The organism is Pseudomonas lundensis (genome assembly GCF_015377145.2).
Lineage (GTDB): Bacteria > Pseudomonadota > Gammaproteobacteria > Pseudomonadales > Pseudomonadaceae > Aquipseudomonas > Aquipseudomonas lundensis.
This window is the reverse complement of the sequence record NZ_CP062158.2, coordinates 4,060,330-4,118,000: the sequence shown is the minus strand read 5'-3', so window position 1 is coordinate 4,118,000 and position 57,671 is coordinate 4,060,330. Positions and strand designations below refer to the sequence as shown.

At 56.9% G+C, this 57,671-nt stretch carries 49 protein-coding genes and 2 tRNA genes (2 of these 51 only partly in view); 31 read left to right on the top strand and 20 right to left on the bottom strand.

The window, feature by feature from the left end:
- Window positions 1-185, top strand: the final stretch of a protein-coding gene (gene fur / locus IF654_RS19395; RefSeq protein ID WP_047277561.1) for a ferric iron uptake transcriptional regulator. Its footprint begins 229 nt before the window's first position; 185 of the gene's 414 nt are visible here — the last part of the coding sequence; the start codon falls outside the window, past its left edge; the stop codon is at window positions 183-185.
- A gap of 86 nt (window positions 186-271) precedes the next feature.
- On the opposite strand, the gene recN is transcribed toward fur, so the two are convergent.
- Entirely contained in the window at window positions 272-1,954 is a 1,683-nt protein-coding gene (gene recN, locus IF654_RS19390) for a DNA repair protein RecN (RefSeq protein ID WP_047278443.1), read from the bottom strand.
- Window positions 1,955-2,208: 254 nt separating this feature from the next.
- Between recN and grpE the strand changes: the two genes are divergently transcribed.
- The 8 genes from grpE (at window position 2,209) to IF654_RS19350 (ending at window position 12,700) form a co-directional block, all read left to right on the top strand.
- Window positions 2,209-2,775: a nucleotide exchange factor GrpE gene (grpE, locus tag IF654_RS19385; RefSeq protein ID WP_048377098.1), complete on the top strand. Its 567-nt coding sequence runs from the start codon at window positions 2,209-2,211 to the stop codon at window positions 2,773-2,775.
- Window positions 2,776-2,876: 101 nt separating this feature from the next.
- Window positions 2,877-4,793, top strand: a complete 1,917-nt coding sequence (gene dnaK, locus IF654_RS19380; protein WP_047277556.1) for a molecular chaperone DnaK — start codon at window positions 2,877-2,879, stop codon at window positions 4,791-4,793.
- A 321-nt stretch (window positions 4,794-5,114) separates the two neighbouring features.
- Window positions 5,115-6,239, top strand: a complete 1,125-nt coding sequence (gene dnaJ, locus IF654_RS19375; RefSeq protein ID WP_047277553.1) for a molecular chaperone DnaJ — start codon at window positions 5,115-5,117, stop codon at window positions 6,237-6,239.
- A gap of 10 nt (window positions 6,240-6,249) precedes the next feature.
- A complete protein-coding gene (dapB, locus tag IF654_RS19370; protein WP_097191302.1) occupies window positions 6,250-7,056 on the top strand; it encodes a 4-hydroxy-tetrahydrodipicolinate reductase in 807 nt (268 codons plus the stop codon).
- Window positions 7,057-7,315: 259 nt separating this feature from the next.
- Window positions 7,316-8,452, top strand: a complete 1,137-nt coding sequence (carA, locus tag IF654_RS19365) for a glutamine-hydrolyzing carbamoyl-phosphate synthase small subunit (RefSeq protein ID WP_194862144.1) — start codon at window positions 7,316-7,318, stop codon at window positions 8,450-8,452.
- Between the two features lie 114 nt (window positions 8,453-8,566).
- Window positions 8,567-11,788: a carbamoyl-phosphate synthase large subunit gene (gene carB / locus IF654_RS19360; RefSeq protein WP_047278437.1), complete on the top strand. Its 3,222-nt coding sequence runs from the start codon at window positions 8,567-8,569 to the stop codon at window positions 11,786-11,788.
- A 2-nt stretch (window positions 11,789-11,790) separates the two neighbouring features.
- Window positions 11,791-12,267 (top strand): transcription elongation factor GreA, encoded by a 477-nt coding sequence (gene greA, locus IF654_RS19355; RefSeq protein ID WP_047277680.1) that lies wholly within the window; start codon window positions 11,791-11,793, stop codon window positions 12,265-12,267.
- 28 nt (window positions 12,268-12,295) lie between these two features.
- Window positions 12,296-12,700 (top strand): hypothetical protein, encoded by a 405-nt coding sequence (locus IF654_RS19350; RefSeq protein ID WP_047277678.1) that lies wholly within the window; start codon window positions 12,296-12,298, stop codon window positions 12,698-12,700.
- Window positions 12,701-12,712: 12 nt separating this feature from the next.
- Here the strand turns inward: IF654_RS19350 and yhbY are convergent, their stop codons facing one another.
- Entirely contained in the window at window positions 12,713-13,021 is a 309-nt protein-coding gene (gene yhbY, locus IF654_RS19345; protein WP_047277546.1) for a ribosome assembly RNA-binding protein YhbY, read from the bottom strand.
- Between the two features lie 107 nt (window positions 13,022-13,128).
- On the opposite strand from yhbY, the gene rlmE reads away from it, so the two are divergent.
- The 16 genes from rlmE to IF654_RS19265 all read left to right on the top strand — a co-directional run bounded on the left by rlmE (window position 13,129) and on the right by IF654_RS19265 (window position 29,142).
- Window positions 13,129-13,779: a 23S rRNA (uridine(2552)-2'-O)-methyltransferase RlmE gene (gene rlmE / locus IF654_RS19340; RefSeq protein WP_047277544.1), complete on the top strand. Its 651-nt coding sequence runs from the start codon at window positions 13,129-13,131 to the stop codon at window positions 13,777-13,779.
- Window positions 13,780-13,971: 192 nt separating this feature from the next.
- Window positions 13,972-15,879 carry an ATP-dependent zinc metalloprotease FtsH gene (ftsH, locus tag IF654_RS19335; protein ID WP_047277542.1) on the top strand — a complete coding sequence of 636 codons (1,908 nt, stop codon included), beginning with the start codon at window positions 13,972-13,974 and terminating at the stop codon, window positions 15,877-15,879.
- An 8-nt stretch (window positions 15,880-15,887) separates the two neighbouring features.
- Complete coding sequence (gene folP / locus IF654_RS19330; protein ID WP_047283053.1) at window positions 15,888-16,745, top strand: dihydropteroate synthase; 858 nt, start codon at window positions 15,888-15,890, stop codon at window positions 16,743-16,745.
- Window positions 16,746-16,755: 10 nt separating this feature from the next.
- Window positions 16,756-18,093, top strand: a complete 1,338-nt coding sequence (gene glmM / locus IF654_RS19325) for a phosphoglucosamine mutase (RefSeq protein ID WP_047277537.1) — start codon at window positions 16,756-16,758, stop codon at window positions 18,091-18,093.
- 66 nt (window positions 18,094-18,159) lie between these two features.
- Window positions 18,160-18,915 carry a triose-phosphate isomerase gene (gene tpiA, locus IF654_RS19320; RefSeq protein WP_047283052.1) on the top strand — a complete coding sequence of 252 codons (756 nt, stop codon included), beginning with the start codon at window positions 18,160-18,162 and terminating at the stop codon, window positions 18,913-18,915.
- A 4-nt stretch (window positions 18,916-18,919) separates the two neighbouring features.
- On the top strand, window positions 18,920-19,303 hold the full coding sequence (gene secG, locus IF654_RS19315; RefSeq protein WP_047277533.1) for a preprotein translocase subunit SecG: 384 nt from the start codon (window positions 18,920-18,922) through the stop codon (window positions 19,301-19,303).
- 28 nt (window positions 19,304-19,331) lie between these two features.
- Window positions 19,332-19,417, top strand: a tRNA-Leu gene (locus IF654_RS19310).
- A 96-nt stretch (window positions 19,418-19,513) separates the two neighbouring features.
- Window positions 19,514-19,590, top strand: a tRNA-Met gene (locus IF654_RS19305).
- Between the two features lie 142 nt (window positions 19,591-19,732).
- On the top strand, window positions 19,733-20,191 hold the full coding sequence (gene rimP / locus IF654_RS19300) for a ribosome maturation factor RimP (protein ID WP_047277531.1): 459 nt from the start codon (window positions 19,733-19,735) through the stop codon (window positions 20,189-20,191).
- Window positions 20,192-20,238: 47 nt separating this feature from the next.
- Window positions 20,239-21,720: a transcription termination factor NusA gene (nusA, locus tag IF654_RS19295; RefSeq protein ID WP_047277528.1), complete on the top strand. Its 1,482-nt coding sequence runs from the start codon at window positions 20,239-20,241 to the stop codon at window positions 21,718-21,720.
- 27 nt (window positions 21,721-21,747) lie between these two features.
- On the top strand, window positions 21,748-24,252 hold the full coding sequence (infB, locus tag IF654_RS19290) for a translation initiation factor IF-2 (RefSeq protein ID WP_047277526.1): 2,505 nt from the start codon (window positions 21,748-21,750) through the stop codon (window positions 24,250-24,252).
- 158 nt (window positions 24,253-24,410) lie between these two features.
- On the top strand, window positions 24,411-24,812 hold the full coding sequence (rbfA, locus tag IF654_RS19285; protein ID WP_047277524.1) for a 30S ribosome-binding factor RbfA: 402 nt from the start codon (window positions 24,411-24,413) through the stop codon (window positions 24,810-24,812).
- A 3-nt stretch (window positions 24,813-24,815) separates the two neighbouring features.
- The gene (gene truB, locus IF654_RS19280) at window positions 24,816-25,733 is read left to right on the top strand and encodes a tRNA pseudouridine(55) synthase TruB (protein WP_047277522.1); all 918 of its coding nucleotides are present in this window, start codon (window positions 24,816-24,818) and stop codon (window positions 25,731-25,733) included.
- Window positions 25,734-25,888: 155 nt separating this feature from the next.
- Window positions 25,889-26,158, top strand: a complete 270-nt coding sequence (gene rpsO, locus IF654_RS19275) for a 30S ribosomal protein S15 (RefSeq protein ID WP_047277520.1) — start codon at window positions 25,889-25,891, stop codon at window positions 26,156-26,158.
- 225 nt (window positions 26,159-26,383) lie between these two features.
- Window positions 26,384-28,489 (top strand): polyribonucleotide nucleotidyltransferase, encoded by a 2,106-nt coding sequence (gene pnp / locus IF654_RS19270; protein WP_047277518.1) that lies wholly within the window; start codon window positions 26,384-26,386, stop codon window positions 28,487-28,489.
- A 299-nt stretch (window positions 28,490-28,788) separates the two neighbouring features.
- Entirely contained in the window at window positions 28,789-29,142 is a 354-nt protein-coding gene (locus tag IF654_RS19265; protein WP_047277516.1) for a BON domain-containing protein, read from the top strand.
- A 244-nt stretch (window positions 29,143-29,386) separates the two neighbouring features.
- Here IF654_RS19265 and IF654_RS19260 read toward each other — a convergent pair whose 3' ends face one another.
- The 14 genes from IF654_RS19260 to dksA form a co-directional block, all read right to left on the bottom strand.
- Window positions 29,387-32,314 (bottom strand): DUF748 domain-containing protein, encoded by a 2,928-nt coding sequence (locus tag IF654_RS19260; RefSeq protein WP_094988241.1) that lies wholly within the window; start codon window positions 32,312-32,314, stop codon window positions 29,387-29,389.
- Window positions 32,315-32,425: 111 nt separating this feature from the next.
- Window positions 32,426-33,439, bottom strand: a complete 1,014-nt coding sequence (locus IF654_RS19255) for a class I SAM-dependent rRNA methyltransferase (RefSeq protein ID WP_094988242.1) — start codon at window positions 33,437-33,439, stop codon at window positions 32,426-32,428.
- Between the two features lie 102 nt (window positions 33,440-33,541).
- Entirely contained in the window at window positions 33,542-34,723 is a 1,182-nt protein-coding gene (locus tag IF654_RS19250; protein ID WP_047277511.1) for an acetyl-CoA C-acetyltransferase, read from the bottom strand.
- A gap of 155 nt (window positions 34,724-34,878) precedes the next feature.
- Entirely contained in the window at window positions 34,879-35,748 is an 870-nt protein-coding gene (locus tag IF654_RS19245) for an oxygenase MpaB family protein (RefSeq protein WP_047283049.1), read from the bottom strand.
- A 47-nt stretch (window positions 35,749-35,795) separates the two neighbouring features.
- On the bottom strand, window positions 35,796-37,460 hold the full coding sequence (gene pgi, locus IF654_RS19240; protein ID WP_047277507.1) for a glucose-6-phosphate isomerase: 1,665 nt from the start codon (window positions 37,458-37,460) through the stop codon (window positions 35,796-35,798).
- A gap of 257 nt (window positions 37,461-37,717) precedes the next feature.
- Window positions 37,718-38,578: a pantoate--beta-alanine ligase gene (panC, locus tag IF654_RS19235; RefSeq protein WP_194862145.1), complete on the bottom strand. Its 861-nt coding sequence runs from the start codon at window positions 38,576-38,578 to the stop codon at window positions 37,718-37,720.
- Window positions 38,575-39,375 carry a 3-methyl-2-oxobutanoate hydroxymethyltransferase gene (panB, locus tag IF654_RS19230; protein ID WP_047277503.1) on the bottom strand — a complete coding sequence of 267 codons (801 nt, stop codon included), beginning with the start codon at window positions 39,373-39,375 and terminating at the stop codon, window positions 38,575-38,577. Before panB ends, panC begins: the two co-directional genes overlap by 4 nt.
- A gap of 204 nt (window positions 39,376-39,579) precedes the next feature.
- A complete protein-coding gene (folK, locus tag IF654_RS19225) occupies window positions 39,580-40,080 on the bottom strand; it encodes a 2-amino-4-hydroxy-6-hydroxymethyldihydropteridine diphosphokinase (RefSeq protein ID WP_047277501.1) in 501 nt (166 codons plus the stop codon).
- Window positions 40,081-40,083: 3 nt separating this feature from the next.
- Complete coding sequence (locus tag IF654_RS19220) at window positions 40,084-41,478, bottom strand: polynucleotide adenylyltransferase PcnB (protein ID WP_094989005.1); 1,395 nt, start codon at window positions 41,476-41,478, stop codon at window positions 40,084-40,086.
- Window positions 41,479-42,209: 731 nt separating this feature from the next.
- A complete protein-coding gene (locus tag IF654_RS19215; protein WP_047277496.1) occupies window positions 42,210-43,643 on the bottom strand; it encodes a sigma-54-dependent transcriptional regulator in 1,434 nt (477 codons plus the stop codon).
- Between the two features lie 22 nt (window positions 43,644-43,665).
- The gene (locus IF654_RS19210) at window positions 43,666-46,620 is read right to left on the bottom strand and encodes a sensor histidine kinase (protein ID WP_162199717.1); all 2,955 of its coding nucleotides are present in this window, start codon (window positions 46,618-46,620) and stop codon (window positions 43,666-43,668) included.
- Complete coding sequence (locus IF654_RS19205; RefSeq protein WP_047277492.1) at window positions 46,604-46,780, bottom strand: hypothetical protein; 177 nt, start codon at window positions 46,778-46,780, stop codon at window positions 46,604-46,606. The genes IF654_RS19210 and IF654_RS19205 overlap by 17 nt, the downstream gene beginning before the upstream one ends.
- Window positions 46,781-46,858: 78 nt before the next feature.
- Window positions 46,859-47,755: a tRNA glutamyl-Q(34) synthetase GluQRS gene (gluQRS, locus tag IF654_RS19200; protein WP_094988246.1), complete on the bottom strand. Its 897-nt coding sequence runs from the start codon at window positions 47,753-47,755 to the stop codon at window positions 46,859-46,861.
- Between the two features lie 172 nt (window positions 47,756-47,927).
- Window positions 47,928-48,371 (bottom strand): RNA polymerase-binding protein DksA, encoded by a 444-nt coding sequence (gene dksA / locus IF654_RS19195; RefSeq protein ID WP_047281243.1) that lies wholly within the window; start codon window positions 48,369-48,371, stop codon window positions 47,928-47,930.
- A 322-nt stretch (window positions 48,372-48,693) separates the two neighbouring features.
- On the opposite strand from dksA, the gene IF654_RS19190 reads away from it, so the two are divergent.
- Together IF654_RS19190 and sfsA are read left to right on the top strand one after the other, a co-directional pair.
- Window positions 48,694-49,866, top strand: coding sequence for a pyridoxal phosphate-dependent aminotransferase (locus tag IF654_RS19190; protein WP_048377122.1), 1,173 nt, complete (start codon window positions 48,694-48,696; stop codon window positions 49,864-49,866).
- On the top strand, window positions 49,866-50,573 hold the full coding sequence (sfsA, locus tag IF654_RS19185; protein WP_194862146.1) for a DNA/RNA nuclease SfsA: 708 nt from the start codon (window positions 49,866-49,868) through the stop codon (window positions 50,571-50,573). Before IF654_RS19190 ends, sfsA begins: the two co-directional genes overlap by 1 nt.
- On the opposite strand, the gene IF654_RS19180 is transcribed toward sfsA, so the two are convergent.
- Window positions 50,556-50,894, bottom strand: a complete 339-nt coding sequence (locus tag IF654_RS19180; protein ID WP_194862147.1) for a Rieske (2Fe-2S) protein — start codon at window positions 50,892-50,894, stop codon at window positions 50,556-50,558. The genes sfsA and IF654_RS19180 overlap by 18 nt on opposite strands.
- A gap of 175 nt (window positions 50,895-51,069) precedes the next feature.
- On the opposite strand from IF654_RS19180, the gene IF654_RS19175 reads away from it, so the two are divergent.
- Genes IF654_RS19175 through IF654_RS19165 form a run of 3 tightly spaced genes read left to right on the top strand, consistent with a single transcriptional unit; the run spans window position 51,070 to window position 53,746 of the window.
- Window positions 51,070-51,945: a heme/hemin ABC transporter substrate-binding protein gene (locus IF654_RS19175; protein ID WP_047277481.1), complete on the top strand. Its 876-nt coding sequence runs from the start codon at window positions 51,070-51,072 to the stop codon at window positions 51,943-51,945.
- A 50-nt stretch (window positions 51,946-51,995) separates the two neighbouring features.
- A complete protein-coding gene (locus tag IF654_RS19170; protein ID WP_169835946.1) occupies window positions 51,996-52,979 on the top strand; it encodes a FecCD family ABC transporter permease in 984 nt (327 codons plus the stop codon).
- The gene (locus tag IF654_RS19165; RefSeq protein WP_094988247.1) at window positions 52,979-53,746 is read left to right on the top strand and encodes a heme ABC transporter ATP-binding protein; all 768 of its coding nucleotides are present in this window, start codon (window positions 52,979-52,981) and stop codon (window positions 53,744-53,746) included. The genes IF654_RS19170 and IF654_RS19165 overlap by 1 nt, the downstream gene beginning before the upstream one ends.
- A 227-nt stretch (window positions 53,747-53,973) precedes the next feature.
- Here IF654_RS19165 and IF654_RS19160 read toward each other — a convergent pair whose 3' ends face one another.
- From IF654_RS19160 to IF654_RS19150, 3 genes are all read right to left on the bottom strand, one after another.
- On the bottom strand, window positions 53,974-54,246 hold the full coding sequence (locus tag IF654_RS19160; protein ID WP_047277476.1) for a TfoX/Sxy family protein: 273 nt from the start codon (window positions 54,244-54,246) through the stop codon (window positions 53,974-53,976).
- 250 nt (window positions 54,247-54,496) lie between these two features.
- Window positions 54,497-54,838 (bottom strand): pentapeptide repeat-containing protein, encoded by a 342-nt coding sequence (locus IF654_RS19155; RefSeq protein ID WP_047277474.1) that lies wholly within the window; start codon window positions 54,836-54,838, stop codon window positions 54,497-54,499.
- 89 nt (window positions 54,839-54,927) lie between these two features.
- The gene (locus IF654_RS19150; protein ID WP_048377685.1) at window positions 54,928-56,484 is read right to left on the bottom strand and encodes a bifunctional aminoglycoside phosphotransferase/ATP-binding protein; all 1,557 of its coding nucleotides are present in this window, start codon (window positions 56,482-56,484) and stop codon (window positions 54,928-54,930) included.
- Between the two features lie 116 nt (window positions 56,485-56,600).
- On the opposite strand from IF654_RS19150, the gene mrcB reads away from it, so the two are divergent.
- Window positions 56,601-57,671 carry the start of a penicillin-binding protein 1B gene (mrcB, locus tag IF654_RS19145; protein ID WP_047277470.1) on the top strand. It continues 1,257 nt past the right edge of the window, so only the first 1,071 of its 2,328 coding nucleotides appear in the window; the start codon lies at window positions 56,601-56,603; the stop codon falls past the right edge of the window.

Sequence of the window (57,671 nt, the reverse complement as noted above, 5' to 3'; positions counted from 1 at the left end):
CCGTGTTTGAGCTGGCCGACGCAGACGGTGGTCATCACGACCATATGGTCAACGTTGAAAGCGGCGAAGTGATTGAGTTTTTCGACGAAGACATCGAAAAATTGCAGCATGCAATTGCCGAGAAGCACGGCGTTGAGCTGGTGGATCACAACTTGGTGCTCTACGTACGTAAGAAAACCAAGTAAGCAGGTCACGCGAATTTCGGTTTGCGAAACGATCGAAGGCGACCTTAGGGTCGCCTTCGTGCTGTCTGCTGAATGACCGTTCGTCGTTAAGCGGTCTGATTCTTGGCTGAAACGACCATTTTCTTGGCATGCGCCAAAGACTCTTTAGTCAGGTCGATGCCGCCCAGCATGCGCGCTACCTCTTCCACACGTTCTTTTTGGCTCAGTTTGGATACTGCTGTGCGGGTAGCCTCGCTGTCCCGAACTTTGTGCACGAACAGATGCTGGTGGCACTGCGCAGCGACTTGAGGCAAGTGTGTAACGGTCAATACCTGGCCGCGATCGCCGAGGCGGCGTAGCAGTTGACCCACGATCTCTGCTGTTGGACCGCCGATACCGACGTCTACCTCGTCGAATACCAGTGTCGGAACGCGCGAGGTTTGTGCGGTGATCACCTGAATCGCCAAACTGATACGTGACAGCTCACCGCCGGACGCTACTTTAGCCAGTGCTTTGAGCGGCTGTCCGGGGTTGGCGCTGACCAGCAGTTCGACGTGTTCCAGGCCGAAAGGCTGTGGGTCGGAGCTGTTTTGCGGTTTTAACTCAATGACGAAACGGCCTCCCGGCATGCCAAGGCGCTGAATTTCTTCTTCTACAGCGCTGCCCAGACGCGTAGCGGCCTGAGTGCGAATGTTGCTGAGCTCGCGCGCGCACTCTTGATAATGACGTGCAAACGCTGTCAGCTCGTTGGCCAGCCTTTCGATGGATTCATCATTGGCGTTCAGCGTTTCAAGCTCATCCATCAATTTTTGTTGCAGGGCATAGACCTCGGTAGGCTGAACGCGATGTTTGCGTGCCATGGTGTAGATCGAGTCGAGACGCTCCTCCAGGTACTGCAGGCGCCGCGGGTCAGCATCGAAATGATCGAGAAAACGATTGAGCTCACCGACCGCTTCTTCAACCTGTATCTGGGCACTGGCAAGCAAATCCGAGGCTTCATTCAGTGCGCTGGTGTTGTTATTGACGCTGGCCAAACGATTAAGGCTGCCAGTCAGGGTGTTGAGCACGTTGCCTGCGTCGCTTTCACTGCATTGCTCAACCACTTGGCGGCAAATTGAAAGTAACGCTTCAGCATTGGTGAGGCTTTTGTGTTCCTGCTCCAGTTCTTCCAGTTCGTTTTCAGCAAGCGCCAGGTTGTCCAGTTCTTCGAGTTGATAGCTCAATAACTGATGGCGAGCTTGCTGTTCATCCCCGGAATTGGAGAGGTGCTCGAATTCTTGTTTGGTTTGGCGCCAGCGTTGTGCTGCCAGCTGGACTTGCCGCGCCAGGTCGGTGGCGCCGGCATATTCATCCAGCAGTCGGCGGTGCGTTTCGGGCTTTAGCAGCGACTGGTGTTCGTGCTGGCTATGAATGTCGATCAACAACTCGCCAAGGGCTTTGAGATCGCCTTGGGGGCAAGGTGTGCCGTTGATATAGCCGCGAGAACGACCTTCGCTGGTAATGACGCGGCGCAGAATGCAGGGCCCGTCGTTCTCAAGATCCCGTTCGGCCAGCCATGCCTGGGCTTCTGGAATTGCCTGCAGGTCGAAGGTGGCGAGAATGTCTGCTTTGTCGGCACCAGGACGTACAACGCCACTGTCCGCACGGTCGCCCAGCGTTAACCCCAGCGCATCGAGCATGATCGATTTACCGGCGCCGGTTTCGCCAGTGATTACACTCATACCGCGATCGAGTTCCAGATCGAGATGTTCAACGATGGCGTAGTTGTGTACGGACAGGTGCACCAGCATGGGGGCCGCTCCAAAACGTAATGTCTGGTTATTTATACAGTGTTTTTGAGCGGGCTGACAATGGGCAGTCTTAGTTCGATTTACACCCGAATTCCTGTTTTTTAGGTCGTTTTGTTTTTTGTGATCGAAAGCACCGGGTCGAGATAACTCATGTCTTCCTTTTTTTTGGCTCTTGAACCTGAGAATTGCGACCCCATATACCTTGGCACAAGCGCGAACTTGAATTCGCGGACAAAGTTTGAAAGGAGAAATCTATGGCAGACGAACAGACTATGGATACGCAGAACCAAGACGCTAATCAGGCCGCCGATGCATCAAGCGAAGATCTGGTAGCCCGCGTGCAGGTGCTTGAAGAGCAACTGGCAGCCGCCAATGATCAGGCTCTGCGCGTAGCTGCCGATCTGCAGAACGTCCGCCGCCGTGCCGAGCAGGACGTTGAGAAAGCACACAAATTCGCTCTGGAAAAATTTGCAGGCGATCTGCTGCCAGTGATTGACAGTCTGGAGCGTGGTCTTGAGCTGTCGAGTCCTGATGACGAGAGCATTCGTCCGATGCGTGAAGGCATCGAACTGACGCTCAAAATGTTCCAGGACACCCTTAAGCGTTATCAGCTTGAAGCCATTGATCCGCACGGCGAACCGTTCAATGCCGAGCATCATCAGGCAATGGCGATGCAGGAAAGTGCTGACGTGGAGCCCAATAGCGTGCTCAAGGTGTTCCAGAAGGGTTATCAGCTCAATGGTCGCCTGCTGCGCCCGGCGATGGTCGTGGTAAGCAAGGCGCCAGCACCGGTTTCGCCTTCAATTGATGAGCAGGCTTGAAATCGGTCGCAAGGCCCCCATTTAGAAGTCAAGCGTTTAAGTAATGCCGCAGTTGGTCATTACTGCTGCGGCAAAAAAATTCAAATTTAGGGAGAGTTAACATGGGCAGAATTATCGGTATTGACCTGGGCACCACCAACTCGTGTGTGTCGGTTCTGGAAAATGGCAAGGCAAAAGTTATTGAAAACGCAGAAGGCGCGCGCACTACGCCGTCGATCATTGCGTACGCCAACGATGGCGAAATTCTGGTTGGCCAATCGGCCAAGCGTCAGGCAGTGACCAATCCGCATAACACCCTGTACGCGGTGAAGCGTTTGATCGGTCGTCGTTTTGACGAAGAAGTTGTACAAAAAGACATCCAGATGGTGCCTTACAAAATCGTCAAGGCAGACAATGGTGACGCTTGGGTTGAAGTGAACGGCCAGAAAATGGCACCGCCACAAATCTCGGCTGAAATTCTGAAAAAAATGAAGAAAACCGCCGAAGACTACCTCGGCGAGCCAGTGACCGAAGCTGTTATTACAGTTCCGGCTTACTTCAACGACAGCCAGCGTCAGGCAACTAAAGACGCAGGTCGTATTGCCGGTCTGGACGTTAAGCGCATCATCAACGAACCTACCGCGGCTGCTCTGGCTTACGGTATGGACAAAGCGAAGGGCGACCACACTGTCATCGTTTATGACTTGGGTGGTGGTACGTTCGACGTGTCGGTCATCGAAATTGCTGAAGTGGATGGCGAGCATCAGTTTGAAGTGTTGGCTACCAACGGTGATACGTTCCTGGGTGGTGAGGACTTCGACATCCGCCTGATCGACTACCTGGTTGACGAGTTCAAGAAAGAAAGCGGCATGAACCTTAAAGGTGATCCGCTGGCGATGCAGCGTCTGAAAGAAGCTGCTGAAAAAGCCAAAATCGAACTGTCTTCGAGCCAGTCGACTGACGTGAATCTGCCTTACATCACTGCAGATGCCACCGGTCCTAAACACTTGAACGTGAAGATCTCTCGCGCCAAGTTGGAATCGCTGGTTGAAGATCTGGTTCAGCGCACGATCGAACCTTGCCGTCTGGCGCTGAAAGATGCCGGCATTGATGTGGGTGCAATCAACGACGTCATCCTGGTGGGTGGTCAGACCCGTATGCCGTTGGTGCAGAAGCTGGTAACCGAGTTCTTCGGCAAAGAAGCACGTAAAGACGTGAACCCGGACGAAGCGGTTGCCATGGGTGCTGCTATCCAGGGCGCGGTACTGGCTGGTGATGTTAAAGACGTGCTGTTGCTGGACGTAAGCCCGCTGACTTTGGGTATCGAAACCATGGGCGGTGTAATGACGCCTCTGATCGAGAAAAACACCACGATTCCTACCAAGAAATCGCAAGTGTTCTCGACAGCTGACGATAACCAGGGCGCAGTAACGATTCACGTGCTGCAAGGTGAGCGTAAGCAAGCGGCTCAGAACAAGTCGTTGGGCAAGTTCGACCTGGCTGACATTCCACCTGCTCCACGTGGCGTGCCTCAGATCGAAGTGACTTTTGACATCGATGCCAACGGTATCTTGAACGTAAGTGCGAAAGACAAGGCGACTGGCAAGTCTCAGTCCATCGTGATCAAGGCTAACTCGGGTCTGTCCGAGGAAGAGATTGCTCAGATGGTGCGTGATGCTGAAGTCAACGCTGAAGAAGATCGCAAGTTCGAAGAGCTGGCAGCTGCACGTAACCAGGGTGATGCACTGGTGCACTCGACCCGTAAAATGGTCGCCGATGCGGGCGATAAAGTAACCGAGGAAGAGAAAGCTGCGATCGAAGCTGCTGTAGTGGCTCTGGAAGCTGCTGTTAAAGGCGACGACAAAGCGGCTATCGAAGCCAAGGTTGAAGAGCTGTCCAAGGTGTCGGCTCCGGTTGCTCAAAAGATGTACGCTGAGCAAGCGAACCCTGCGGACGCAGCGTCCAAGCCAGCTGACTCGGCTGAAAAAGCGGATGACGTTGTCGACGCTGAGTTCGAAGAAGTTAAAGACAACAAGTAATCAGCTTGTTTGTCGGCCGGTTGACCGTGCGTAAGCGGTGACTGGTAGGATGTCGCCGCGCGGGAGCTAGCTCCCGCGTTGGCGTGTCTGGAGTTGAAGAATTTTTACAGCATGCGACAAGGTCGGGTGCTGGCGGTCTGGTTCGAAACTTTCTTGTATTTCGGCCTGAAGTGACCGCTCCTGTCAGCCAATGCTTTGGCTGTTAATCAGAAACCAAAATCGTTGAAAAAGACGTGAGTCGAGACTGATCTCTATCGGGCTTGGCGGGTTTGGTGAGGCTCGGGAGGGTTTTGCCGAACGTCCTTGAGAGTGCAAAGAATTATGGCAAAGCGCGACTATTACGAAATTTTGGGTGTTGAACGCACCTCTACCGAGGTGGAGCTGAAAAAAGCTTATCGCCGTCTCGCAATGAAGCATCACCCGGATCGCAATCCGGATGACAAAGCATCTGAAGAGCTCTTCAAGGAGGCCAATGAGGCCTATGAAGTGCTTTCGGACTCAAGCAAGCGTGCTGCTTACGACCAGTACGGCCATGCTGGCGTAGATCCGCAGATGGGTGGCGGCGGCGGTGGTTTTGGTGGGCAGAACTTCTCCGATATTTTCGGTGATGTGTTCAGTGATTTCTTTGGCGGTGGTCGTGGCGGCTCCCGGGGTGGTGCTCAGCGCGGTAGCGATTTGCGCTATACGCTGGAGCTGGATCTGGAAGAGGCTGTTCGCGGTACAACCGTCAATATTCGTGTTCCGACGCAGGTTAATTGCAAGCCGTGCGACGGCTCGGGCGCCAAGAAGGGTTCTTCGCCGGTCACGTGCCCAACGTGCGGCGGCATTGGTCAAGTGCGCATGCAGCAGGGCTTCTTCGCCGTGCAGCAGACCTGTCCGCGTTGCCATGGTCAAGGCAAGATCATTTCCGACCCTTGCGACAGCTGCCATGGTGCGGGTCGTGTCGAAGAGTACAAAACCCTCTCTGTAAAAGTGCCTGCTGGCGTTGATACGGGTGACCGCATTCGTCTTTCCGGTGAAGGTGAGGCGGGGGTTCAAGGGGGGCCTACCGGCGACCTGTATGTTGTGATCGATGTGCGTGAGCACGCGATTTTCCAACGCGATGGCAAGCATTTGTTCTGCGAGGTGCCAATCAGCGTGGCGGACGCGGCACTTGGTGCTGAGCTTGAAGTGCCGACGCTGGATGGTCGGGTGAAGCTAAAAATTCCGGAAGGTACTCAGACCGGCAAGCAGTTCCGTTTGCGCGGTAAGGGTGTTGCGCCCGTGCGTGGCGGTGGTGCGGGTGATTTGATGTGCCGCGTTGTGGTTGAGACGCCTGTCAAATTGAGCCGTCGTCAGCGCGAGCTGATGGAGGAGTTCCGCACAACGCTCGAAGGCGATAGCAGTCATTCGCCGAATGCCACGGGCTGGTTTGAAGGCGTCAAGCGCTTCTTCGGCGATTTGTAAGGGGCGAGACATGCGACGTATAGCTGTGATGGGCGCTGCCGGGCGCATGGGTAAAACGCTGGTCGATGCCGTTCAGCAGCGCTCGCCGCTGGGTGGGCTTACGGCGGCTATCGTTCGACCGGGGAGCACGCTGGTGGGCGCCGATGCTGGCGAACTGGCATCTCTTGGGCGCATTGGTGTGCCGTTGTCGTCCAGCCTGGAGGCGGTCATTGACGAGTTCGATGTGTTGATCGACTTCACGTTGCCGGAGGTAATGCTAAAAAACCTCGAAATGTGTCGTCGCTCGGGCAAAGCCATGGTGATTGGTACGACCGGGTTGACACAGGCTCAAAAGAACTTGCTGGCCGAGGCGGGTAAAGACATTCCGATCGTGTTTGCGGCGAACTTCAGTGTGGGGGTCAATCTGTCTCTCAAGCTGCTGGATATGGCGGCGCGAGTGATGGGGGATGATGCGGATATTGAAATCATTGAAGCGCATCATCGTCATAAAATCGATGCGCCGTCGGGCACTGCGTTGCGCATGGGTGAAGTGATTGCGGATGCACTGGGGCGTGATTTGGAGAAGGTCGCGGTTTACGGTCGCGAAGGTCATACCGGTGCTCGTGAGCGTGAAACCATTGGCTTCGCAACCGTGCGTGGTGGCGATGTAGTGGGTGATCACACCGTGTTGTTCGCTACTGAAGGCGAGCGACTCGAAATTACCCACAAGGCTTCCAGTCGCATGACCTTTGCCAAAGGCGCCGTGCGCGCTGCGTTGTGGTTGGAAGGGCGTGAGCCCGGTCTCTACGATATGCAGGATGTGCTCGACCTGCGCTGATTCCCCCCTGTAAAATCCGGCTGTTGCTGTACCAACAGCCGGATTTTTAACCGCTAAGCGATTTCCTGTCGCATTCCCCTGCCTTTAAGGCTTTTTAGCGGTAGACCAAAAAAGCATTTTTCTGTAACCTACAGCTTTAGTGTGTCCACTAAAAGCGCGCAGATAATTCGATGAAGAAGCGGGGTGACGTGTCCATACGTCACTCCGCTTTTTTACAACCTGCGATCGCCCTTTCAGGCTTTATTTACGGGAGGTCTTCTTGACTAAGCAAGCCATACTCGCCCTTGCTGATGGCAGCATTTTTCGCGGCGAAGCCATTGGAGCCGACGGTCAAACCGTTGGTGAGGTCGTTTTTAACACCGCAATGACCGGCTATCAGGAAATCCTTACCGATCCTTCCTACGCTCAGCAAATCGTTACCCTGACTTACCCGCATGTAGGCAATACCGGTACTACTCCGGAAGATGCCGAGTCTGATCGTGTCTGGTCCGCAGGTTTGGTTATTCGTGATCTGCCTTTGGTTGCGAGCAACTGGCGTAACACGATGTCGCTGTCCGATTACCTGAAAGCCAATAATGTTGTGGCGATTGCAGGCATTGATACCCGTCGCCTGACCCGTATCCTGCGCGAGAAAGGCTCGCAAAACGGCTGCATCATGGCGGGCGATAACATCTCGGATGAAGCGGCCATCGAAGCTGCGCGTGGTTTTCCGGGCCTGAAAGGCATGGACCTGGCGAAAGTCGTCAGCACCGAAAAAACGTACGAGTGGCGCTCCAGTGTCTGGAACCTGGCGACCGACAGTCACCCCACTATCGACGCCTCCGAGCTGCCTTATCACGTTGTGGCATACGACTACGGCGTGAAGTGGAACATTTTGCGCATGTTGGTAGAACGCGGTTGCCGCGTAACCGTCGTGCCGGCTCAGACCCCTGCCAGCGATGTACTGGCGTTGAATCCTGATGGCGTGTTCCTGTCCAACGGCCCGGGCGATCCAGAGCCTTGCGATTACGCAATCAAGGCCATCCAGCAAGTGCTGACAACCGAAATTCCAGTATTCGGCATTTGTCTTGGTCATCAACTGTTGGCGCTGGCCTCCGGTGCCAAGACGGTGAAGATGGGTCATGGCCACCATGGTGCTAACCACCCGGTGCAGGATCTGGACACGGGCGTTGTGATGATCACCAGTCAGAACCACGGTTTTGCGGTGGATGAAGCGACGTTGCCTGCCAACGTGCGTGCGATCCACAAGTCGCTGTTTGACGGCACGCTGCAGGGCATCGAGCTGACCGACAAGAGCGCATTCAGCTTCCAGGGCCACCCTGAAGCGAGCCCGGGCCCGAACGACGTAGCACCGCTGTTCGACCGTTTCATCAACGAGATGGCCAAGCGCCGCTAATCCTTTTCCTAGATGAAGTCGTCCAAGGCGGCCCCGAATACCGGCGGCCCCTGGAGGCTTCAGGAAAAAGACTACCGGCTTGCCCACTGACCTGCGGATTTGAGTGACAAACCCATGCCAAAACGTACAGACATAAAAAGCATTCTGATTCTCGGCGCTGGCCCGATTGTTATCGGCCAGGCGTGTGAGTTCGACTACTCCGGCGCTCAGGCCTGCAAGGCACTGCGTGAAGAGGGTTACCGCGTCATTCTGGTGAACTCCAACCCGGCCACCATCATGACCGACCCGGACATGGCCGATGCCACGTACATCGAGCCTATCAAGTGGCAAACGGTCGCCAAGATCATCGAAAAAGAACGTCCTGATGCCCTGTTGCCTACCATGGGTGGGCAGACGGCGCTGAACTGTGCATTGGACCTGGAGCGCGAAGGCGTTCTGGAGAAATTCAATGTAGAGATGATTGGTGCCAATGCGGACACCATCGACAAGGCTGAGGATCGTTCGCGTTTCGACAAGGCGATGAAGTCGATCGGCCTTGATTGCCCGCGCTCCGGCATTGCTCACAGCATGGAGGAGGCTAATGCCGTTCTCGAGAAGCTTGGCTTCCCGTGCATCATTCGCCCGTCCTTCACCATGGGCGGCACGGGTGGTGGTATTGCTTATAACCGCGAAGAGTTTGAAGAGATCTGCTCCCGCGGCCTGGATTTGTCTCCAACCAAAGAGCTGCTGATCGACGAGTCGCTGATCGGCTGGAAAGAGTACGAGATGGAAGTTGTCCGCGATAAAAAGGACAACTGCATCATCGTTTGCTCGATCGAGAACTTCGACCCGATGGGTGTGCACACCGGTGACTCGATCACTGTTGCGCCTGCACAGACCCTGACGGACAAGGAATACCAGATCATGCGTAACGCCTCCCTGGCGGTACTGCGTGAGATCGGCGTCGAAACGGGCGGTTCCAACGTTCAGTTCGGTATTTGCCCGGATACTGGCCGTATGGTCGTCATCGAAATGAATCCGCGCGTGTCCCGTTCGTCCGCGCTGGCCTCCAAAGCCACGGGCTTCCCGATTGCGCGTATCGCTGCCAAGCTGGCGATTGGCTATACCCTTGATGAGCTGCAAAACGAAATCACGGGTGGCAAGACGCCAGCCTCTTTCGAGCCTTCTATCGACTACGTCGTGACCAAGATGCCTCGCTTCGCCTTCGAGAAGTTCTCCAAGGCTGATGCGCGACTGACCACGCAAATGAAGTCTGTTGGCGAGGTTATGGCCATTGGCCGGACTTTCCAGGAGTCTCTGCAAAAGGCGTTGCGTGGCCTTGAAGTCGGTGTGTGCGGTCTGGATGAAAAGCTGGACCTGAGCAACCCGGAAAGCATGGCCGTGCTCAAGCGCGAGCTGACAGTGCCGGGCGCCGAGCGCATTTGGTACGTAGCTGACGCATTCCGTGCAGGCATGACGGTCGAAGACATCTTCGGCATGAACATGATTGATCCTTGGTTCCTGGTGCAGATCGAAGACCTGATCAAGGACGAAGAGAAAATCAAGACGCTGGGTCTTGCCAGCATCGACCGCGACATGATGTATCGCCTCAAGCGCAAGGGTTTTTCGGATCAGCGTCTGGCCAAGCTGCTGGGTGTTACCGAGAAAAACCTGCGTCGCCATCGTCACAAGCTGGAAGTGTTCCCGGTTTATAAGCGGGTTGATACCTGCGCGGCTGAGTTCGCCACCGACACCGCCTACATGTACTCGACCTATGAGGAAGAGTGCGAAGCGAATCCTTCGGGTCGCGACAAAATCATCATTCTGGGTGGTGGTCCGAACCGTATTGGTCAAGGTATCGAGTTTGACTACTGCTGCGTACACGCGGCTCTCGCGTTGCGTGCTGATGGTTACGAAACCATCATGGTCAACTGCAACCCGGAAACAGTTTCGACGGACTACGACACTTCGGATCGTCTGTATTTCGAATCTGTCACTCTGGAAGACGTTCTGGAAATCGTACGGGTCGAGAAGCCAAAAGGCGTGATTGTTCAGTACGGCGGTCAGACGCCACTGAAGCTGGCGCGTGCACTTGAAGAAGCTGGCGTGCCGATCATTGGCACCAGCCCGGATGCAATCGACCGTGCAGAAGATCGTGAGCGCTTCCAGCAAATGGTCGAGCGTTTGAACTTGCGTCAGCCGCCAAACGCAACCGTGCGCAGTGAAGATGAAGCCATCCGCGCGGCTAGCAAAATCGGTTACCCGCTGGTGGTTCGTCCTTCCTACGTGCTGGGCGGCCGTGCGATGGAAATCGTGTACGAAGAGGAAGAACTCAAGCGCTACCTGCGTGACGCGGTGAAGGTGTCTAACGACAGCCCGGTTCTGCTGGATCACTTCCTGAACTGTGCCATCGAGATGGATGTTGACGCGGTTTGTGACGGTACTGATGTCGTGATCGGCGCGATCATGCAGCACATTGAGCAGGCAGGCGTTCACTCGGGCGACTCCGCTTGCTCGTTGCCTCCTTACTCGCTGCCACTGCACATCCAGGACGAGATGCGCGAACAGGTCAAGAAGATGGCGCTGGAGTTGGGTGTTGTCGGCCTGATGAACGTTCAACTGGCACTGCAAGGGGAAGACATCTACGTAATTGAAGTGAACCCGCGCGCTTCGCGCACCGTTCCTTTTGTCTCCAAGTGCATTGGTGTCTCACTGGCAATGATTGCTGCGCGCGTCATGGCAGGTAAAACCCTGAAGGAAATCGGTTTCACCAAAGAAATCATTCCGAACTTCTACAGTGTGAAAGAAGCGGTGTTCCCGTTCGCCAAATTCCCGGGTGTTGACCCTATCCTTGGCCCTGAGATGAAGTCCACCGGTGAAGTGATGGGGGTAGGTGATACCTTCGGTGAGGCATTTGCGAAGGCTCAAATGGGCGCGAGCGAAGTATTGCCAACTGGCGGCACCGCCTTTATCAGTGTGCGTGATGACGACAAGCCTTTGGTGGCAGGTGTTGCGCGTGACCTGATCGCTTTGGGCTTCGAGGTGGTTTCCACAGCGGGCACGGCCAAATTTATTGAGGCGGCCGGATTGAAAGTGCGCCGTGTCAACAAGGTGACCGAAGGTCGCCCTCACGTTGTCGATATGATCAAAAATGACGAAGTCACGCTGATTATCAACACAACTGAAGGTCGTCAGTCGATTGCTGACTCCTATTCCATTCGTCGTAACGCCTTGCAGCACAAGATTTATTGCACCACGACCATTGCTGCTGGCGAAGCGATCTGTGAAGCGCTTAAATTCGGCCCTGAAAAAACCGTACGTCGCTTGCAGGATCTACACGCAGGATTGAAGGCATGAGCATAACCAAATACCCAATGACCGTTCAGGGCGCGAAAGCCCTCGAAGAAGAGCATGCGCACCTGACGAAGGTTGTTCGGCCCAAGTTGAGCCAGGACATTGGCACGGCACGGGAGCTGGGTGACCTGAAGGAAAACGCTGAATATCATGCAGCTCGTGAACAGCAAGGCATGGTGGAAGCGCGCATTCGTGATATCGAAGGCCGCATGCAGAACGCAGTCATTATCGATGTGACGACCATCCCCCATACCGGAAAGGTGATTTTCGGTACGACGGTAGAGATCGCTAACGTTGAAACTGATGAAAGCGTGACCTACCAGATCGTTGGTGAGGATGAGGCTGATTTCAAGCTCGGAAAAATCTCTGTCGGGTCCCCACTTGCTCGTGCCTTGATCGCCAAGGAAGAGGGCGATGTGGTGGCTGTGAAGACACCAAGCGGTGTGATCGAGTACGAGATTGTTGAAGTTCGCCACATCTGAACACAGGCGCCCGCTTCGAGCGGGCGCACTGGTTTGGCAGCTAGCCCAGGTGTTGTGGGTTGGCGGTCTGTGGTTGATGCATTTAGGATTGATGCCGGTGCTGGCCCAAATCGGACTGGCGCCGTTGTTGGTAGAAGAGATCGGCAATACGCTTGAAGTGCTGCTGGTCATATTTTCAGCCGTCTGCGTGTTTGTGCAGGCGCTGGTATTGGCCAGGACTGAGGGCGTTGAGAGTATTTGGCGCGACCTGCGTGGGCAGCTGTTGCTGATGGCGCTGGTCGGTTGTGCGTTGTATCTCGCAGGGCATTCATGGCTGACTGAAGCATTGCGCTGGCAGTCGTTTTTTTACTGGTTGGCTGGCTTTTCGGGTTTGATTCTGGTGCTTCAGCCTATTCCGGGTGAGAGTATCAGGGCGCGCTTTGCACGCCCTTGACCCTTGTCGACATCACTTGAAGCGGTGGATGTTCGACAGTTGCTTGTTTACATTGACGTTCTTGCGGTACAGAAGCGCCATTTTGCCAATCACCTGAACCAGTTCTGCTTTGCCGCTTTTGCAGAGTTCTGCAATGGCAGCCAGGCGAGATTCGCGGTCCAGGATGTTGACTTTGATTTTAATCAGCTCGTGATCGCCCAATGCGCGTTCGAGTTCGGTTAAAACACCTTCAGTCAAACCATTGTCAGCCACAGTCAATACTGGTTTCAGATGGTGGCCAATGGATTTGTACTGTTTCTTCTGCTCTTGAGTGAGCGGCATAATCTGACCCCTGTGTCTGATCTTGTAAAAAGCGGCGGCCAGTTTACCCGAGCGAGTCCCAGACCGCCCAGTTAATCACGACCCGTTTATATTTTTTGAGGTGGCCCGTGGCCCGTTCCAAAACTAGCCTGAATTGGCTGAAAGAACATTTCAACGATCCTTACGTCAAAATGGCGCAGAAAGACGGATACCGTTCGCGTGCCAGCTACAAGCTGTTGGAGATCCAGGAGCGTGATCGGTTGATTCGCCCCGGTATGACGGTGATCGACCTGGGCGCTGCTCCAGGTGGATGGTCGCAAGTGACCAGTCGTCTGATCGGTGGTCAGGGGCGCTTGATTGCTTCCGACATCCTGGAAATGGACAGCATCCCTGACGTGACCTTTATTCAGGGGGATTTCACTCAGGACGATGTGTTGGCCCAAATACTGGAGGCCGTCGGAAATACGCAGGTAGACCTTGTGATTTCAGATATGGCCCCCAATATGAGTGGATTGGCCGCTGTTGATATGCCGCGCGCGATGTTCCTGTGTGAATTGGCACTGGATCTGGCAGGGCGCGTATTGCGACCAGGTGGTGATTTTCTGATTAAGGTCTTTCAGGGGGAAGGCTTCGACCAGTACCACAAAGACATCCGTAAGCTGTTCGAAAAAGTGCAGATGCGTAAGCCATTGTCATCGCGTGACAGGTCCCGGGAGCAGTATTTGCTGGGTCGTGGCTTCCGCGGTATTGAAGGTTCTGCCAGCGATGAGCGTCTCTGACCAGGGCGATAGTTTTATTTGTATCGCTTTACAGATCTGGCATAACGAATATTGTGTAGTCAAAGTTTCACAAAGGGTTACAGACGGAGCCTGCAAGCCTTGTAGGCAATGTAGTAAGTTATGCCGGTGAATATCATGCGAAGCACGCTTTCAGTAGCGGAGCTTGCTTCAGAGGGTAGCTAATTGAACGATATGGCAAAGAATCTGATCCTGTGGTTGATCATCGCCGCTGTCCTTGTGACCGTGATGAACAACTTCTCCAGTCCAAACGAGCCACAAACCCTCAACTATTCCGACTTCATCCAGCAAGTTAAGGATGGCAAGGTCGAGCGCGTAGCGGTTGACGGCTACGTGATTACCGGCAAGCGCAGTGATGGCGATACCTTCAAGACCATTCGTCCGGCAATTCAGGACAATGGTTTGATTGGTGATCTGGTGGATAACCACGTCACTGTCGAAGGTAAGCTGCCAGAGCAGCAAAGTATCTGGACGCAACTGCTGGTTGCGAGCTTCCCGATTCTGGTGATTATTGCGGTCTTCATGTTCTTCATGCGGCAGATGCAGGGCGGCGCTGGCGGTAAAGGCGGCCCGATGAGCTTTGGCAAGAGCAAGGCGCGGTTGCTGTCTGAAGACCAGGTCAAAACGACCTTGGCAGATGTTGCGGGCTGCGACGAAGCCAAAGAAGAAGTAGGCGAACTGGTCGAATTCCTGCGAGATCCGGGGAAATTCCAGCGCTTGGGCGGTCGTATTCCGCGTGGTGTGCTGATGGTAGGCCCGCCTGGTACGGGTAAAACCCTGATTGCCAAGGCGATTGCCGGTGAAGCCAAGGTTCCATTCTTTACGATTTCAGGCTCTGACTTTGTCGAGATGTTTGTAGGTGTGGGTGCGAGCCGTGTTCGCGACATGTTTGAGCAGGCTAAGAAGCACGCCCCGTGCATTATCTTTATCGACGAGATTGACGCGGTAGGTCGCCATCGTGGTGCTGGCATGGGCGGTGGTCACGACGAGCGTGAGCAGACCCTCAACCAGTTGCTGGTTGAGATGGACGGCTTCGAAATGAACGATGGCATCATCGTAATTGCCGCGACCAACCGTCCTGACGTGCTTGACCCGGCTCTGTTGCGTCCGGGGCGTTTCGACCGTCAAGTGGTGGTTGGTCTGCCAGATATCCGTGGTCGTGAGCAGATTCTCAAAGTTCACATGCGCAAAGTGCCCATTGGGGATGATGTTCAGCCAGGCGTCATTGCGCGGGGTACGCCCGGCTTTTCAGGGGCTGACCTGGCTAACCTGGTGAACGAGGCTTCGCTGTTCGCAGCTCGCACCGGTAAGCGTGTTGTGGAGATGAAAGAGTTTGAATTGGCCAAAGACAAAATCATGATGGGTGCCGAGCGCAAATCCATGGTGATGTCGGACAAGGAAAAACGGAACACGGCTTACCACGAAGCGGGTCACGCGATTGTTGGTCGTGTAGTGCCTGAGCATGATCCTGTTTACAAGGTTTCGATCATCCCTCGTGGTCGGGCATTGGGTGTCACGATGTTCCTGCCTGAAGAGGATCGTTACAGCCTGTCCAAGCGTGCGCTGATCAGTCAGATTTGCTCCTTGTATGGCGGTCGCATTGCTGAAGAAATGACGCTGGGGTTTGATGGTGTCACCACAGGTGCCTCCAACGACATCATGCGTGCCAGCCAGATTGCCCGGAATATGGTTACCAAATGGGGTCTCTCTGAAAAACTGGGTCCTTTGATGTATGCCGAAGACGATGAGTCCTATCTGGGTCGTGGCGGCGGCGGTCAGGGTGCCAATGTTTCGGGTGAAACAGCCAAGTTGATCGACTCGGAAGTGCGCAGCATCATTGATCAGTGCTACGGCACGGCCAAGCAGATCCTGACCGACAACCGTGACAAGCTGGAAGCCATGGCTGATGCCCTGATGAAGTACGAGACGATCGATGCAGATCAGATTGACGACATTATGGCGGGTCGACCTCCGCGTGAGCCGCGTGATTGGGGTGATGGTTCGGGCACACCGACAGCGCCGACGCTGGATAAAACCGAGCGTCCGGAAACACCGATCGGTGGTCCGGCAGCAGATCACTAAGGCTTGAAATGACTTCTGTACAGTCCACGACCCGGTTGCCTTGCGGCAACCGGGTTCTTGATTTGGCCCACACGCACGTGATGGGCATTCTCAACGTAACCCCTGACTCTTTCTCTGATGGTGGCCGGTTCGCTCCCCTGGATGCGGCTTTGCGTCATGCGCAGGCGATGGTTCAGGCGGGAGCAACGCTCATCGATGTGGGCGGCGAGTCAACCCGTCCGGGTGCGCGTGCGGTCACAGCGCAGGAAGAGTTGGAGCGTGTTGCACCTGTTGTTGAGCTCATCAGTCGTGAGCTCGATGTCATTATTTCTGTCGACACCTCCACGCCTGTCGTAATGACCGAGTCGGCGAGTCTTGGTGCTGGCTTGATCAATGATGTGCGTTCATTGCGCCGAGAGGGTGCGCTGGAGGCGGCCGCTGCAACAGGATTGCCTGTGTGTCTTATGCATATGCTGGGTGAGCCCGGCGACATGCAGAATGACCCGCATTACGGTGATTTGGTGGGCGAGGTATCCGCATTTCTTGCGGATCGAATGAAAGTTTGCGCTTCAGCCGGCATTGAGGTTGAGCGGATCATTCTTGATCCGGGGTTTGGCTTTGCCAAAACCCTTCAGCACAATTTGAGCCTGTTCAAGCATATGGAGGCATTGCATGCGCTGGGGCGGCCTTTGCTAGTAGGCGTATCGCGTAAAAGCATGATCGGGCTGGCCTTGAATAGGCCAGTTACAGATCGCTTGTCCGGCAGTCTGGCGTTGGCGGCATTGGCAGTGACCAAAGGTGCGCGTATCTTGCGTGTCCATGATGTAGCCGAAACGGTTGATGTGGTACGGATGATCGCAGCGGTAGAGTCCGCCGACCAAGAATGATGGAGCAAGTATGACGAAGAAATATTTTGGCACTGACGGCATTCGCGGTCGGGTCGGCGTTTACCCCATTACCCCTGATTTCATGCTCAAGCTGGGCTGGGCGGCGGGTATGGCGTTTCGCAGTATGGGTGCTTGCCGGATTCTGGTCGGTAAAGACACGCGGATTTCCGGTTACATGTTTGAGTCTGCACTAGAGGCCGGGTTGTCGGCGGCAGGGGCGGATGTCATGTTGCTGGGGCCGATGCCTACACCGGCAATCGCGTACCTGACACGCACCTTTCATGCAGAAGCCGGGATCGTAATCAGCGCTTCACACAATCCTCATGATGATAACGGCATCAAGTTCTTCTCGGGTGAGGGTACCAAGCTCCCTGATGAAGTCGAGTTGATGATCGAAGAGTTGCTTGATGCGCCGATGACTGTGGTTGATTCCGGTAAGTTGGGCAAGGTCTCGCGCATCAACGACGCGTCAGGGCGATACATCGAATTTTGTAAGAGTAGTGTCCCGACAAGCACCAACTTCAATGGTCTGAAGATCGTTGTCGATTGTGCTCATGGTGCGACGTATAAAGTTGCCCCCAGTGTGTTCAAAGAGCTGGGTGCCGAGGTGACGGTGTTATCGGCTCAGCCGAATGGCCTCAACATCAATGACAATTGCGGCTCGACCCATATGGGGCAATTGCAAGCGGCCGTACTCGCTGAGCATGCTGACCTGGGCATTGCCTTTGATGGTGATGGCGACCGGGTGCTGATGGTGGATCACACGGGTGCAATCGTGGATGGTGATGAGTTGCTATTCATCATTGCGCGAGATCTGCATGAGCGTGGCAAGTTGCAAGGTGGTGTGGTCGGCACGCTGATGAGCAATCTCGGACTTGAGTTGGCCTTGGCTGATCTGGGTATTCCTTTTGTGCGCGCCAACGTGGGTGACCGGTACGTTATTGCGGGTCTTCAAGAGCGCGACTGGCAAGTGGGTGGCGAAAACTCAGGTCATATTGTCTGCTTTCAACACACAACGACCGGCGATGCGATCATTGCTGCGCTTCAGGTGTTGCTGTCTTTGCGTCGTCGTGAGGAAAGCCTTGCCCAGTCGCGTCAGGCCGTTCGCAAATGCCCTCAGGTTTTGCTTAATGTTCGGTTCTCGGGTGGTGTAAATCCTGTCGAGCATCCGGCCGTCAAGGAGGCCTGTGCGCAAGTTACGGAGGCGATGAAAGGCCGCGGCCGTGTGCTTTTGCGTAAGTCGGGTACAGAGCCATTGGTGCGGGTCATGGTCGAAGGCGACGACGAAATCATGGTCCGTGGCTATGCAGAAGAGCTGGCAAAACTTGTAAGTGAAGTTTGTGCTTGAATTCGGCTTGCCAGCGCGGATGTGGTTGGGTAACATCTGCGCCCACTTTGACCGACGAGGTAAAGCATGCGCCGCAAGATGGTAGCTGGTAACTGGAAAATGCACGGTACCCGCGCCAGCGTCGCTGAGCTGATCGATGGTCTGCGTAAGCTGGACTTGCCGAGCGTTGTTGAAACCGCAGTTTTCCCATCTGACTTGTTTATTGAACGTGTAATCAATGGCTTGAAAGATACGCCAATCTCGGTTGGTGCTCAGGATGCAGCGGTAGATGCAAAGCAAGGTGCGCTCACTGGTGAGATATCTTCAAGCCAGTTGGTGGATGCGGGTTGTAAGCTGGTGCTGATAGGGCACTCTGAACGCCGCCTGATTTTGGGTGAGTCGGACGAGACGCTGAATCGCAAGTTTGCAGCTGCTCAGTCTTCAGGTTTGACGCCAGTGCTGTGTATAGGGGAGACCCTGGAACAGCGTGAAGCAGGGCAAACGCTTGAGGTTGTAGGGCGTCAGCTGAACGCTGTGATTGATGAGTTCGGTATTGATGTTTTTGCAAAGGCAGTGATTGCGTACGAGCCGGTCTGGGCCATTGGCACCGGGCGGACCGCAACACCGCAGCAAGCGCAAGATGTGCATGCGGCCATTCGCGCACAGCTGGCGCAGAAGAATTCTGAAGTGGCACAAGGTGTGCGGCTTCTATACGGCGGCAGCGTGAAGGCGGCCAATGCGGTCGAACTGTTCAGCATGCCGGATATCGATGGGGGGCTCATTGGTGGGGCTTCCCTGAATGCAGATGAGTTCGGTGCGATCTGTCGCGCCGCGGGAAACTGAGAAAATGCTGGAAACAGTCGTAGTCGTTTTTCATCTGTTGGGTGCATTGGGCGTAATTGCTCTGGTATTGCTGCAACAGGGTAAGGGTGCGGATGCTGGAGCATCTTTCGGAGCAGGTGCTTCAAATACTGTGTTCGGAAGCCAAGGTTCCTCTACCTTTCTTAGTAAGTTTACTGCTATACTTGCCGCAGGTTTTTTCATAACCAGCTTAGGGTTAGGTTACTTTGCTAAAGAGAAAGCTCAAGAGCTGACTCAAGTAGGTTTGCCAGATCCAGCAGTATTGGAAGCGCCAAAGCAACAACCGGCTTCAGATGATGTGCCGGTGCTTCAAGAGCAAAAGTCGGCTTCTCCAGCGACGGACGTACCTCCAGCTCAAGAGCAAAAGTAAAACGGGTTTCATGATGTAACGTAGTATTGCCGAGGTGGTGGAATTGGTAGACACGCAACCTTGAGGTGGTTGTGCCCATAGGGTGTAGGGGTTCGAGTCCCCTTCTCGGTACCAATTATCAGGAATGCCCGCAATAGCGGGCTTTCTTGTATGTGGAAGGTTGGATTGACCCTGAAAGGGATCAACCGTATACTTCCGCTCCAGCTTTGTCGCGGGATGGAGCAGTCTGGTAGCTCGTCGGGCTCATAACCCGAAGGTCGTCGGTTCAAATCCGGCTCCCGCAACCAGTTTTAGCGGAGCCCCTAATTCAGGGGCTTTTTGTTAACTGGACACTTTATAACGTCGGTATTCAACGGCGTTTCAGGGATGGGCGCTTCGCCCATTTTTTCATTCTGCATAGCATGCACAAACATGCACTAGGGGGTTCAGGTGTCGAGCAAGCTAGAACAGTTGCAGGCCTTGTTGGCCCCGGTGGTCGTGGCCCTTGGCTATGAATGCTGGGGTATTGAATTTTCGGCTCAAGGCCGCCATTCAATGTTGCGTGTGTATATCGACAAGGAAGGCGGTGTATTGGTGGACGATTGCGCCATCGTGAGCCGTCAGATCAGTGGCGTACTGGATGTTGAAGATCCTATCGCCGTTGAATACACCCTTGAAGTTTCCTCTCCTGGCATGGAACGCCCGCTGTTCACGCTTGAACAGTTTGCCAAGTATGCCGGTGAGCAAGTGAAGATCAAGCTGCGGTCGCCATTCGAAGGGCGTCGCAACTTTCAGGGCCTTCTGCGCGGCGTAGAGGAACAGGATATCGTGGTGCAAGTTGAAGACCATGAGTTCCTGCTGCCGATCGATATGATCGACAAGGCCAACATTATTCCCAGTTTTGACTGAGACGCGGATCCCGCGGATCCAATGGCTTGCGAAAGGCGAGGCGTACGATGAGCAAAGAAGTACTGCTGGTTGTTGAGTCGGTGTCCAATGAAAAGGGCGTACCGGCAAACGTTATTTTTGAAGCGCTGGAGCTGGCTCTGGCCACTGCTACCAAAAAGCGTTTTGAAGACGAAGTCGAACTGCGTGTGGAGATCAATCGCCACACCGGTAACTATGAGACGTTCCGTCGCTGGACCGTGGTCGAAGACGAAGATCTGGATGATCCAGCAATCGAGTTGGCGGTTGACCAGGCGCAGGCGAAACAGCCAGGCGCGGTGGCCGGTGACATTATCGAAGAAAAAATCGATTCCATCGAATTCGGCCGGATTGCTGCACAAACTGCCAAGCAGGTAATTGTGCAAAAGGTCCGCGAAGCTGAGCGTGCTCAAGTCGTTGATGCCTATCGCGAGCGTCTTGGCGAAATTATTTCCGGCACTGTCAAGAAAGTAACGCGTGACAATGTGATCGTCGATCTGGGCAATAACGCTGAAGCGTTGCTGGCCCGTGAAGACATCATTCCGCGTGAAACTTTCCGTGTTGGCGTAAGACTTCGTGCGTTGTTGAAAGAGATTCGCACCGAGAACCGTGGTCCTCAGCTGATCCTGTCGCGTACCGCGCCTGAAATGCTGATCGAACTGTTCCGGATCGAAGTTCCTGAGATCTCCGAAGGCCTGATCGAAGTGATGGCGGCCTCCCGCGATCCTGGATCTCGCGCTAAAATAGCCGTTCGTTCCAAAGACAAACGCATTGATCCGCAAGGTGCTTGCATTGGTATGCGCGGTTCGCGCGTCCAGGCAGTGTCCGGCGAATTGGGCGGGGAGCGAGTGGATATCGTTCTGTGGGATGAGAATCCGGCGCAGTTCGTGATCAACGCAATGTCGCCTGCTGAAGTGGCGGCAATTATTGTCGACGAAGATGCCCATGCAATGGACATCGCCGTTGGCGCAGACAATCTGGCCCAGGCGATTGGTCGCGGCGGTCAGAACGTACGTTTGGCTAGCCAGTTGACTGGCTGGACCCTGAACGTGATGACCGAATCGGACATCCAGGCTAAGCAGCAAGCAGAGACCGGTGACATTCTGCGCAACTTCATCGAAGAACTCGAAGTTGATGAAGAGTTGGCGCAGGTACTGGTTGATGAGGGCTTCACCAGCCTGGAAGAGATTGCCTACGTACCGGTGGAGGAGATGCTCAACATCGACGGCTTTGACGAGGATATCGTCAACGAGCTTCGCGCTCGGGCCAAGGATCGTTTGTTGACCAAAGCCATCGCTACTGAGGAAAAGCTGGCAGACGCCCATCCGGCCGAAGACCTGCTCTCGCTTGAGGGTATGGACAAGGATTTGGCGATGGAACTGGCGGTGCGCGGCGTAATTACCCGCGAAGACCTGGCCGAGCAGTCTATTGACGACCTGCTCGACATCGACGGCATTGACGATGATCGTGCCGGCAAGTTGATCATGGCCGCCCGAGCCCATTGGTTCGAGTAATTAGGCGCGGCCTGAGGAGAGAAATGCATGACGCAAGTCACGGTGAAACAACTGGCCGATGAGGTCAAAACACCGGTTGAGCGCCTGTTGCAGCAGATGCGTGAGGCAGGTCTGCCGCACACCGCCGCCGAGCAGAATGTAACCGACAGTGAGAAGCAAGCTCTGCTGACTCACTTGAAAAGCAGCCACAAGGCGAAAGTGGAAGAACCGCGCAAAATCACTTTGCAGCGTAAAACCACCAGCACCCTGCGTGTAGCTGGCAGCAAAAGCATCAGCGTTGAAGTACGCAAGAAGAAAGTCTTCGTACAGCGCAGCCCGGAAGAAATCGAAGCTGAGCGCAAGCGTGAGCTGGATGAACGCCGCGCAGTAGAAAATGCTGCACGTCAAAAGGCTGAAGAAGAATCCAAGCGTCGCGCCGAAGAAGAAGCGCGCCGTCAGCCTGCCTCGACTCCGGCCGCCGCGGCACCTGCCGCGCCTGCTCCGGCGCAAGCTGCTCCTGCAGCAGCGCCAGCACCTGCGCCAGCCGCCGATGCACGTAAGCGTGATGAACAGCGTCGTCCGGACAAACCACGCGCAGACGACAACAATCGTCGCGGCAGTGGTGATGGCGAGCGTAAAAATGCTCCTCATCGTGCATCGGTTAAAGAAAAAGCCCCTGCACCACGTGTTGCTCCGCGCACTTCTGACGAAGAAAGCGATAGCTTCCGCCGTGGCGGTCGTGGCAAAGGCAAGCTGAAAAAACGTAACGCTCACGGTTTCCAGAGCCCGACCGGCCCGGTTGTTCGTGACGTACAGATTGGCGAGACCATCACTGTCGGCGATTTGGCTGCGCAGATGTCGGTCAAGGCCGCTGAAGTCATCAAGTTCATGTTCAAGCTGGGTACTCCGGCCACCATCAACCAGGTTCTGGATCAGGAAACTGCCCAGTTGGTTGCTGAAGAACTGGGCCATAAAGTGACGCTGGTCAGCGACAACGCCCTGGAAGATTCCCTGGCCGAGTCCTTGAAGTTCGAAGGCGAGTCGTTCTCCCGTGCTCCGGTTGTGACCGTAATGGGTCACGTTGACCACGGTAAAACGTCCCTGCTCGACTACATTCGTCGTGCCAAGGTTGCGGCTGGCGAAGCAGGCGGTATCACCCAGCACATCGGTGCATACCACGTTGAAACCGAACGCGGCATGGTCACGTTCCTCGATACCCCGGGTCACGCTGCGTTTACCGCAATGCGTGCACGTGGTGCCAAGGCAACTGACATCGTGATTCTGGTTGTGGCTGCTGACGACGGCGTCATGCCGCAAACCATCGAAGCTGTACAGCATGCGAAAGCAGCTGGCGTGCCGCTGGTGGTTGCAGTGAACAAAATCGACAAGCCAGGTGCTGACCTCGATCGCATCCGCAGCGAGTTGTCCGTCCACGGCGTGACCTCGGAAGAGTGGGGTGGTGACACTCCGTTTGTTTCGGTCTCGGCGAAAATGGGTACTGGCGTTGACGAGTTGCTCGAAGCCGTCTTGCTGCAAGCTGAAGTTCTGGAACTCAAGGCCACTCCATCGGCTCCAGGCCGTGGCGTAGTTGTCGAGTCCCGTCTGGACAAAGGCCGTGGCCCTGTTGCGACCGTGCTGGTTCAAGACGGTACCCTGCGTCAAGGCGACATGGTTCTGGTCGGTTCCAACTATGGCCGTATCCGCGCCATGCTCGATGAGAACGGCAAGGCCATCAAGGAAGCCGGTCCATCCATCCCTGTCGAGATTCTCGGCCTGGACGGTACGCCAGACGCTGGCGACGAGATGAGCGTAATGACTGACGAGAAGAAGGCACGTGAAGTTGCCCTGTTCCGTCAAGGCAAGTTCCGCGAAGTGAAACTGGCGCGTGCTCATGCAGGCAAGCTGGAAAACATCTTCGAGAACATGGGCCAGGAAGAGAAGAAGACGCTTAACATCGTCCTCAAATCTGACGTCCGTGGTTCGCTGGAAGCTCTGCAGGGCGCCCTGAGCGGCCTGGGTAACGACGAAGTGCAAGTGCGTGTAGTGGGCGGCGGCGTCGGTGGTATCACCGAAAGCGACGCAAACCTGGCACTGGCCTCCAACGCTGTATTGTTCGGCTTCAACGTGCGTGCTGATGCTGGCGCTCGCAAGATTGTCGAGCAGGAAGGCCTGGACATGCGTTACTACAACGTCATCTACGACATCATCGAAGACGTCAAGAAAGCCCTTACCGGCATGCTTGGCAGCGATGTCCGCGAGAACATCCTGGGTATTGCTGAAGTTCGCGACGTATTCCGTTCGCCGAAGTTTGGTGCCATCGCAGGTTGCATGGTGCTCGAAGGTGTTGTTCACCGTAACCGTCCAATCCGCGTACTGCGTGACGACATCGTTATCTTTGAAGGCGAGCTGGAATCTCTGCGCCGCTTCAAGGATGACGCTGCCGAAGTGCGTGCCGGCATGGAATGCGGTATTGGCGTCAAGAGCTACAACGACGTTAAAGTCGGCGACAAGATCGAAGTGTTCGAGAAGGTCCAGGTTGCTCGCAGCCTCTAAATCGCGAGCCTCAAGAGCCAGGACGTCCCGCGGCATGCAAATGCACGTGGCCCGTCCCGGACTCTAAACGCAACGCCCGGTCCGGCTTCTGTCTGGCCGGGCGTTTGCCGCTTTCAGAACGCATGGGTTTCCCATGGGTGAGTAACAGGTAACAAGACATGGCAAAAGAATACAGCCGTACCCAACGTATCGGCGATCAGATGCAGCGAGAGCTGGCACAGCTGATCCGTCGTGAAGTCAAAGATCCGCGTGTGGGTCTGGTCACCATTACTGCTGTTGAAGTCAGCCGTGACGTGGGTCACGCCAAGATCTTCATCACCGTAATGGGGCAGGACAACGCTGAAGATATCGCTCAGACCATCAAGGTACTGAACTCGGCGGCTGGTTTCCTGCGTATGCAACTGGCGCGTGAAATGAAGCTGCGCAGTGTTCCTCAGCTGCACTTCCACTACGACGAAAGCGTCGTGCGTGGCGCGCACCTGTCTGCGTTGATCGAGCGTGCAGTGGCTGAAGACAATCAGCATCCCGATGCGACTGCTCCCGAAGACACCAAGGAGTAACCGGTGGCTCAGGTCAAGCGTATCCGTCGTAACGTCAGCGGCATCATCCTGCTGGACAAGCCATTGGGTTTTACGTCCAACGCGGCTTTGCAGAAAGTCCGCTGGCTGCTCAATGCCGAGAAGGCAGGGCACACCGGTAGCCTGGACCCATTGGCCAGCGGCGTACTGCCGCTGTGCTTTGGCGAAGCCACCAAGTTTTCGCAATACCTGCTCGATTCTGACAAGGGTTATGAAACCTTGATGCAGTTGGGCAAAACCACCACCACGGCCGATGCAGAAGGCGAGGTTTTAAAGACCCGTCCGGTGACCGTTGGTCGCGCCGATATTGAGGCAGTCTTGCCGAAGTTTCGCGGGCAAATCAGTCAGATACCGCCAATGTACTCGGCGCTCAAGCGTGATGGGCAACCGCTTTACAAGCTCGCCCGTGCAGGTGAGGTGGTGGAGCGCGAACCGCGTTCTGTTACTATTACCCGCCTCCAATTACTGGCCAGCGAAGGTGACACTGCCCGCTTGGCTGTGGATTGCACCAAAGGCACCTATATTCGTACCCTCGTGGAAGATATCGGTGAAGAGCTGGGTTGCGGAGCCTATGTTGCGCAACTGCGCCGCACCCAGGCTGGCCCTTTCAGTTTGGCCCAGACGGTAACGCTGGAAGAACTGGAAGCCGTGCATGCTGAAGGTGGCAATGAAGCCGTCGACCGCTTCCTGATGCCATCGGACAGCGGCTTGCTTGACTGGCCTTTGCTGCACTTCTCGGAGCACAGCGCGTTCTATTGGCTCAATGGCCAACCGGTTCGCGCTCCCGATGCGCCAAAGTTTGGCATGGTGCGGGTACAAGATCACAATGGTCGCTTCATCGGTATCGGTGAAGTGAGCGAAGACGGGCGCATTGCGCCGCGTCGACTGATTCGGTCGGAATGACCGGAGCCAGGCCAAGCCGGCTATTGCCTGTGAGGACTGGAACGAGGGTGGCTGTTATTAGGCACGGTCACATCTCACATTTAAATACGAGGATTTGTCCTCGGCCTATTGGATCTGTTTGCGTGCAGACAGACCCCTGAAGAAAGGAAAGCCACATGGCACTTACAGTTGAACACAAAGCAGAAATCGTAGCTGACTACCAGCGTGCTCCAGGTGATACAGGTTCTCCAGAAGTGCAAGTTGCACTGCTGACCTTCAACATCAACACGCTGCAGGGTCACTTCAAGGCCAACGGTAAAGATCACCACTCCCGTCGTGGTCTGATCCGCATGGTAAACCAGCGTCGCAAGCTGCTGGACTACCTGAAAGGCAAAGACATCAGCCGTTACGCTACGCTGATCGCTCGCCTGGGTCTGCGTCGCTAATAGCGATGTTGCTGGAGGCTGGTTGTCTGTCGTCCACCTGCGAGTTTCTCGCGGGTGGGCGGCGGGCTTCCAGCCTCAAGTTTTATCTGGACTCACCGGATGTTTACGAAAACTCACCCCGTCGGCCGTTTTCGTAAGCATCTTGATCGGGCTGACACCCGGCATTGCACCCGTATTTCGCAAGAAACCTGTTCCCCAAGAGCCACAAAGAGAAGGTAGGACACCGTGAACCCGGTTATCAAAAAATTTCAGTTCGGTCAGTCGACCGTTACCCTAGAGACTGGCCGTATCGCCCGTCAGGCCTCCGGCGCAGTATTGGTCACCGTTGACGACGACGTCAGCGTGTTGGTGACTGTCGTCGGCGCCAAACAAGCTGATCCAGGCAAGGGCTTCTTCCCTCTGTCGGTTCACTACCAAGAAAAAACCTACGCCGCCGGTAAAATCCCAGGTGGTTTCTTCAAGCGTGAAGGTCGCCCTTCCGAGAAAGAAACCCTGACCTCGCGCCTGATCGACCGTCCGATCCGTCCGCTGTTCCCGGAAGGCTTCATGAACGAAGTGCAGGTTGTCTGCACCGTTCTGTCCACCAGCAAGAAAACCGATCCTGATGTGGCGGCAATGATCGGTACTTCGGCTGCCCTGGCAATCTCCGGCATTCCTTTTGATGGTCCGATCGGTGCTGCCCGTGTTGCATTCCACGAAAGCACCGGTTACCTGCTGAACCCGACTTACGAACAACTCGCTGCGTCCAGCCTGGACATGGTGGTTGCCGGTACGTCGGAAGCCGTATTGATGGTTGAGTCGGAAGCCAAAGAGCTGACCGAAGACCAGATGCTGGGTGCCGTACTGTTCGCCCACGACGAATTCCAGGTTGTTATCCAGGCTGTTAAAGAGCTGGCTGCCGAAGCTGCCAAACCGACGTGGGACTGGGCTGCTGCTCCAGAAGCCACTGAACTGCTGGGCGCAATCCGTGCCGAGTTCGGCGAAGCGATCTCCCAGGCTTACACCATCACCGTCAAGCACGAGCGCTATGCACGTCTGGGCGAGTTGCGTGACCAGGTGGTTGCCAAGCTGTCAGGCGAAGAAGGCCAGCCTTCTGCGTCTGAAGTCAAAGCTGCTTTCGGTGAAATCGAATACCGCACCGTTCGCGAAAACATCGTAAACGGCAAGCCGCGTATCGATGGTCGTGACACCAAGACAGTTCGTCCTCTGAACATCGAAGTGGGCGTCCTGCCGAAAACTCACGGTTCTGCACTGTTCACCCGTGGCGAGACCCAGGCGCTGGTTGTCGCGACATTGGGTACTGCCCGTGACGCACAGCTGCTGGACACGCTGGAAGGTGAAAAGAAAGACCCGTTCATGCTGCACTACAACTTCCCTCCGTTCTCGGTAGGCGAGTGTGGTCGCATGGGTGGTGCTGGCCGTCGCGAAATCGGTCACGGCCGTTTGGCGCGTCGTTCCGTTCAGGCCATGCTGCCTGCTGCTGACGTGTTCCCGTACACCATTCGTGTCGTATCGGAAATCACCGAATCCAACGGCTCCAGCTCCATGGCATCGGTGTGCGGTGCTTCCCTGGCACTGATGGACGCCGGTGTACCGATGAAGGCACCGGTTGCCGGTATCGCCATGGGTCTGGTTAAAGAAGGCGAGAAGTTCGCTGTACTGACCGACATCCTGGGTGACGAAGACCACCTGGGCGACATGGACTTCAAAGTAGCCGGTACCTCCAAAGGTGTGACCGCGCTGCAGATGGACATCAAGATCAAAGGCATCACCGAAGAAATCATGGAGATCGCCCTGGGCCAAGCCCTGGACGCTCGCCTGAACATCTTGGGTCAGATGAACCAGATCATTGGTCAGTCGCGTAACGAACTGTCTGCCAATGCGCCGACCATGATCGCGATGAAAATCGACACCGACAAAATCCGTGATGTTATCGGTAAAGGTGGCGCAACCATCCGTGCAATCTGTGAAGAAACCAAAGCGTCGATCGACATCGAAGACGACGGTTCGATCAAGATCTTCGGCGAGACCAAGGAAGCGGCAGAAGCGGCGCGTCAGCGCGTTCTGGGCATCACCGCTGAAGCTGAGATCGGCAAGATCTACATCGGCAAGGTTGAGCGCATCGTCGACTTCGGCGCATTCGTGAACATCCTGCCGGGCAAAGACGGCCTGGTTCACATCTCCATGCTGAGCGATGCTCGCGTAGAGAAAGTGACTGACATCTTGAAAGAAGGTCAGGAAGTGGAAGTGCTGGTACTGGACGTGGACAACCGCGGCCGTATCAAGCTGTCCATCAAGGATGTTGCTGCCGCCAAGGCTTCGGAAGCTTAATCGCGACCTGAGCGTGTGATGAAAAAGGATCCTTCGGGATCCTTTTTTTATGGGCGGTGATAACGACAGGGGATCTTTTTGCAGGTGGGCTAAAGGCCATGATCAAAAAGCCGCATCTTGCATGCAGTCTCTGCGAGCGTTCATGCATTCTGCACGAAGCTGAAAAATAGATATGCGATTAAGTGCTTGATATATAAGGTTTTTATTTTTTAAAAAAGTTGGCACAGCGCCTGCAATAGTATTGATAACCCTGCAGCCGCACGCCGGCGCAGATCTTAAAGAAGACAGGAGTTACTCGTATGAAGAAGTTCGCTATCGCTGCTGCAACTGCCACCGCTCTGACCCTGACCATGGCTAACGCAGCATTTGCTGCTCAATCCACTGCTCAGGCGCCTATGGTCGTCGCTGCTGGCGAAATGGATCAAGCCAAAGAAGCCACTTCTGATACCTGGATCACCACCAAAGTTAAATCAGACCTGCTGACTGAAAAAGGTATTCCAGGCACTGACATCAAAGTTGAGACCAACAAAGGTGTTGTTTCTTTGTCCTCCACCGTTGCAGTCACTGACGCGCAAAAAGAAATGGCAGTTAACATCGCCAAGAAAATCAAAGGCGTAAAAGCTGTTTCGGCTGATGGCCTGAAAGCTCAGTAAGTTTACTTTTCTCGTAGAACCGGGGGAAAGCCGGAGCAGATGATCTAACCGATCATCTGCAGCTTTCAAAATTGGTTCATGCGACGGCCACATGGATGTGGTCATTACAGCCCTCGACGCTTGCGTCGGGGGCTGTTCTATTTGGGGGAGATAAAAGCATTGATCGGGTTTGCTGACCCATCAAGTGCAACGGGCAAGCCACATACAGACCTGCCTCGCGCTGACTTTGATGTGTGAACAGCGATCATTCACTGTCCAGATGCAAGGGAGAGATCACGCGACCGTCGCTTTGTGCCTCACCCAGCGTGGCGTCCACAAAGTAGACGCGCTCATCGGCCAGTTGGCCTTTGTCCACCAGGAAATCCTTGATGCGGCTGGCGCGCTCCTGCCCCAACTGACGTAACAGCACCTCACTTTTGCTCCAGAAGTCGATCAACGCGTCGCTCATTTTTTGCGCGCGCTCATCACGACTCAATTTCGCCCACTCGGCCGGCGGCTGCTGCTTGAGTCGGGTGCGATAGATGCCTTCGAGTAACGGGCCTTTCTCGTCATCAGGGACTTTAAGCAGTGACGCTTGCGCCGGCACTTTCTCGCCGCGGCGTTGCAGGATTTTGTAGTAGTTGTACTGGAATTCACGCTCCAGGCGTTCCTTGGCAATGAACGGGCCATCACTGCTTTGCGCGGCAGTGCCTTCAATCTCCAGGCGCAGCGCAGGGCGTTCCTTGAGCGCTGCAGCCAGGGTTGTCAGGGCTTTCTGGGCCTCAGGGCTCAGCTCGCTGGAGCCAGGCGCGAAGGACACGGTACCGAGGTCCTCGGCACCCCCACCGCTGATCAGCCCGCCAATGAACTTGAAGGGCGCTTGTGCTGCCCGCAGCACGAGATTGCGCAAGGTTTGCCACACAATTGGCATCACGCTGAACTGCGGGTTATTGAGGTCCCCCGTTACCGGAAGCTCGATGGAAATCTTGCCGTCGGTGTCCTTGAGCAATGCGATGGCCAGTTTAATGGGCAAATCCACGGCATCAGGGCTGTCGACCTTTTCCCCCAGTTGCAATTGTTCAACCACCAGTTTGTTCTCGGCCTTGAGCTGACCTTTGGTGATCAAATAGTGCAAATCCAGGTTCAGGCGACCCTTGCGGATCCGATACCCCGCGAATTTGCCGGAGTAGGGCGTCAGTGTGGTCAGTTCTACGCGTTTGAAGCTGGTGGCGATGTCCAGGCTCGCCATCGGATCGAAAGGATTGACGCTGCCTTTGATGGTGACAGGCGCGTAGCGGTCCACTTTACCGGCGATGTTGACGCTGGCCGGTTTGGCCTGTCGGCTATCAATGGTGCCAATCTGGCCGTTTAGCTGTTGAATCGCTGTCGCAAAGTTGGGGGTCAGGCTGAAGTCGGCAAAGTTAGCCGAACCGTCATTGATTGCGATGCCACCCACGTGAATGCCCAAAGGCTTGTCTTTGCCGGCCGCTGGTTTGGCGTCGGTTTTACTGGCGCTGCCAGCGGGTTGCGCAATCAACAGGTCATCAATGTTGGTGGTGCGATCATCGTTGATCATGAAGCGTACATACGGCTGTGCAACGTTGACCTTGGCGATGGACAGGCTGTCACCGTGTTGATAATTCAGCTTCTCCAGCCCCAGACGCTGCCACTTCAGGAAGTCGCGATCTTTCATGGTGTCGAGGGTGTGTAACTGAGCTATCTGTACGTTGCCCTGGACCGTGAAGGCCAGCGGGTCGATACGTTTAAGGTCAACGACGAGATCGCTGTCCAGCATGCCGCTGCGCAGCTCCAGACGGATAAACGGGTCGATGTAAGCCTGCGCCACCCGCAAGTCGATGTCTTGGGTGGTGACATTTAATCTGGCGCTGACCGGGTTCAGGTTCACGTCGCCGCTGGCGGTGAGCTTGCCTTGTTTACCGATGCCGGTATCCAGCTTGAGGCTGAAGGGTGACTGGTTCAGGCTGTCGAAGTTCTTCACGTTCAGATTCAACGGGCCTACTTCAAGCGCAACGGGTGTTTTGGGCACTTTGTCGGCCAGATGAACGCGGTAATCGCGCAGCTCCACGTCTTTGAGCAGCACTTGCCAAGGTTTGCTCGGTGCGACCGGTCCGGGCTTGGGGGCTTCAACTGTCACCGGGTCATTGGCTGTTGGCTTTGCCCGGCCAGCGGGCTGGCTGGCAAACAGTTTTTGCCAATCCAACTGTCCGTCTGCTTCGCGGGTAGCCCAGGTTTCAAGGTTCTTGCTGTTGATCTTGCCGACCACGACGTGTTGCTTGGCGAGATCGACTGTGGTGTCGCTGACATCAAGGCGCTCAAGGCGCGCCAGCGGACGGCCATCGGGCGCATTGAGCTTGAAGGGCGCGATGCTGGCCGAGGCATTGCTCAGGACCATCTCGGTTTCTTTAGCCAGGTTCAATGTGTAGTCGGTACTGAAATTGAGGACGCCGTCTTCCAGGACCAGCGGCAAGGCATCCCGAACATAAGGCCACCATACTTTCATTTTGCCATCAGTCACTTTGAGCGTGCCCTCGGACGCGATTGGCACAATGCTCAAGGTGCCGGTCCAGTCGATCCGGCCGCCTTCAGGGCCAGCTGCGACCAAAGTCATGTCCGCGTTGTCGTCAGGAAGCGTGCTGAGGTTTTTCAGCTCCACATTCATCGAGTCATACAAAAACTCGATTGGCTCGCTAGGCCGTACGTCAGCAAAGTGCAGATAGCCGTCCGCCAGCTTGATGCGATCGATGCGCAGCGGGAAAGGTTTGCTGTCAGGCGTGGCAGGTGTTGGTTCGCTGGCGGGGAGTTTGAACAGCTGCGTCAGGTTGAGCGTGCCATCCTTGCTGAACACCAATTCTGTCTTGGGCTTGTCGAGCTGCACGTCGGCAAGGTGCAAGGCTTTGGTCCACAGGCTGTCAGCCTGCAAATTGGTGTACAGGCGTTCGAATCCGACCTGCTCCTTGCCCGGTTCGCCTATCTTCAGCCCCCACAGCGTCAGCTCAAGGCTGAATGGGTTGAACTCAAGGCGATCAAGCCGGGCGGGGGTGGTGGCGTAGTTGGCCAATTGCTGGTTGATGATGCGCAAACCGATGCCGGGTACGATCAAAAAGCCGAGCAAGCTATAAAGTGCGAGGGCAGTCAGCACGGCGCCAATGGCGCGAATCAATCCTTTGGGCATGTGAGGCGTCGTCTATTACAGTCGGAGGTGCCTTGGAGTATGGCACGCGTTTCTGGTTCCGAGACGACCGCCTTATATTTGATCAGGGTATTACTGAGCAGGATGAGGGGCTTAGAACTGCAAGACCAACGTCTTGAGCGGTGGCTGGCGGTCCATTGACGGGAAGTCGCTGGCCGGGGTCAGCACCTGCCAGTCACGTACCGGGCGTCCCGCTTTTTCGGCACAACGCAGCACGTTTTCTCGCCAGTCGTCCATGCTGACTTTCGCCAGGTTGTTGCAGCAAATCAGCACACCGTCGGGCGCGGTGGTCAAAACGGCGGGTTTGAGCAGGCTTTGATAGTCACGCAGCAGGTCGACCGTGCCAAACGCACTTTTGGCCCAGGCGGGCGGGTCCAGCAAAACCAGATCGTATTCGCGTTGCTCCAGGCGCGGGTAAGCCGGCAGCTTGTGGCGACGCTGAATGATCGGCAAACCCGCCAGCTGGCGGATCGCTGCGAAATAGTCAGACTGCACAAATTTCATGCTGGGCAACGCCGGGTTCAACAGCCCGTTCTCGCGGCCCACGGCCAGATTACCTTCGGCAAAGTCCAGGTTGCAGACTTCGCTTGCGCCGCCTGCGGCAGCACTCAGGCCAACCCCGCAGGTGTAGGCGAACAAGTTGAGCACGCGTTTGCCAGCGCTGTGTTGTTTGACCCACCCGCGTGCGTTACGCAGATCAAGAAACAGCAACGGGTCCTGACCGGCATGGCGGCCGCGCACACGGTAGTTCAGCCCCCATTCATGGCCCACCAGGTCTTGCAGGGCGGCCTCGTCGGCGCGGTAGACCGTGTCTTCACGATCAATGCGGGAATTGCCCTGAGAGCGGTCGTTGTAGACCAGCAGCAGTTCCAGCCCCAAATGACGATTGATGGCTTCATGCAGTTGCAGCAAATCATCGCGCTCAAGACGCTGGTGGAAGCTTTGCACCAGCAGTTGCGGGCCGTAACGGTCGATGGTCAAGCCCCCGGCACCTTCCTGGCTGCCATGGAACAGGCGATAACAATCTGTGCCTTGAGCGTGCAGCTCGGCCAGCAAGTCGTGACGGTTATCGAGGGCGGCGCGCAGCGCCTGATTCAAGGAAGACATGCGTTGCGCCTTGGGGGACAGAGAAGGCGCGGGAGTTTACCAGAACAACGCGGGTGGTTTGGTGCAGGAGCGAGCAGGTTCGCTCCTGCGATGGGACGATAGTTACGCGCGCTCAATCGCCAGCGCTACACCCTGACCGCCACCGATGCAGAGGGTTGCGAGGCCTTTTTTGGCATCGCGCTTGAGCATTTCGTGGAGCAGGGTGACGAGGATTCGGCACCCTGACGCACCAATCGGGTGACCAATGGCAATGGCGCCACCGTTCACGTTGACCTTGCTTGCGTCCCAGTCCAGTTCTTTACCCACCGACAAGGCTTGGGCGGCGAACGCTTCGTTGGCTTCGATCAGGTCCAGTTGTGCCAGCGTCCAGCCTGCCTTGGCCAGGCAGCGTTGGGTCGCGCTCACTGGGCCGATACCCATGATGGCCGGGTCGACGCCTGCGTTGGCGTAGGCCGCGATTTTAGCCAGAACTGGCAAGCCCAGCGCCTGGGCTTTGTTCGCGCTCATCAGCATGACCGCTGCAGCGCCGTCATTGAGTGAGGATGCATTACCCGCCGTGACAGATCCGTCTTTTTTAAAGGCAGGGCGCAGTTTTGCCAGCGATTCAGCCGTTGTGCCCGCGCGCGGTTGTTCGTCCGTGGCGAAGGCAATCGGGTCACCTTTGCGCTGCGGGATCAATACGGGCGTGATTTCATCCACAAAGCGGCCGGTTTCGATGGCTTCAATGGCTTTTTGTTGAGAGGCAGCGGCAAACGCATCCTGAGCTTCACGGCTGATGCCGTACTTATCCACCAGGTTTTCGGCGGTTATACCCATGTGGTAATCGTTGAACGCATCCCACAAACCGTCGCTAATCATGGTGTCGACGATCTGACTGTGCCCCATGCGCAGGCCGGTACGGGCGCCGGGCACGATGTAGTTGGACAGGCTCATGTTCTCCTGGCCCCCGGCAATGATGACCTCGGCATCGCCGCAGCGAATGGCTTGCGCGGCAAGGTGCAACGCCTTGAGGCCAGATCCGCAGACCTTGTTCAAAGTCATCGCAGGTACGGCAAACGGTAAGCCGGCCTTGATTGCGGCCTGACGGGCCGGGTTCTGGCCGGCGCCGGCGGTCAGCACCTGGCCCATGATCACTTCATCAACGTGGGCACCGTCCAGGCCGGTCTGTTCCAGCAGTTGACGAATGACTGCCGCCCCCAGATCAACCGCAGGTACGTGGGCCAGTGAACCTTGGAAGCTGCCGACGGCAGTGCGAGTGGCGGCAACGATTACGACGTCTTGCATGGCGCGAATCCTCATTATTATTGGCGTGTGTCGCTCGGAATCAGGCGCGCATGGTGTCACAAATATCCTTGCCTGGTGTAGTCGCCGACCATGGCTGCGCGCGGCCGGGGCTGGTTCGCCAGCGTCATTTCCCGTTGGCTACCGGACTGTACGTGTCAGGTTATTCCCATTCGCCGTCGCGCCCTTTGCACGGAGCCATCACGCACGGCCCAGCGCAAAAGCGGGGCCGTGCGGTTCACGCTGGCGCGAATCAGCGTGCGCGTCATGGGACGTTGATACAGCCCCAACTGATCGCTGGCCCAATCGGGCAGCAAATCGATTCCGGCCTGCATCATTAGGGCGCCAAACGGCTTGGCCAGCACGCTGGGAGAGGGGGCATCCAGCAGCAGGCGAATGACTTCATGGCTGCGCGCGTCACATAACAATTGGGGACGAACCTGTTGCAGGTAATCAGCGATTTGCTGGCGCGAGCGCGGCACATCCTTCGCGCCCAGTCGCTCAGCGACCACAGCAATTTCGTCGTAGTACCGGTCTTGATCCGCGACTGACAAATAGGGGTTTCGGTAGCGTAAATGCGCGGCCAGAAAGTTGCTGACCTCCGCGACATGCACCCACGTCAGCAATGCAGGGTCGCTGGCGGCATAAGGGCGGCCATCGAGGCCAGTGCCCGTGACCTGCTCGTGAATGGTGCGCACCTTGTCGATCAGCCAGTCGGCGTCTGCCGTCGAGCCAAACGTGGTGCCGGAAATGAACTGCCCGGTGCGACGCAGCCGCCCCAGCATGTCCTGTCTGAAATTGGAGTGATCCCATACCCCGGCAAGCGCCAACGGGTGCAAGGCTTGCAGCATCAAAGCGCTGATGCCGCCAATCAGCATGCTGGTGAAATCACCATGCACTTGCCAACTGATGGAATCGGGGCCAAACAGGCCGGGATCGCCTTTGGGGTTTTCGAGGTCCAGCTGGCCGAGTGAAAGCCCGGTCAGGCTCATGATTTGACGTTCGATGGGGCGACGGATGATGTCCATGTTGCCTCGGTTGTGCCAGCCAGTCGGGGTGACTGGCTGGCGCTCAATCAACCGCGATGGCGACCGCGGAAATAATTGATCAGGCCTTGGGTCGAAGCGTCATCGGCCGGCTCTTCCAGGCTGCCGGTGAGGCGGTAGTAGACGCCCTTGCCCAGCTCTTTGCCCAACTCTACGCCCCATTGGTCGAAGGCGTTGATGCCCCAGATCACGCTTTGCACGAACACTTTGTGCTCGTACAGCGCAACCAGTGCGCCGAGGCGGCGAGGGCTGATGCGTTCGACCACCAGGGTGTTGCTCGGGCGGTTGCCCGGGATCACCTTGTGCGGCGCGAGTTTTTGCACCTGCTCTTCTGGCATGCCTTTTTCGCGCAGCTCGGCCTCGGCTTCTTCGCGGGTTTTACCCAGCATCAGGGCCTGGCTTTGGGACAGGCAGTTGGCATACAGCCACTGATGGTGGTCGGCGACCGGATTGAAGCTGACAATCGGCACGATAAAGTCGGCCGGAATCAGTTGGGTGCCTTGGTGCAGCAACTGGTGATACGCGTGCTGGCCGTTGCAGCCCACACCGCCCCAGATCACGGGGCCTGTGTCGGTCGACACGGGCGTGCCGTCCTGGCGCACGCTCTTGCCATTGGACTCCATGTCCAATTGTTGCAAGTGCTTGGTGATGTTACGCAAGTAGTGGTCGTACGGCAGGATCGCGTGACTCTGTGCGCCCCAGAAGTTGCCGTACCAGACGCCCAGCGCGGCCATCAGCACGGGCATGTTTTGCTCGAACGGAGCGTTCTGGAAGTGCTGGTCCATGCTGTAGGCGCCGGACAGCAATTCCTTGAAGTTGGACATGCCGATGGCCAGCGCGATGGGCAAGCCGATAGCCGACCACAGCGAATAACGACCGCCGACCCAATCCCACATCGGGAAAATGTTTTCTTCGCGAATACCGAACGCGACCGCCGCTTCGTTGTTGCTCGACACCGCAATGAAGTGGCGATGCAGTTCAGCTTCGGAGCCGCCTTGCGCCAGATACCAGGCGCGGGAGGCTTGGGCGTTCTTCAGGGTTTCGAGGGTGTTGAACGATTTGGACGAAACAATGAACAGGGTGGTTTCGGCGCGGATCTTGTGCGACAGCTCGTGGAATTCACTGCCGTCGATATTCGCCAGGTAATGGCAGCGAACACCTTTTTGCGCGTAGGACAACAGCGCTTCGGACACCAGCTCTGGGCCCAGGAACGAGCCGCCGATACCGATGTTCACAATGTCGGTGATGGGCTTTTCGGTATAACCTCGCCACAGGCCTTCATGAATGCGACCGACCAGTTCGGTCATCTTGTTCAGGACTTTATGCACCTCGGGCATGATGTCCGCGCCATTGACCGAGAGCTTGTCGGCCACCGGGCGACGCAGTGCCGTGTGCAAGGCCGGACGGCCTTCGGAGGCGTTGACGATTTCGCCCGAGAACAACGATTTGATTGCACCCTTGAGGTCGACTTCGTTGGCCAGATCGACCAGCAGCGAGCGGGTTTCGTTGGTGATCAGGTTTTTCGAGTAGTCCAGGAACAGCCCGCAGCTGCTCAGGGTGAAATCTTCAAAACGTTTGGGGTTGCTGTTAAACGCGTCGCGCATGCTGAAATGTTGCATGCCGGCGCGGTGTTGCTTCAACGCTTGCCAAGCGGGCAGAGCGGTAACGTCATGAGGAGTGCGGTAGTACGCCATCGCTGCGGATATCCTTTTTTGCTTGAACTGCCTGTTGGACACTGAAAACACCGAATCCTCCACATTAAAGACGGGTGGACTGCGGTTCGCCTGCTTAAACGCATCAGACACAAGCAGGGCGATCACATTAACCCTAGTGCCTGCATCTGTCTCGGCTTTGTCTGACACGTAGCGGTAACTTTTGTCACCGCTACGTGACTTCAGGTGAAACGTTTCAGTGTTTTTGTCTCGATTGCGAGGCCTTTATCGCCCGTGGCTCACAGTGCGTTATCAAGATTAAAATGCACGTTATCGATCAGGCGGGTAGTGCCCAGGAAGGCGGCTACCAGAATCACCAGGTCGCGATCACTGACGTCGGCTGGCAGCAACGTCGATGCGTGGCGAACTTCAAGGTAATCCACACGCAGCCCGAGCGCTTCCAGTTGAGCGGCGTGTTGGCTGGACAAGGCCAGATAGTCGCGCTCGCCGTTCTGGATGGCCGTGGCCATTTCGCGCAGGTGGCGATACAAGGCCGGGGCCAGCGCTCGCTGTTCTTCGCTCAGGTAGCCATTGCGCGACGACAGGGCCAGACCATCTTCGGCGCGCACCGTGGGCTCTCCGATGAGTTGAATGGGCATGTTCAGGTCATGCACCATCGCCCGGATGACGGCCAGTTGCTGATAGTCCTTTTGCCCAAAGATCGCCAGGTCAGGCTGAACCATGTTGAACAGTTTGCTGACCACTGTGGTAACACCGTCAAAGTGCCCCGGGCGACGGCTGCCGCACAGCTCGTTGCTCAAGGCGGCAGCGGTGACGCGGGTCAGACCCTGCATGCCGTGGGGGTACATTTCTTCTACGGTCGGGGCGAAAAGCAGGTTACAGCCCGCTTGCAGGAGTTTTTCCTGATCGGCGGCGAGCGTGCGCGGGTAGGTGTCGAGGTCTTCGTTGGCCCCGAACTGCAGCGGGTTCACGAAAATACTGGCCACGACGAAATCGACCTGCTGGGCTGCTTTCGTGACCAGTGCCGCGTGGCCGCTGTGCAGGTTGCCCATGGTCGGGACAAGGCCGATTTGCTTGCCTTCACTGCGGGCGCGGGCGACAGCTGCACGCAGCTCGCGGACGGTTTTAACAGTGTTCATGCAGAGAATCCGTGTTCGGCGCCAGGAAAGCTGACGGCTTTGACTTCGGTCACATAAGCGCTGAGCGCCGATTGTATGTCTGGCTGGCCTGTCATGAAGTTCTTCACGAACTTGGGTACACGCCCGGTGAGGGACAGGCCGAGCATGTCATGCAGTACCAGCACCTGGCCGTCAGTGTCGCTGCCAGCGCCAATCCCGATAACCGGGATCTTTACCGCGTGGGTGATTTCTTTCGCCAGCTCGCTCGGAACGCACTCAAGCAGCAACATGGCGGCACCCGCCTGTTCAAGGGCGATGGCATCTGCACGCATCTGGCGCGCCTGGTTTTCATTGCGGCCCTGAACCTTGTAACCGCCCAACACGTTAACGGTTTGTGGCGTCAGGCCCATGTGGGCACACACGGGAATGCCGCGTTCGGTCATCAGGCGAATGGACTCGGCCAACCAGACAGCGCCCTCGACTTTGACCATGTGCGCACCCGCTTTCATCAGCTGGGCGCTGTTGTTCAGGCTTTGCTCAAGGGTGGCGTTTGCCATGAACGGCATGTCGGCGAGAATCAGGGCGTCCTGATTGCCGCGTTTGACGCAGGCCACGTGGTAGGCCATCTCGTCATTAGTAACTGGCAGTGTGCTGTCATGCCCTTGCAGGACCATGCCCAAGGAGTCGCCCACCAGTAACACTTCAACGCCAGCCTGATTGCAGGCGTGCGCGAAGGTGGCGTCATAGCACGTCAGCATGGTGATTTTTTCACCTTTTTGCTTAAGGCTTTGCAGGGTGGTCAGGGTGATAGCTGGCATGAAAAGGATCCTCGTCAGGCAGTGCGATAACCACTGCGAGTCACGCGCGTGATTCATCGTTATAAGCAGGCGCACCTTTAAAGCGGTGCTTTGAATGCCGGCTTTTCACATTGCGCCGCCGGGTAGGCGGCAGCGGGATGCCTATAGTCGTGACGAGCACACGGGAAGTCAATTAGAGGTGTTACCGCGTGAGTGTTACCGCGGTTATTGATTCGATTCAGCGCCAGGAGCGAGGCGCTCAAGACCGACATATGGGCAGTCGTTCAAGAGCTGTTGCAGGCTGCGGCCATCGGCCAGGGTCAGCGAGGCGGGGGCCAGTTCGGCAAGGGGGTACAGCACGAACGGACGAGCGTGCATATGGTAATGCGGGACTTTGAGACGCGGTTCGTCAATCAGGCGATCGCCAAACAGCAGGATGTCGAGGTCGAGGGTGCGCGGCCCCCAGCGCTCAAGGCGCTCGCGGCCTTGATCCGTTTCTATGGCTTGCAGCGCATCGAGCAATGCAAGCGGCGCCAGGTTGGAGTCGATGGCGGCCACGGCATTGGTGTAGCGCGGCTGCCCCGGCAGTAACGAATCGCTTTGGTAGAAGGCTGACACCCCGACCCAGCGGGATTGAGGCAGGTGCGCGAGCGCTTCGACAGCGCTGCGCAGTTGTTCGGCCGGGTCAGCCAGATTGCTGCCCATTCCAATGTAGATGCGTTCCATCACTTACTCGTCAGCGCCTGCGCTGCGTTTACGCTTGTTGGCGCCTGTGCGTCGGCGTTTGCGGGGCGCTGGGCCCGTGCCGTCATCCTTGGCGTTGCTCAAGTCACGGATCATGTCGCGGCGACCGCTGTCGTTGGCGTCTTGATAATCGGTCCACCACTCGCCCAGGCCGTTTGTCTGCTCGCCTGCGCTTTCACGCAACAGCAAAAAGTCGTAACCGGCACGGAAACGCGGGTTGTCGAGCAGCATGTCGGCGCGTTTGCCACTGCGACGCGGCAAGCGCTCCTGCATGTCCCAGATTTCGCGAATGGGCAGGGTGAAGCGTTTAGGAATGGCGATGCGCTGGCATTGTTCGCTGATAAGCTCGTGTGCGGCTTCCTGCATGGCAGGAATAGGCGGCATGCCTTGGTCCTGCAGGCGCAGAACACGCGCTGGCAGTGCAGGCCACAGCAGGGCGGCAAACAGGAACGCCGGGGTCACCGGTTTGCCCTGTTTGATCCGCAGGTCCGTGTTGCGCAAGGCTTCGCTGATCAGGGTGTGGGTATACGTCGGGTTGTGTTCCAGTGCTTCGGCGCTGGCCGGGAACAGTGGATCGAACAACTCAAGGTCAACCAGCATTTCGAATGTGTCAGAAGCATTCCCCGAGAGGAACAGCTTGAGCACTTCTTCGAACAGTCGCGCAGACGGGATTTCGCGCAGCATGGGGGCCAGATCGCGAATCGGCGCCGCTGTGTGCTTCTCGATGCCGAAGTCGAGTTTGGCGGCAAAGCGCACGGCTCGCAGCATGCGCACGGGGTCTTCCTGATAGCGCTGTTGCGGGTCGCCAATCAGGCGCAGCAAGCGATTGCGGATGTCGTGTACACCGTTGGCGTAATCGAGAATGCGTTCGCTGACCGGGTCGTAATACAGGGCATTGATCGTGAAGTCGCGACGCTGGGCGTCTTCTTCCAGTGTGCCGTATACGTTGTCGCGCAAAATGCGCCCGCTTTCGTTACGCGAGGACTGATTGCTGTCTTCCTCTTCGTCATTTTGCGGGTGATTGGCGCGGAAAGTGGCGACCTCAATGATCTCGCGACCAAAGTGGATGTGTACCAGCTTGAAGCGTCGGCCGATGATGCGCGCATTACGGAATTCCGCACGCACTTGTTCAGGCGTGGCGCTGGTGGCGACGTCAAAGTCTTTGGGGGTGATGTTGAGCAACATGTCGCGTACACAGCCGCCAACCAGGTAAGCCTGATAACCGGCGTTTTGCAGACGCTCGACAATGTTGACCGCGTAACGGCTGAACTGGGCACGTTGCAGCGAGTGTTGGCTGCTGTTGAGCACTTCTGGGGTGCTGCGCAGTTGTTGCGTACGACGCTTGGGAGAACGGAATGACTGGAACAGCTTCTTCAGCATGGGATGCACTGTTTGAAGGAATGTTCGGCCAAAACGAAGAATGACCGCATGATGGGCGGGGATTCTAGCATTTAGTCAGGGGATGGTGTAGGACGCTTAACCTGTCGATTGCCACGCACGCTCAGAACCTGCGCAAGAGGGCCGTGTTAGAGAGGCTAAATGATTTTGTCGAATCGCAGGAACCACAAGGGGAGCCGAAGCTCCCCCAGAATTAGTTGCGTGCTCTATTTTTATTATTGGTTGCGGGCTTCTTGTTTTTGTTGATCGCCCTGGTTACCCGGGTTTGCCGGTGTAACCCTCCCAATCGGGAGATAAGAGCAAACGGATTGCTTTGGTCGCTGTGTTGATGTGATCCATGATCCAACTAGTTCAGGGTCTGCTTTACATGCAGTTTTTGTTGTTCTCTGCCTAGTCGTGGGGCAAGCCCCAATGACAACACCTCTCCAAAAGAATCAGTTAGCTGCGCCTCCGCCGTGTTGTTTTTGTTATGCGTGAGCCGATACGTCTTATTTTTATTGTGTGTTGCTGTGATTCTTATTGTTCTTGTACGAATACATATAGCAGGTGTCGTGCCAACTTTTGCCAGGCCCAGCAAACGCGGGGCTTTTCCCGCATTTCACCTTTTTCAGGCCAAAAAAAAGCCGGGTCTTCGTTACCGTAAGACCCGGCATTTGTTACGTGTTTAGCGTGAGGTAACAGTTTTTTCACGTGAGTGAGTGTTACCTGAAGCGTTACCCCTCGCTGGCAACCCCTGTTTTCCTGCGCGGGATGCCCAGGCGCTGGCGGCGTTCCCACAGGCATTTACGGCTGACACCCAGTTTGCGAGCCAGCTCGGTTTCAGTCATGTGATCCTGATGCTCCAGCACGAAATGCTGGAAGTAGTCTTCCAGTGACAAATCTTCGGTCGGGTCCAGGCTGGTGTTACCGCTGCTGATGCTCTGTTGTGGGGCAAGACCGATAAAGTCGTCGTCTTGTAGATCACTCAGCTCGATATCGATGCCCAGCAAGTCGGCGGAAATTTCCGGGCTTTCGCACAGAATCACCGCGCGCTCTACAGCGTTCTCCAGTTCACGCACGTTACCTGGCCAGGCGTAATGTCGAATGGCTTGTTCGGCGTCCGCCCCGAATTTCAGGTCGGTGCGGCCCACGCGGGCGCTTTGGCGGGCAAGGAACGCGTGGGCGATCTCGTTGACGTCTGCGCCACGTTCTCGCAGCGCGGGCAACTTGAGCGCAATCACGTGCAGGCGGTAGTACAGGTCTTCGCGGAACTGGCCGATCTTGGCGAGGCTTTTAAGGTCACGGTGAGTCGCGGCAATCAGGCGTACATCGACCTTTTGAGACTGCACCGACCCTACGCGGCGGATTTCGCCTTCCTGAAGCACCCGCAGCAAGCGCGCCTGGGCTTCGAGGGGCAGTTCACCGATCTCGTCAAGGAACAGGGTGCCGCCATCCGCCGCCTCGACCAACCCGGCCCGGCCCGCGCTGGCGCCCGTGAACGCGCCTTTTTCATGGCCGAACAGTTCCGATTCGATCAGTGATTCAGGAATCGCCGCACAGTTAACCGAGATCATCGGTGCCTTGGCACGCTTGGACAGGTTGTGCAGGGCACGGGCCACCAGCTCTTTACCCGTACCTGATTCGCCTTGAATCAATACGTTGGAGTCTGTGGGGGCCACTTTGCGGATCTTGCTGTACAGGTCCTGCATGGGCGGGCAAGAGCCAATGATGCCGATTTCGCCATTACTGTTATCCACAGCATTTTTGTCAGCAGCCGCAGCTTTGGCCGGGCGCTCGACGGACTGGCTCTCGGCGTTCTGACGATCACGCAAAATGCGCGCGACCGCTTGCAGCATTTCGTCGTGATCGAAGGGTTTGGCGATGTAATCGACCGCGCCCATTTTCATCGAGTCGACGGCCGAGCGCAGGCTGGCGTAACTGGTCATGATCAGCACCGGCTTGCCTTCTCCGAGCTTGATCAGCTCGGTGCCTGGCGCGCCCGGCAGGCGCAGGTCGCTGACAATCAGGTCGAACGAGGGAATGCTGAAACGCTCCTGCGCTTCCTGCACCGAGCCCGCTTCGCTGACTTGGTACTGATTACGCTCCAACAAGCGGCGCAACGCGGAGCGGATGATGGTTTCGTCTTCGACGATCAAAATATGCGGCATTGATTCGGTTCTCTCGACGGTCTCAGTTCACAGCGGACGTCGCTTCGACATGGCGCGGTAGTGTCACCCGGATACGGGTTCCGCGCTGGCTTTGAATGTCAGCCGGGCTGTCGATGGTGATTTGTCCATAATGCTCTTCAACGATGGAATAGACCAGTGCAAGGCCCAGACCGGTGCCTTCGCCAGGGTCCTTGGTGGTGAAGAAAGGTTCGAACAGACGGTCCATGATGTTCTTCGGAATGCCCGATCCTTCGTCTTCGACGATCAGGTCGACGGTGTGTTCGCTGGCTTCCGTCTTGACCCGTACCGCACTGCCGGCCGGGCAGGCGTCACGGGCGTTGGACAGCAAGTTGATCAGCACCTGCGCCAGTCGCTGCGGATCGCCGTCGACCCAATGATCGGGGTCGCACAGGTTGTAAAACTGCACTTCAAAGTTGCGCCGGTTCAATGCCAGCAGACCGATGGCATCCTGTGCGACTTCGGCCAGGCACACGGGTTCGTCATTGTGTTGATGGCTGCCTGCGTGGGCAAAGCTCATCAAGGACTGCACGATGCGCGAGATGCGTTTGGTCTGTTCGAGTATTTGGCTGCTGATTTCCGTCAGCTCGCTATCGTCTTCGCGTTCTTCGCGCAGGTTTTGCGCCAGGCAGGCAATACCGGTCACCGGGTTGCCGATTTCATGGGCCACGCCCGCAGCAAGGCGACCGATGCTGGCCAGTCGTTCGGAGTGCACCAGTTTGTCTTCGAGCATCTGGGTTTCGGTCAGGTCTTCCACCAGCAGGACGAGGCCGCTGTTGCCGGGCGCCAAGGGCTCATCAATCGCCGCCTTGTGCAAGTTCAGCCAGCGCGTCTGTCCATCCAGTGCCAAGTGCTGTTTGTGCAGGTGCTCATCCGGCAGTTCGATAAAACCTTGCAACAGCTGGCGCCACGGATCGCCCAATGTGTTCAGACGCGAGCCCACGACCCGTTGCGCCGCAATGCCGGTCAATTCTTCCATGGCTTTGTTCCACATCAGGATCTCTTGATCCTTGGCCAGTGAGCACACGCCCATCGGGAGTTCTTGCAGGGTCTGGCGGTGATAGCGGCGCAGGGCATCGAGTTCGGCTGCCAGCCCGGTCAGGCGCGAATGGTAGTCCTCAAGCCGGCTTTCGATGAAGTGGATGTCTTCGGTGACGTAATTTTCGCCACCCGACTTGTAGGGCAAAAAGGTTTCAACCATGTCCTGCGCAACACTGGGGCCCATCAGGCCCGAGAGGTTGGCTTCGATGCGATCGCGCAGGCGGCGCAGGGCGTAAGGTCGGCGTTCATCGAAGGGCAGGTACAAGTCGCGCAAGGCTTGCTCGACTTCTTTTTGCGCAGCCTTGGCGCCTAACGGTTTGGCCAGTTGCGTGGCGAACTCTTGCGGTGAGGCCGCGTGCAGTTCACGCCGTTGCGGGCGACGCACATTGTCCACCGCGCAGGCTTCAGCTGCGCTGGCTTCTTCGGTGCTGGCGTTGGTGAACAGGGAAATCAGGGTGAACATCAGGACGTTGGCCGCCAGCGACGCGATGGCCGCCATGTGCCAGCTGGTGTCATCCAGCACGTAAATCATGTCCAGCCACGGGATGTAGAAGCCCTGGAAATTGCCGATCAGCGGAAACAACATGCTGACCATCCACACCACGATTCCGGCCAGCAAACCGGCAATGAACCCCCGGCGATTGGCGGTCGGCCAATACAACACGGAGAGCACGCCCGGCAAAAACTGCAGCGTCGCCACAAACGCGACGATGCCGAGGTTAGCCAGATCCTGCTCAGCGCCCAGCAGCAGGTAAAAGCCATAGCCGGCCATGATGATGGCTACGATCAGTGCGCGGCGGGTCCACTTCAGCCAGCGGTAAATATTGCCTTCGGCCGGTGGCTGGTAAAGCGGCAGTACCAGGTGGTTCAGGGCCATGCCTGAGAGTGCCAGCGTGGTCACGATGATCAGCCCGCTAGACGCCGACAGCCCGCCGATATACGCCAGCAAGGCCAGAGATTTACTGTTGGCTGCGATCCCGATGCCGAGCGTGAAGTATTCCGGGTTGGTAGTAGCGCCCAGTTTGAGTCCGGCCCACAGAATCAGCGGCACTGCGAGGCTCATCAGCAGCAAGAACAGCGGCAGGCCCCAGCTGGCGCTGACCAGAGCCCGTGGGTTGAGGTTTTCAGTGAAGGTCATGTGATACATGTGCGGCATCACGATGGCCGAGGCAAAAAACACCAGCAACAGCGTGCGCCACGGGCCTTCTTGAAGCGGTGTGTGCAACGAGGCCAGTGCGGTCTGATTTTGCTGCAACCACACTTCGAGCTGTTGCGGGCCGTCGAAGACCCCGTACAGCGCATAAAGGCCCACGCCACCAATGGCGGCCAGTTTGATCACGGATTCGAAGGCAATGGCAAACACCAGTCCTTCATGTTTCTCGCGGGTCGCAATATGCCGTGAGCCGAAGAAAATGGTGAACAGCGTGATCATCGCGCAGAAGCTGAGGGCTACGCGATGCTGCACCGGCTCACGGGTGAGAATGCTGATGGAGTCCGCCACGGCCTGGATTTGCAAGGCCAGCAGCGGTAACACGCCGATCAGCATAAAAATAGTGGTCAACGCGCCCGCCCAAGTGCTGCGAAAGCGAAACGCAAACAAGTCGGCAAGGGAAGACAGTTGGTAGGTACGAGTGATCTTCAGGATCGGGTAAAGCAGCACGGGCGCCAGTAGAAAGGCGCCCGAGACTCCGAGGTAACTGGAGAGAAAGCCGTAGCCGTATTCGTAGGCTAGGCCGACGGTGCCGTAAAAGGCCCATGCGCTGGCGTAAACGCCCAGTGACAGGGTGTAAGTCAGCGGGTGACGGATGATCGCGCGCGGGATCATGCCCCGTTCGCTGATCCACGCCACGCCAAACAGCACCAGCAGGTAAGCGGCGCTGACGAGCACCATCTGGGTCAGGCTAAAGCTCATCGGCATCTTTTTGGCTCTGCAGAATAAAGGTCACCACGATCAGAATCAGCCAGAGCAGATAAGGCCGGTACCAGGCGCCCGTCGCGTTGATCCACCAATCCATGATGGCGGGGGAAAACAGGTAGATCCCGACAACCAGCAACAGGACCAATCGATAGATATACATCCCGCCCTCACTTAACGGGCCGCATGCCCCAAAAACGTGCGGCGATGGTAACGGATGGCTGGCAACCTGCAAGGGCTGTCAGCGTAAATGCGCTTCTTGCAGGGTGTGGGTGCGCGGTATCAGCGCGGCGTCCCAGTGCGCTATTGCCCAGTCTAGAACCTGGCGCGGACTCGCGTGCTCCAGACGGTCGTCAGTCGGTTGGCCCAGCGTGCGCAAGGCGCGTAGTAACAAGGGTGTGGCTTGCTCGGGCGTCAGTGCAGGCGAACGGTAGGATTTGCCGAGTTTGTGGCCATCGGGTTGCACGATGAGCGGCACGTGCAAGTAGCGCGGCTGCGACAGGCCGAGCAACTCTTGCAGGTAGAGCTGGCGCGGTGTGGAGTCCAGCAAATCGGCACCGCGCACGATATCGGTCACACCTTGGGCGGCATCATCGAGTACGACGGCCAGTTGATAGGCGTAAAGCCCGTCACGGCGACGGATGATGAAATCCCCCACGTCGCGGCCCAGGTGTTGGCGGTACTCACCCTGGACGCGATCCGTAAAGGCATATTCCAGTTCCGGGACCCGCACGCGGATGGCGGCGTTTTCCATGGAGTGGCCGGCGTTACGGCAGAACCCCGGATAGACGCCGTTATACCCTTCAAGTTGTTTGCGCGAGCAGGTACAGGCATAGGCCAGGCCTTGGCTGAACAGGCGCTCTACAACGTGGGCGTAGGCGTCATGACGATCGCTCTGCCGGATCCATTCACCGTCCCACTCAAAACCATAGCGGTGCAGCGCTTCAATAATCGCGGCTTGGGCACCGGGCATCTCGCGGGGGGGATCAAGGTCTTCCATGCGCAATAACCAGCGGCCACCTGCCGAGCGGGCGTCCAGATAGGAGGCAAGGGCTGCGACCAGTGAGCCAAAGTGCAAATGACCGCTGGGGGTAGGGGCAAAGCGCCCGATGTAGGAGGGGGATGATGCAGCCGTCATGGCATGGATCCTGTAACCGCTGGCGCTAGGTGCGAAGTGCGAGGGAAGGCCGTTGTGCTCGTATCTTCAGGGCGCCTGACCGCTGTTGCAGTGTCAGCAGGGCAGTGCTGTGTGAGCACGCTTCAGAAACGAAAACGGGGCGTTCGCACGCCCCGTTTGGTCAAGCCGGCGATTACTTGCCGACTTGTTTTTCCTTGATTTCAGCCAAGGTTTTGCAGTCTACGCACATGTCAGCGGTTGGGCGTGCTTCAAGACGGCGGATACCGATCTCGACACCACAGGACTCGCACCAGCCGTATTCTTCGTCTTCGATCAATTGCAGCGTCTTGTCGATTTTCTTGATCAGCTTGCGCTCGCGGTCGCGGGCACGCAGTTCCAGGCTGAATTCTTCTTCCTGGCTAGCGCGGTCGGCCGGGTCAGGAAAGTTTGCCGCTTCGTCTTTCATGTGATCAACGGTGCGGTCGACTTCCTGCATCAAGTCCTGTTTCCACTTTTGCAGAATCTTGGTGAAGTGTTTGCGCATGGGCTCGCCCATGTACTCTTCACCCGTCTTTTCAACGTAGGGCTCGAAGCCGCTAAGCGTTTGAGTATTCTGTTGCTTTGCTTCTGTGGGCATGAAATGGACCGCCTCTCATTCTTCTAATCCATTGCGCAGGATTGCAACATCACCGACACCTGCCGGCCCTGCGGCTGCAAGCGGCCGAACTTACCAGATCAAATCGGGCCGCGCTACTCCCTGTTGTCTGGCCTGTTGCCGGTGTTTGTGCACAAACCCTGTAGTGCTTGAGATTAATGGCTGAATATTAAATTTAGTCGAGCTATGACCGGAGCTTGCGCCGTTTGGTTCTACCGGGGCGGCCGCTAAGACCTTATTTAGCTCTCCCTCTTGCGTGGGCTTGGGTAGAATCGGCCTTTTGCTCACTCAGGAAGGCAGGCTCATGGCTCAGTCTTACAGTGCGCGCAGTCGCGCAATCGAACCGTTCCACGTCATGGCATTGTTGGCGCGTGCCAATGAATTGCAAGCGGCGGGCCATGATGTGATTCATCTGGAGATCGGTGAGCCTGACTTCACCACAGCCGAGCCCATTATCGCGGCCGGGCAGGCGGCGCTGGCAGCGGGCAAAACCCGCTATACCGCGGCCCGCGGGCTGCCTGAGCTGCGCGAAGCCCTATCAGGTTTCTATCAGCAGCGTTACGGGCTGAGCATTGATCCTGGCCGCATTCTGATAACCCCCGGCGGTTCTGGTGCACTGCTTTTAGCCAGCAGCCTGCTGGTCGATCCGGGAAAACACTGGCTACTTGCCGATCCGGGCTACCCCTGTAACAGACACTTCCTGCGCTTGGTGGAAGGCGCTGCCCAGTTGGTGCCGGTCGGCCCGGAGGTGCGTTATCAACTGACCGCTGATTTGGTGGACCGCCATTGGGATCAGGACAGTGTGGGCGCGCTGGTGGCTTCGCCTGCCAACCCGACGGGCACGCTGCTCAGCCGTGATGAACTGGCCTCGCTGTCGGCGGCCATCAAGGCGCGTAACGGGCATTTGGTGGTGGACGAGATTTATCACGGTCTGACGTACGGCTGTGAGGCGCCGAGTGTGCTGGAAGTGGATGACAGCGCCTTTGTGCTGAACAGCTTTTCCAAATACTTCGGCATGACCGGCTGGCGCCTGGGCTGGCTGGTGGCTCCACCCGAAGCCGTCGCGGACCTCGAAAAGCTGGCGCAGAACCTCTACATCAGCGCCCCGAGCATGGCGCAATACGCCGCGTTGGCGTGTTTCAAACCCGAGACGTTGGCCATTCTCGAAGCGCGTCGGGCCGAGTTTGGCCGCCGTCGTGACTTCTTGCTGCCCGCCTTGCGCGAGCTGGGCTTCAAGATTGCGGTCGAGCCTGAAGGCGCGTTTTACCTGTATGCAGACATCAGTGCGTTTGGCGGCGATGCCTTCGCGTTCTGCCGCCACTTTCTAGAAACCCAACATGTCGCCTTCACGCCCGGTCTTGATTTCGGTCGTTTTCAGGCCGGCCATCACGTGCGTTTTGCTTACACCCAAAGCCTGCCGCGTTTGCAGGAAGCGGTAGAGCGCATTGCCCGTGGACTACAGAGCTGGAACCGCTGATGCAGTTTTCTCCCGCGTTGGAAGAGGGACGTTTGATCAAGCGCTACAAGCGTTTTTTGGCAGATATCGAAACGGTTAACGGTGAGTTGATGACCATTCACTGCCCTAACACCGGTTCCATGCTCAATTGCATGGTCGAGGGCGGGCAGGTCTGGTTCAGTCGCTCCAATGACCCCAAGCGCAAGTTGCCGGGGACGTGGGAAATCAGTGAAACCCCGCAAGGCCGGTTGGCCTGCGTCAACACCGGCCGTGCCAATCGCTTGGTCGAAGAAGCCCTGCTGGCCGGGGTGATCACTGAACTCAACGGCTTTACGGCGCTTAAGCGTGAAGTGGCGTATGGCCAGGAAAAAAGCCGGATTGATTTCCGTCTCGAATACCCCGACGGCTTTGCCTTTGTTGAGGTCAAAAGCGTGACCCTGGGGTTTGACGGCACATCCATCGCTGCTTTTCCGGATGCGGTGACGCAACGCGGTGCCAAACACTTACGAGAACTTGAGAGTTTGGCCCGCGACGGCGTGCGCGCAGTGCAGCTGTATTGCGTCAATCTCACTGGTATTGATGCCTTAAGGCCGGCTGCAGAGATTGATTCCGGCTATGCCGCCGCCTTAAAAGAGGCGGTCGCAGCGGGCGTGCAGGTGTTGGCCTATGGCGTAAGCCTGACACCTGATGCTGTACGAGTGGACCGCCGTTTAGCGGTCATCCTCTGACATTTCAAGGCTGAGCCAGATGCCTTGGCTGTCTTCGTGGCAGTCAAGGCCGGTTAGAAATTGCCCGGCGCAAGGCCCGGCCACGCACTCGCCGGACTCGATCAAGAACAGGGCCGCGTGGGTGGCGCATTTAATCAGGCTGGCGCTGTCGTCAAGAAACTGGTCGGGCTGCCACTCCAGGCGGACACCCCGGTGCGGGCAGCGGTTTTTGTAGGCATAGACCCGGCCCTCACGTCGCACGACAAGCACGTCTGATTCGTCTATTTGAAAACTGCGACTGTTGCCTTCTTTCAAGTCCTCAGAGGGGCATAACCACTTCATGGCAATCCTTAATGGCTGCTGATACTCGCGTAGATGACGCGGGTGACAGGGTGTTTATAGGTTGACGTGCAAATGCAAACAATTATCAAATGGCTGGCTGCTCCGCGATCTGCTGTGTCCACGGCGCGGGATTTTACTGTTCCCGCTGACCCACTTATTAAAGGAACGCCTTTGTATGCGCTTGCGTCTTCGCCTGATTACGCTCTTTGCTGGCCTTGTGATCAGTACTGTCAGCTCGGCTGCCGAGTTGCCACACCGTTGGGTCAGTGCCGGTGGGGCACTCTCGGAATGGGTCTGCGCGCTGGGGGCGGAGTCTAAATTGGTTGGGGTCGATACCACTAGCCAACATCCTGAATCACTTAAATCCCTGCCCAGCATCGGCTATCAGCGTCAGCTGTCGGCAGAGGGCATCCTGAGCCTCAGGCCTGATGTGTTGATCGGCACGCAAGAGATGGGGCCCGCCAAGGTCTTGAAGCAGATTCAAGCGGCCGGGGTGCCGGTTGAAATGTTCTCGGCGCAGGCTGATCTGACGACCCTGCAAGCGACGCTGACGCATTTAGGGCGATTACTTGGCGATACAGCGCACGCCAAGGACGTGTTTGACCGTTTTAAGCAGCAAATGGATCAGCAGCAGGCTCAGGTCAAGCACTTGCAAGCAACGCACAAAACGCCGGGCGTCCTGTTGTTGCTGGGTCATGCGGGTGGCAAACCGATGATTGCCGGTAAGGACACCGCTGCCGATTGGTTGCTGACGCAAGCCGGCGGCCGAAACCTTGCCACCCATTCAGGCTACAAGCCTTTCTCGGTCGAGGCGTTGGCGGGGCTGAACCCGGAGGTTCTGGTGTTTGCAGATCGCAGTCTGAGCGGTGAGGCCGCCCGTACAGCCCTGTTGAAAGAAAACCCGGTGCTGGCATCGATTCGCGCAGTCAAAGCAGGGCGGCTCTATGAAGTGGACCCAACCTTGTTGGTCGGCGGGCTGGGGCCGCGGTTGCCGGAGCGTCTCAAGCAACTCACGGTTGAGTTTTATCCCGAGGCCGCAGCCGCTCAATGAAAACGCTGGTAAAGCCCCGTTCTTTGTTTATTGGTTTGACCCTCTTGTGCCTGCTGGCGACCTGGTTGTCGCTGGCGCTTGGGCCAGTGAGTTTGCCGCTGTTCGATACGTTGCGCGCAGCCATGCGGTTGATGGGGTTGTCGGTACAGGGGGAAGGTCTTGAACAGGCAGAGTTGATTCTCGGGCAGATCCGCTTGCCGCGAACCTTGCTTGGGCTGGCGGTCGGCGGTGTTCTGGCGCTGTCGGGCGTTGCGATGCAGGGCTTGTTCCGCAACCCGTTGGCCGACCCCGGTCTGGTCGGGGTCTCCAGCGGTGCAGCCCTCGGAGCGGCGATTGCCATCGTAGGCGGCGCTGCCTTGGGTGGGTTGCCTGACTTCATCGGGCCGTACTTGCTGTCGCTCTGTGCGTTTTTGGGGGGCTTGGGAGTCACTGCGCTGGTTTACCGACTGGGGCGGCGAAACGGCCAAACCCATGTGGCCGTGATGTTGCTGGCGGGGATCGCCCTGACGGCATTAGCGGGTTCCGCAGTAGGGCTTTTCACTTATCTGGCGGATGACGCGACGCTTCGTACGCTGACGTTCTGGAACCTGGGCAGTTTGAATGGCGCCAGCTATGCGCGGTTGTGGCCGCTGCTGCTGGTCACGGCTGGCGTTGCGCTGTGGCTGCCATGCCGGGCAACGGCGCTGAATGCATTGCTGCTGGGCGAGTCTGAAGCTAATCACTTGGGGATAGACGTGGAGGGCCTGAAGCGCGAACTGGTGTTTTGTACTGCTTTGGGCGTCGGTGCGGCTGTGGCGGCGGCGGGCATGATTGGCTTTATAGGCTTGGTGGTGCCCCATCTGGTGCGGCTGTTGGCCGGGCCCGATCATCGCGTGTTACTGCCCGCATCCGTCTTGGCGGGGGCGAGTTTACTGCTGTTTGCTGATCTGATTGCGCGTTTGGCGCTTGCCCCCGCTGAGCTGCCCATCGGTATTGTGACGGCATTTCTGGGGGCGCCATTCTTCCTGTATTTACTGCTGCGGGGGCGCCACTGATGTTGCGAACGGAAAATCTGCAGATCCGTCGTGGGCAAAAAGCCGTGTTGTCGGCTGTCACGCTTGAGGTCTGCCCGGGCGAAGTCCTCGGCGTACTTGGGCCTAACGGTGCGGGAAAAAGTACGTTGTTGGCCGCATTGTGCGGGGAGTTGACGCCTGCCGAAGGCGAAGTCTGGCTCGATCAGCGTGCGCTGAGTCAATGGAAAGGTGGTGAGCGGGCCCAGCGACTGGCCGTGTTGCCGCAAACCTCGACGCTGGATTTCGCATTCAGGGTTGAGGACGTTGTCGGCATGGGCCGTTTGCCGCACCAGACAGGCCGCATACGCGATGCCGAGATTGTTCACGCCGCCTTGCAGGCTGCGGATGTTGAACACTTGGCGGGTCGCAGTTACCTCGACTTGTCGGGGGGCGAGCGACAGCGTGTGCACCTTGCGCGCGTGCTGGCGCAATTGTGGCCGGGGCAGAGTGGGCAAACGCTGTTGCTGGATGAGCCGACCTCGATGCTGGACCCTTTGCATCAACACACCACGTTAAAGGCCATTCGGGCGTTCGCCGACCGTGGCGCGGCGGTCCTGATCATCCTGCACGACCTTAATCTGGCCGCACGCTATTGCGACCGGTTGTTGCTGTTGGAAGACGGCAGACCGCGTGCGCTGGATTGTCCACAAGCGGTATTGCAGCCTGCGTTGCTCAAGGCTGTCTTCGGGCTGGATGTGCTGGTGCAGCCACACCCGGAATTAGGGCATCCGCTGATCATTGCGCGCTGAGCGCAATGCTGAGTAACAGCGCTACACACGTTTTGCGGGCAAAAAAAGACCCGGCAAGAGCCGGGTCAAATAACCGTGATTAGCCTGATGAGGAGATTTTCTGAAAGTCCGAACCAAGGGCCTTTCAGAAGATCGACTGGCCTCGCGACCAGATGGCGTAATAATAACAATTCTCATTATCGAGTCAACAGCAGTTTGTCGCTTTTTTTTACTGCGATTGAAAAAAGTCAGACTTTGCGCGGGGCGAGCAATCCTTCGACCTGTTTGTTGAGGGCTTCTTTGCGTTCCGCAGGAACATCGTTCCAGTGGACATCCAGCAAGGCTCCCTCAATGGCATAGAGCAAGACTTTAGACGCTCTGAACCCTCGAGCCTTTACCGCACGATAGGCATCTGCGGCACCAAGCCGTTTCAAGTCCGAAAGGTTATGAATACCCACAGCGTGCAGCCATTGCGCCGACGTCTTCCCAAGATTTCTCAAATGCTGGAGTTCATCGTTCATCAAGCCTCCTTGCGACGGCGCGAGCGCAGTGTTTACTGGATCAAATCAGTCTTTCAGGAGTGTAGCGCTCTGTAGGAAAACCGCTCTTCTTTAGTCGGTTTTGGAACAAGCAGGGTGTTTTAAGGGCGAAATGCAGGGGTCGAGGAAACCCGCCGAAGGGAGATGAAACGATGAGGGTAGAGCCACCAGGCAAGGTCAACAAGCCGGGGTCGCGCCGACGCAAAAGCGCTCACCCGGATGTCGTATTTTTCTACTTTGTGCGGTAACGCAGGCGAGTGCCGAAGTTAACCGACATCAAAATTTCGTCCGCTGTCACTTCAACCGGGAAGTAGGCCCCTGAAATCTGCGCATGGGCCAGACTCGCACCTTCGATACAGGCTGTACGCAAGTCCAGCCCCCGGAGATCGGCAGAGCGGAAATAACTGTCGGTGAAATCCACGTCCTGGGCGTTCAGTTGCCGTAAATCCAAGCCTCGGAAATCGCCGCCTCGCATATCGATAGGCCCTTGCGGACGTTCCTGATTGAAACCGGCAATATCGTCTTTGTGCAGCAGCGCGTACAGCGCCGAATCAAGCAATTGTGGGCGGCTCATGGGGCGTCTCCTGTTGGATTTATGACGCCATTATAGTGCCACTATTGAGTGGCCGCGAACCTTTAGCGCCTCGCGGTCACTCGGCCTTATTACAGGCCTGGCAAGCGCTGACGAATGTCCTCGATCAAGGTGTCCAGACTCTTGCTGTTGTTGGTTTCAATACGCTTGCTGCGCTGCACTTCGTCAGCGCCCAGCGGCTCGCGACTGGCACGTTGAGCGTGCACCACGTCGAGGGTGGCATCGGACGGGTCGGTGCCTTGAGCCTGACGATGAGCCAGCCAGCCTTCAATCACGGCGTCCGGTGCGTCGCAATCGATGATCAGGTACGGCACACCGGTGGACTCGGCCACGCTGGCAGCGGCGTCACGTTGTTCGCGTTTCAGGTAGGTGGCATCAATGATGACCGGGAAACCTGCGCGCAGCACGGTTGCGGCCAGCTCATGCATTTTTTTGTAGGTGGTTTCGCTGGCGTCGGTGCTGTAGATCCCTTCACCCACAGCATTTTCAGGCTGCTGTTCACCGAACAATTGTTTGCGGATGACATCGGAGCGCAGACGGATAGCGCCCAAAGCTTCGACCAGACGCATGGCGACCGAGCTTTTGCCCACGGCTGAAACACCGTGAGTGATGGCCAGAAAGCGCGATGGAATCGTGCTGTAGCTTTCTGCGAGGTTGGCGTAGTTGCGGTATTGGCGCAGGGTGGCAGCGCGTTGAACGCCGGTGGCATCGGCGGGCATGCTGAACAGACTGACCTTGGCGCGCACCAGCGCGCGGTAGGCTTTATAGAAATTCAGCAGTTCAAGGCCCTGATAGTCGCCGGTCAGCTCCAGGTATTGGCTGACAAAACGCCGTGCCAGACACTTCAAGCCGCGGTCTTCAAGGTCCATGGCCAGAAACCCTACATCACCGTAGACGTCGGTGAAGCGGAAGGGCTCGTTGAATTCGATGCAGTCGAAAATCACCACCTTGCCATCGATCAGCGTGGCATTCCCCAGGTGGATATCACCGTGGCATTCACGGATAAACCCCTCGGCTTTACGTTGTTTGAGCAGCGGTTCAAGGCGGATGAAACTGCTCTCAGCCCAGGCTTGAAGGGCATCCAGTTGCTGCAAGTCGGCTTTATCTGTCAGAAACGGCCGAATTTGATCGAAGTTCTGGCGCACAGGCTCCATTACGGCTACTGGAGTGCCTTGGTAGTGTTCCAGCGGTACATGGGGCGCCTGGATATGAAAATGAGCAATTTGTTGGGCCATTTCATCAATGTGCGCGGCAGTCAGCTCGCCATTGGCTTGCAACGTGCTCAGCAATTGGCTCTGAGGGAATTGAAGCATTTTCAACGCGTACTCGATCACCACCCCGTTACCGCCGATCACAGGCGCATCGGGTGTGCCGGTGATGGGCAGTACGTCAAGGTATAACCCTTCAGTGAGGCGCTTGTTCAGGCGCAGTTCTTCATTGCAAAAGTATTGGCGTTGATTGAGGTCGGTGAAGTCGAGAAAACCGAAGTTGACCGGTTTTTTCAGCTTGTAGGCATACTGGCCAGTGAGAATTACCCAGGAAATGTGCGTTTCGATTACCTGAAACCCATCGACTTCATGCGGGTATAGGCTCGGGTTCTGTAGCGCGGCGATCAGGTTCTGGCTCACGGTTGGTCCTTCAAGACGGGGAAAATTCAATGGGCCATTATGGCTCCTGATGGCGGTACTGCAAACCGCCGGGCTGCGCATGTTGAACATGAACAAAGTGCGTATAATCCGCCGCCATGACTCGTACCCGATCCCCCCGTTCCCGTTCCAAACGTCCCTCCCGTGGCGGCCTGCGCCCATGGCTGGGCTGGGCGCTCAAGCTCAGTCTGGTCGGCCTGGTTGTACTGGCAGGTTTCGCCGTCTACCTCGATGCGATCGTTCAGGAGAAGTTCTCCGGCAAACGCTGGACCATCCCGGCAAAGGTTTACGCCAGGCCGCTGGAGCTGTTCGTCGGCCAAAAACTGGCCAAGAACGACTTCCTCACCGAACTTGATGCCTTGGGCTATCGCCGCGAGAGCGCGGTCAGTGGCCCGGGTGCCGCGTCGGTCAATGGCAATACGGTTGACCTCAACACCCGCGGCTTCCAGTTTTATGAAGGCGCTGAAAAGGCGCAGCCAGTGCGTGTGCGCTTCTCCGGTGATTACGTAGCCGAACTGTCGACCTCCAATGGTGCCAAGCTGCCCGTGGTGCGCCTTGAGCCGCTGCTGATTGGCGGCCTGTACCCGAAGAACCTCGAAGACCGCATCCTGATCAACATCGATCAGGTGCCTCCGTTTCTGCTCGAAACCCTGGTAACGGTTGAAGACCGCGATTTTTACCATCACTTGGGGGTGTCCCCGAAATCGATCGCCCGTGCTATCTGGGTCAACTCGTCTTCCGGGCAAATGCGCCAGGGTGGCAGTACGCTGACTCAGCAATTGGTGAAAAACTTCTACCTGACCAACGAGCGCAGTCTTAGCCGCAAGCTGACCGAAGCGATGATGGCGTTGCTGCTGGAGTTGCACTACGACAAGCGCGAAATCCTTGAGGCTTACCTCAACGAGGTCTTTGTCGGGCAGGACGGACAGCGAGCGGTGCATGGTTTTGGTCTGGCGAGCCAGTTCTTCTTCAGCCAGCCATTGTCTGAGCTCAAGTTGCATCAAGTGGCTTTACTGGTGGGGATGGTCAAAGGGCCGTCTGCCTATAACCCGCGTCGTTACCCGGAGCGTGCGCTTGAACGACGCAACCTGGTGCTCGATTTGCTTGAGCAGCAAGGTGTCGCCACCGCAGAGCAAGTGGCGGCAGCCAAGAAGATGCCGCTGGGCGTG

What these genes read in the sequence shown, in the direction of transcription:
- recN (WP_047278443.1), bottom strand. Translation starts at nt 1,954, where the DNA reads ATGCTGGTGCACCTGTCCGTACACAACTACGCCATCGTTGAACATCTC.
- grpE (WP_048377098.1), top strand. Translation starts at nt 2,209, where the DNA reads ATGGCAGACGAACAGACTATGGATACGCAGAACCAAGACGCTAATCAG.
- dnaK (WP_047277556.1), top strand. Translation starts at nt 2,877, where the DNA reads ATGGGCAGAATTATCGGTATTGACCTGGGCACCACCAACTCGTGTGTG.
- dnaJ (WP_047277553.1), top strand. Translation starts at nt 5,115, where the DNA reads ATGGCAAAGCGCGACTATTACGAAATTTTGGGTGTTGAACGCACCTCT.
- dapB (WP_097191302.1), top strand. Translation starts at nt 6,250, where the DNA reads ATGCGACGTATAGCTGTGATGGGCGCTGCCGGGCGCATGGGTAAAACG.
- carB (WP_047278437.1), top strand. Translation starts at nt 8,567, where the DNA reads ATGCCAAAACGTACAGACATAAAAAGCATTCTGATTCTCGGCGCTGGC.
- yhbY (WP_047277546.1), bottom strand. Translation starts at nt 13,021, where the DNA reads ATGCCGCTCACTCAAGAGCAGAAGAAACAGTACAAATCCATTGGCCAC.
- ftsH (WP_047277542.1), top strand. Translation starts at nt 13,972, where the DNA reads ATGGCAAAGAATCTGATCCTGTGGTTGATCATCGCCGCTGTCCTTGTG.
- folP (WP_047283053.1), top strand. Translation starts at nt 15,888, where the DNA reads ATGACTTCTGTACAGTCCACGACCCGGTTGCCTTGCGGCAACCGGGTT.
- glmM (WP_047277537.1), top strand. Translation starts at nt 16,756, where the DNA reads ATGACGAAGAAATATTTTGGCACTGACGGCATTCGCGGTCGGGTCGGC.
- tpiA (WP_047283052.1), top strand. Translation starts at nt 18,160, where the DNA reads ATGCGCCGCAAGATGGTAGCTGGTAACTGGAAAATGCACGGTACCCGC.
- secG (WP_047277533.1), top strand. Translation starts at nt 18,920, where the DNA reads ATGCTGGAAACAGTCGTAGTCGTTTTTCATCTGTTGGGTGCATTGGGC.
- nusA (WP_047277528.1), top strand. Translation starts at nt 20,239, where the DNA reads ATGAGCAAAGAAGTACTGCTGGTTGTTGAGTCGGTGTCCAATGAAAAG.
- infB (WP_047277526.1), top strand. Translation starts at nt 21,748, where the DNA reads ATGACGCAAGTCACGGTGAAACAACTGGCCGATGAGGTCAAAACACCG.
- rbfA (WP_047277524.1), top strand. Translation starts at nt 24,411, where the DNA reads ATGGCAAAAGAATACAGCCGTACCCAACGTATCGGCGATCAGATGCAG.
- rpsO (WP_047277520.1), top strand. Translation starts at nt 25,889, where the DNA reads ATGGCACTTACAGTTGAACACAAAGCAGAAATCGTAGCTGACTACCAG.
- IF654_RS19265 (WP_047277516.1), top strand. Translation starts at nt 28,789, where the DNA reads ATGAAGAAGTTCGCTATCGCTGCTGCAACTGCCACCGCTCTGACCCTG.
- IF654_RS19260 (WP_094988241.1), bottom strand. Translation starts at nt 32,314, where the DNA reads ATGCCCAAAGGATTGATTCGCGCCATTGGCGCCGTGCTGACTGCCCTC.
- IF654_RS19255 (WP_094988242.1), bottom strand. Translation starts at nt 33,439, where the DNA reads ATGTCTTCCTTGAATCAGGCGCTGCGCGCCGCCCTCGATAACCGTCAC.
- IF654_RS19250 (WP_047277511.1), bottom strand. Translation starts at nt 34,723, where the DNA reads ATGCAAGACGTCGTAATCGTTGCCGCCACTCGCACTGCCGTCGGCAGC.
- IF654_RS19245 (WP_047283049.1), bottom strand. Translation starts at nt 35,748, where the DNA reads ATGGACATCATCCGTCGCCCCATCGAACGTCAAATCATGAGCCTGACC.
- pgi (WP_047277507.1), bottom strand. Translation starts at nt 37,460, where the DNA reads ATGGCGTACTACCGCACTCCTCATGACGTTACCGCTCTGCCCGCTTGG.
- panC (WP_194862145.1), bottom strand. Translation starts at nt 38,578, where the DNA reads ATGAACACTGTTAAAACCGTCCGCGAGCTGCGTGCAGCTGTCGCCCGC.
- panB (WP_047277503.1), bottom strand. Translation starts at nt 39,375, where the DNA reads ATGCCAGCTATCACCCTGACCACCCTGCAAAGCCTTAAGCAAAAAGGT.
- folK (WP_047277501.1), bottom strand. Translation starts at nt 40,080, where the DNA reads ATGGAACGCATCTACATTGGAATGGGCAGCAATCTGGCTGACCCGGCC.
- IF654_RS19220 (WP_094989005.1), bottom strand. Translation starts at nt 41,478, where the DNA reads ATGCTGAAGAAGCTGTTCCAGTCATTCCGTTCTCCCAAGCGTCGTACG.
- IF654_RS19215 (WP_047277496.1), bottom strand. Translation starts at nt 43,643, where the DNA reads ATGCCGCATATTTTGATCGTCGAAGACGAAACCATCATCCGCTCCGCG.
- IF654_RS19210 (WP_162199717.1), bottom strand. Translation starts at nt 46,620, where the DNA reads ATGCCGATGAGCTTTAGCCTGACCCAGATGGTGCTCGTCAGCGCCGCT.
- IF654_RS19205 (WP_047277492.1), bottom strand. Translation starts at nt 46,780, where the DNA reads ATGTATATCTATCGATTGGTCCTGTTGCTGGTTGTCGGGATCTACCTG.
- gluQRS (WP_094988246.1), bottom strand. Translation starts at nt 47,755, where the DNA reads ATGACGGCTGCATCATCCCCCTCCTACATCGGGCGCTTTGCCCCTACC.
- dksA (WP_047281243.1), bottom strand. Translation starts at nt 48,371, where the DNA reads ATGCCCACAGAAGCAAAGCAACAGAATACTCAAACGCTTAGCGGCTTC.
- IF654_RS19190 (WP_048377122.1), top strand. Translation starts at nt 48,694, where the DNA reads ATGGCTCAGTCTTACAGTGCGCGCAGTCGCGCAATCGAACCGTTCCAC.
- sfsA (WP_194862146.1), top strand. Translation starts at nt 49,866, where the DNA reads ATGCAGTTTTCTCCCGCGTTGGAAGAGGGACGTTTGATCAAGCGCTAC.
- IF654_RS19180 (WP_194862147.1), bottom strand. Translation starts at nt 50,894, where the DNA reads ATGAAGTGGTTATGCCCCTCTGAGGACTTGAAAGAAGGCAACAGTCGC.
- IF654_RS19175 (WP_047277481.1), top strand. Translation starts at nt 51,070, where the DNA reads ATGCGCTTGCGTCTTCGCCTGATTACGCTCTTTGCTGGCCTTGTGATC.
- IF654_RS19165 (WP_094988247.1), top strand. Translation starts at nt 52,979, where the DNA reads ATGTTGCGAACGGAAAATCTGCAGATCCGTCGTGGGCAAAAAGCCGTG.
- IF654_RS19160 (WP_047277476.1), bottom strand. Translation starts at nt 54,246, where the DNA reads ATGAACGATGAACTCCAGCATTTGAGAAATCTTGGGAAGACGTCGGCG.
- IF654_RS19155 (WP_047277474.1), bottom strand. Translation starts at nt 54,838, where the DNA reads ATGAGCCGCCCACAATTGCTTGATTCGGCGCTGTACGCGCTGCTGCAC.